Source organism: Vreelandella aquamarina (genome assembly GCF_020075495.1).
Classification (GTDB): Bacteria; Pseudomonadota; Gammaproteobacteria; order Pseudomonadales; family Halomonadaceae; genus Vreelandella; species Vreelandella aquamarina_A.
The window spans coordinates 1-51682 of sequence record NZ_JABYQT010000016.1; the positions used below are offsets into that span (position 1 = coordinate 1).

At 59.7% G+C, this 51682-nt stretch carries 49 protein-coding genes and 2 tRNA genes; 30 read left to right on the plus strand and 21 right to left on the minus strand.

Annotated elements, in window-relative coordinates; genetic code table 11:
* Window positions 1–369: 369 nt before the first annotated feature.
* Window positions 370–567, plus strand: coding sequence for a hypothetical protein (locus HW452_RS16340; RefSeq protein WP_224107161.1), 198 nt, complete (start codon window positions 370–372; stop codon window positions 565–567).
* Window positions 568–640: 73 nt separating this feature from the next.
* Here HW452_RS16340 and HW452_RS16345 read toward each other — a convergent pair whose 3' ends face one another.
* Window positions 641–802 (minus strand): hypothetical protein, encoded by a 162-nt coding sequence (locus HW452_RS16345; RefSeq protein ID WP_224107162.1) that lies wholly within the window; start codon window positions 800–802, stop codon window positions 641–643.
* A gap of 205 nt (window positions 803–1007) precedes the next feature.
* On the opposite strand from HW452_RS16345, the gene HW452_RS16350 reads away from it, so the two are divergent.
* Complete coding sequence (locus HW452_RS16350; protein ID WP_224107163.1) at window positions 1008–1922, plus strand: metal ABC transporter solute-binding protein, Zn/Mn family; 915 nt, start codon at window positions 1008–1010, stop codon at window positions 1920–1922.
* A gap of 11 nt (window positions 1923–1933) precedes the next feature.
* Here HW452_RS16350 and HW452_RS16355 read toward each other — a convergent pair whose 3' ends face one another.
* The gene (locus tag HW452_RS16355; RefSeq protein ID WP_224107164.1) at window positions 1934–2614 is read right to left on the minus strand and encodes a phosphoglycolate phosphatase; all 681 of its coding nucleotides are present in this window, start codon (window positions 2612–2614) and stop codon (window positions 1934–1936) included.
* Window positions 2615–2782: 168 nt separating this feature from the next.
* Between HW452_RS16355 and HW452_RS16360 the strand changes: the two genes are divergently transcribed.
* Window positions 2783–4081 carry an NAD(P)/FAD-dependent oxidoreductase gene (locus HW452_RS16360; RefSeq protein WP_224107165.1) on the plus strand — a complete coding sequence of 433 codons (1299 nt, stop codon included), beginning with the start codon at window positions 2783–2785 and terminating at the stop codon, window positions 4079–4081.
* Window positions 4082–4091: 10 nt separating this feature from the next.
* Here HW452_RS16360 and rpe read toward each other — a convergent pair whose 3' ends face one another.
* Window positions 4092–4787, minus strand: coding sequence for a ribulose-phosphate 3-epimerase (rpe, locus tag HW452_RS16365; protein WP_224107166.1), 696 nt, complete (start codon window positions 4785–4787; stop codon window positions 4092–4094).
* Window positions 4788–5075: 288 nt separating this feature from the next.
* Here rpe and cysP point away from each other — a divergent pair, with 288 nt between their 5' ends.
* The 5 genes from cysP to HW452_RS16390 all read left to right on the plus strand — a co-directional run bounded on the left by cysP (window position 5076) and on the right by HW452_RS16390 (window position 9581).
* The gene (cysP, locus tag HW452_RS16370; RefSeq protein WP_224107167.1) at window positions 5076–6086 is read left to right on the plus strand and encodes a thiosulfate ABC transporter substrate-binding protein CysP; all 1011 of its coding nucleotides are present in this window, start codon (window positions 5076–5078) and stop codon (window positions 6084–6086) included.
* A 9-nt stretch (window positions 6087–6095) separates the two neighbouring features.
* On the plus strand, window positions 6096–6950 hold the full coding sequence (gene cysT / locus HW452_RS16375) for a sulfate ABC transporter permease subunit CysT (protein WP_224107168.1): 855 nt from the start codon (window positions 6096–6098) through the stop codon (window positions 6948–6950).
* Window positions 6950–7777: a sulfate ABC transporter permease subunit CysW gene (gene cysW, locus HW452_RS16380; RefSeq protein ID WP_224107169.1), complete on the plus strand. Its 828-nt coding sequence runs from the start codon at window positions 6950–6952 to the stop codon at window positions 7775–7777. Before cysT ends, cysW begins: the two co-directional genes overlap by 1 nt.
* Entirely contained in the window at window positions 7774–8868 is a 1095-nt protein-coding gene (locus tag HW452_RS16385) for a sulfate/molybdate ABC transporter ATP-binding protein (RefSeq protein WP_224107170.1), read from the plus strand. Before cysW ends, HW452_RS16385 begins: the two co-directional genes overlap by 4 nt.
* Before the next feature lie 119 nt (window positions 8869–8987).
* A complete protein-coding gene (locus HW452_RS16390) occupies window positions 8988–9581 on the plus strand; it encodes a YajG family lipoprotein (RefSeq protein WP_224107171.1) in 594 nt (197 codons plus the stop codon).
* 18 nt (window positions 9582–9599) lie between these two features.
* On the opposite strand, the gene HW452_RS16395 is transcribed toward HW452_RS16390, so the two are convergent.
* From HW452_RS16395 to HW452_RS16405, 3 genes are all read right to left on the minus strand, one after another.
* Window positions 9600–10232, minus strand: coding sequence for a thiopurine S-methyltransferase (locus tag HW452_RS16395; RefSeq protein ID WP_224107172.1), 633 nt, complete (start codon window positions 10230–10232; stop codon window positions 9600–9602).
* A gap of 24 nt (window positions 10233–10256) precedes the next feature.
* Window positions 10257–10892, minus strand: coding sequence for a TIGR04211 family SH3 domain-containing protein (locus HW452_RS16400; protein WP_224107173.1), 636 nt, complete (start codon window positions 10890–10892; stop codon window positions 10257–10259).
* Window positions 10893–10972: 80 nt separating this feature from the next.
* Window positions 10973–11302, minus strand: a complete 330-nt coding sequence (locus HW452_RS16405) for a DUF1820 family protein (RefSeq protein WP_018916745.1) — start codon at window positions 11300–11302, stop codon at window positions 10973–10975.
* A 259-nt stretch (window positions 11303–11561) separates the two neighbouring features.
* On the opposite strand from HW452_RS16405, the gene HW452_RS16410 reads away from it, so the two are divergent.
* Window positions 11562–12320: a TlyA family RNA methyltransferase gene (locus tag HW452_RS16410; protein WP_224107174.1), complete on the plus strand. Its 759-nt coding sequence runs from the start codon at window positions 11562–11564 to the stop codon at window positions 12318–12320.
* On the opposite strand, the gene mscK is transcribed toward HW452_RS16410, so the two are convergent.
* Window positions 12317–15652, minus strand: coding sequence for a mechanosensitive channel MscK (gene mscK, locus HW452_RS16415; RefSeq protein ID WP_425348119.1), 3336 nt, complete (start codon window positions 15650–15652; stop codon window positions 12317–12319). The genes HW452_RS16410 and mscK overlap by 4 nt on opposite strands.
* 165 nt (window positions 15653–15817) lie before the next feature.
* Between mscK and HW452_RS16420 the strand changes: the two genes are divergently transcribed.
* From HW452_RS16420 to HW452_RS16435, 4 genes are all read left to right on the plus strand, one after another.
* On the plus strand, window positions 15818–16849 hold the full coding sequence (locus HW452_RS16420; RefSeq protein ID WP_224107175.1) for a phospholipase A: 1032 nt from the start codon (window positions 15818–15820) through the stop codon (window positions 16847–16849).
* Between the two features lie 93 nt (window positions 16850–16942).
* A complete protein-coding gene (locus HW452_RS16425; protein ID WP_224107176.1) occupies window positions 16943–17275 on the plus strand; it encodes a DUF883 family protein in 333 nt (110 codons plus the stop codon).
* Entirely contained in the window at window positions 17275–17682 is a 408-nt protein-coding gene (locus tag HW452_RS16430) for a phage holin family protein (protein WP_224107177.1), read from the plus strand. Before HW452_RS16425 ends, HW452_RS16430 begins: the two co-directional genes overlap by 1 nt.
* Window positions 17654–17956, plus strand: coding sequence for a YqjK family protein (locus tag HW452_RS16435; RefSeq protein WP_224107178.1), 303 nt, complete (start codon window positions 17654–17656; stop codon window positions 17954–17956). The genes HW452_RS16430 and HW452_RS16435 overlap by 29 nt, the downstream gene beginning before the upstream one ends.
* A 61-nt stretch (window positions 17957–18017) precedes the next feature.
* Here the strand turns inward: HW452_RS16435 and HW452_RS16440 are convergent, their stop codons facing one another.
* Window positions 18018–19202, minus strand: a complete 1185-nt coding sequence (locus HW452_RS16440; RefSeq protein ID WP_224107179.1) for an NAD(P)/FAD-dependent oxidoreductase — start codon at window positions 19200–19202, stop codon at window positions 18018–18020.
* 106 nt (window positions 19203–19308) lie between these two features.
* Between HW452_RS16440 and HW452_RS16445 the strand changes: the two genes are divergently transcribed.
* Together HW452_RS16445 and HW452_RS16450 are read left to right on the plus strand one after the other, a co-directional pair.
* Window positions 19309–20376: an efflux RND transporter periplasmic adaptor subunit gene (locus tag HW452_RS16445; protein WP_224107180.1), complete on the plus strand. Its 1068-nt coding sequence runs from the start codon at window positions 19309–19311 to the stop codon at window positions 20374–20376.
* Entirely contained in the window at window positions 20376–23507 is a 3132-nt protein-coding gene (locus HW452_RS16450; protein ID WP_224107181.1) for an efflux RND transporter permease subunit, read from the plus strand. Before HW452_RS16445 ends, HW452_RS16450 begins: the two co-directional genes overlap by 1 nt.
* Window positions 23508–23580: 73 nt before the next feature.
* On the opposite strand, the gene HW452_RS16455 is transcribed toward HW452_RS16450, so the two are convergent.
* Window positions 23581–24009, minus strand: coding sequence for a DUF3617 domain-containing protein (locus tag HW452_RS16455; protein WP_224107182.1), 429 nt, complete (start codon window positions 24007–24009; stop codon window positions 23581–23583).
* A gap of 159 nt (window positions 24010–24168) precedes the next feature.
* On the opposite strand from HW452_RS16455, the gene HW452_RS16460 reads away from it, so the two are divergent.
* Complete coding sequence (locus tag HW452_RS16460) at window positions 24169–24378, plus strand: CPXCG motif-containing cysteine-rich protein (protein ID WP_224107183.1); 210 nt, start codon at window positions 24169–24171, stop codon at window positions 24376–24378.
* On the opposite strand, the gene HW452_RS16465 is transcribed toward HW452_RS16460, so the two are convergent.
* The 4 genes from HW452_RS16465 to HW452_RS16480 all read right to left on the minus strand — a co-directional run bounded on the left by HW452_RS16465 (window position 24375) and on the right by HW452_RS16480 (window position 28525).
* Entirely contained in the window at window positions 24375–25214 is an 840-nt protein-coding gene (locus tag HW452_RS16465) for an ABC transporter permease subunit (RefSeq protein WP_224107184.1), read from the minus strand. The two genes, HW452_RS16460 and HW452_RS16465, sit on opposite strands and share 4 nt — an antisense overlap.
* Window positions 25211–26122 (minus strand): ABC transporter permease subunit, encoded by a 912-nt coding sequence (locus HW452_RS16470; RefSeq protein WP_224107185.1) that lies wholly within the window; start codon window positions 26120–26122, stop codon window positions 25211–25213. Before HW452_RS16470 ends, HW452_RS16465 begins: the two co-directional genes overlap by 4 nt.
* 34 nt (window positions 26123–26156) lie before the next feature.
* The gene (locus HW452_RS16475; protein ID WP_224107186.1) at window positions 26157–27329 is read right to left on the minus strand and encodes an ABC transporter ATP-binding protein; all 1173 of its coding nucleotides are present in this window, start codon (window positions 27327–27329) and stop codon (window positions 26157–26159) included.
* A gap of 92 nt (window positions 27330–27421) precedes the next feature.
* The gene (locus HW452_RS16480; RefSeq protein WP_224107187.1) at window positions 27422–28525 is read right to left on the minus strand and encodes a polyamine ABC transporter substrate-binding protein; all 1104 of its coding nucleotides are present in this window, start codon (window positions 28523–28525) and stop codon (window positions 27422–27424) included.
* 316 nt (window positions 28526–28841) lie between these two features.
* Here HW452_RS16480 and ahpC point away from each other — a divergent pair, with 316 nt between their 5' ends.
* Together ahpC and ahpF are read left to right on the plus strand one after the other, a co-directional pair.
* Window positions 28842–29405 carry an alkyl hydroperoxide reductase subunit C gene (gene ahpC, locus HW452_RS16485; RefSeq protein WP_224107188.1) on the plus strand — a complete coding sequence of 188 codons (564 nt, stop codon included), beginning with the start codon at window positions 28842–28844 and terminating at the stop codon, window positions 29403–29405.
* A 227-nt stretch (window positions 29406–29632) separates the two neighbouring features.
* Window positions 29633–31189, plus strand: coding sequence for an alkyl hydroperoxide reductase subunit F (gene ahpF, locus HW452_RS16490; RefSeq protein ID WP_224107189.1), 1557 nt, complete (start codon window positions 29633–29635; stop codon window positions 31187–31189).
* Window positions 31190–31376: 187 nt separating this feature from the next.
* Here ahpF and HW452_RS16495 read toward each other — a convergent pair whose 3' ends face one another.
* The 5 genes from HW452_RS16495 to hemA are packed head-to-tail and all read right to left on the minus strand — an operon-like array spanning window position 31377 to window position 35945.
* Window positions 31377–32135, minus strand: a complete 759-nt coding sequence (locus HW452_RS16495; protein ID WP_224107190.1) for a HesA/MoeB/ThiF family protein — start codon at window positions 32133–32135, stop codon at window positions 31377–31379.
* Window positions 32136–32139: 4 nt separating this feature from the next.
* On the minus strand, window positions 32140–32640 hold the full coding sequence (locus HW452_RS16500; protein ID WP_224107191.1) for an Lrp/AsnC ligand binding domain-containing protein: 501 nt from the start codon (window positions 32638–32640) through the stop codon (window positions 32140–32142).
* A gap of 28 nt (window positions 32641–32668) precedes the next feature.
* Entirely contained in the window at window positions 32669–33550 is an 882-nt protein-coding gene (prmC, locus tag HW452_RS16505) for a peptide chain release factor N(5)-glutamine methyltransferase (protein ID WP_224107192.1), read from the minus strand.
* The gene (gene prfA, locus HW452_RS16510; protein WP_224107193.1) at window positions 33550–34638 is read right to left on the minus strand and encodes a peptide chain release factor 1; all 1089 of its coding nucleotides are present in this window, start codon (window positions 34636–34638) and stop codon (window positions 33550–33552) included. Before prfA ends, prmC begins: the two co-directional genes overlap by 1 nt.
* Complete coding sequence (gene hemA / locus HW452_RS16515; protein WP_224107194.1) at window positions 34635–35945, minus strand: glutamyl-tRNA reductase; 1311 nt, start codon at window positions 35943–35945, stop codon at window positions 34635–34637. The genes prfA and hemA overlap by 4 nt, the downstream gene beginning before the upstream one ends.
* A gap of 242 nt (window positions 35946–36187) precedes the next feature.
* Between hemA and HW452_RS16520 the strand changes: the two genes are divergently transcribed.
* From HW452_RS16520 to HW452_RS16560, 9 genes are all read left to right on the plus strand, one after another.
* Complete coding sequence (locus HW452_RS16520; protein WP_224107195.1) at window positions 36188–37963, plus strand: tetratricopeptide repeat protein; 1776 nt, start codon at window positions 36188–36190, stop codon at window positions 37961–37963.
* Window positions 37964–38021: 58 nt separating this feature from the next.
* On the plus strand, window positions 38022–38660 hold the full coding sequence (gene lolB, locus HW452_RS16525; RefSeq protein ID WP_224107196.1) for a lipoprotein insertase outer membrane protein LolB: 639 nt from the start codon (window positions 38022–38024) through the stop codon (window positions 38658–38660).
* A gap of 25 nt (window positions 38661–38685) precedes the next feature.
* Window positions 38686–39537 (plus strand): 4-(cytidine 5'-diphospho)-2-C-methyl-D-erythritol kinase, encoded by an 852-nt coding sequence (gene ispE / locus HW452_RS16530; protein WP_224107197.1) that lies wholly within the window; start codon window positions 38686–38688, stop codon window positions 39535–39537.
* A 33-nt stretch (window positions 39538–39570) separates the two neighbouring features.
* Window positions 39571–39645, plus strand: a tRNA-Gln gene (locus HW452_RS16535).
* A gap of 57 nt (window positions 39646–39702) precedes the next feature.
* The gene (locus HW452_RS16540) at window positions 39703–40644 is read left to right on the plus strand and encodes a ribose-phosphate pyrophosphokinase (RefSeq protein WP_208623634.1); all 942 of its coding nucleotides are present in this window, start codon (window positions 39703–39705) and stop codon (window positions 40642–40644) included.
* Between the two features lie 96 nt (window positions 40645–40740).
* Window positions 40741–41376: a 50S ribosomal protein L25/general stress protein Ctc gene (locus tag HW452_RS16545; protein WP_224107198.1), complete on the plus strand. Its 636-nt coding sequence runs from the start codon at window positions 40741–40743 to the stop codon at window positions 41374–41376.
* Window positions 41377–41567: 191 nt separating this feature from the next.
* Window positions 41568–42149, plus strand: a complete 582-nt coding sequence (gene pth / locus HW452_RS16550) for an aminoacyl-tRNA hydrolase (RefSeq protein WP_224107199.1) — start codon at window positions 41568–41570, stop codon at window positions 42147–42149.
* 75 nt (window positions 42150–42224) lie between these two features.
* Entirely contained in the window at window positions 42225–43316 is a 1092-nt protein-coding gene (ychF, locus tag HW452_RS16555) for a redox-regulated ATPase YchF (protein WP_224107200.1), read from the plus strand.
* Window positions 43317–43404: 88 nt separating this feature from the next.
* Window positions 43405–43481 (plus strand) — tRNA-Met (locus HW452_RS16560).
* A 65-nt stretch (window positions 43482–43546) separates the two neighbouring features.
* Here HW452_RS16560 and HW452_RS16565 read toward each other — a convergent pair.
* The gene (locus HW452_RS16565) at window positions 43547–44851 is read right to left on the minus strand and encodes a M18 family aminopeptidase (RefSeq protein ID WP_224107201.1); all 1305 of its coding nucleotides are present in this window, start codon (window positions 44849–44851) and stop codon (window positions 43547–43549) included.
* A gap of 137 nt (window positions 44852–44988) precedes the next feature.
* On the opposite strand from HW452_RS16565, the gene HW452_RS16570 reads away from it, so the two are divergent.
* The 3 genes from HW452_RS16570 to HW452_RS16580 all read left to right on the plus strand — a co-directional run bounded on the left by HW452_RS16570 (window position 44989) and on the right by HW452_RS16580 (window position 49081).
* Window positions 44989–47073, plus strand: coding sequence for a carboxy terminal-processing peptidase (locus HW452_RS16570; protein WP_224107202.1), 2085 nt, complete (start codon window positions 44989–44991; stop codon window positions 47071–47073).
* The gene (locus HW452_RS16575; RefSeq protein ID WP_224107203.1) at window positions 47074–47301 is read left to right on the plus strand and encodes a hypothetical protein; all 228 of its coding nucleotides are present in this window, start codon (window positions 47074–47076) and stop codon (window positions 47299–47301) included.
* 175 nt (window positions 47302–47476) lie between these two features.
* On the plus strand, window positions 47477–49081 hold the full coding sequence (locus tag HW452_RS16580; protein WP_224107204.1) for a methyl-accepting chemotaxis protein: 1605 nt from the start codon (window positions 47477–47479) through the stop codon (window positions 49079–49081).
* A gap of 97 nt (window positions 49082–49178) precedes the next feature.
* Here HW452_RS16580 and HW452_RS16585 read toward each other — a convergent pair whose 3' ends face one another.
* Window positions 49179–50399, minus strand: a complete 1221-nt coding sequence (locus HW452_RS16585; protein WP_224107205.1) for a glycosyl transferase — start codon at window positions 50397–50399, stop codon at window positions 49179–49181.
* Between the two features lie 17 nt (window positions 50400–50416).
* Window positions 50417–51334 carry an HAD-IIB family hydrolase gene (locus HW452_RS16590; RefSeq protein ID WP_224107206.1) on the minus strand — a complete coding sequence of 306 codons (918 nt, stop codon included), beginning with the start codon at window positions 51332–51334 and terminating at the stop codon, window positions 50417–50419.
* Window positions 51335–51682 lie beyond the last annotated feature (348 nt).

Sequence of the window (51682 nt, forward strand, 5' to 3'; positions counted from 1 at the left end):
GTCGAGTGATAATTCACATGGAGTGATATGGCGGGATATGCAGATTGGGCGGGGAAAATAGCGGGTGAAACGGGGAGACATGGAGTTATATACAGTGCTATACAACGCTATAATTATTATCCAGCATCAGGACTTTTTGAGCCATAAGCTTCTGATTACCTTAATCATCCTCGAGCAATCAATTACGTGTTACCCAGGCAACTCCCCAGGTAAGCATTGTTTGCTTTCAACGTCATGAAAACAGCGATTGTATCGTCAGCCAGGATTGTCTGCCACGCCCGTTGCATGACCGTCGCTTTTTTGCGGTGTTAACGGTTCAAGAAATGCTGGGCTACGCTGAATAGCATCCAAGCCCGACAGGAGTACGTCATGGACAAGCGCATCATCGATGCCATTCGAGAAAAGGAGCAATTGCCCGCCAGCATGACCGATAGCGAGATTGCCAGGGAATACAAGGGAACCTATACCGCGGCCAGAGCCGCCATCAGCCAGGATCACAAGCCACTGGATCAGGAAATCAGTGATGCCATGGCCAAGATATTGCCTTTCATGCGCAAGAAGAAATGAAGATCATCCTGCATCCCTGACAGAAGGTCCGCAGACCTTCTGTCAGGGCATCTCGTTCACGCTGTACCGGCGACTAGCCCAGCGAGTTCTCGTTGAGGCGCTTGGCTTCGCTTTCAGCCTCCTCACGCGAGGAGTAGGATACGACCGACGTTTGATCATCCTGGGAGTCATCGGGGCGGGTGTCGATGACATGAAACTCGCCACCACGCTCCTGCACTTTATAAAACTTGCTCATCTTTCCTTCTCCTTGGCTGAACCAGCTCCAAGCGTAGACCACATTGCCCCAACCTTCCTGTGCGTGAAGCTGGCCCTTGCCGACCCTTAACAAGCCTTATACTCCAGATAACAATAACTTATATCGAATTTTCAAGGTTCAGGAACTAGCCATCGCAGGCATCAGTCTTTATTATCTTGGGCCTTCAACTCAGCGGGAGCGTGGAATGCATCAGCAAGTAAAATGGGTCAGCACGCTTTTGCTGGCTATTTTATCGAGCGTATCGCCGCTGGCAGGCGCTTCCACCTTCAGGGTGGTTGCCTCATTTCCCGTGCTTGAAGACTTGGTCAAGCGTGTGGCAGGCGATGATATCAGCGTCAGCACGGTCGTTCCCCCTGGTGCAGACGTACATAACTGGGAACTGACTCCGCCTAACGTGCTGGCCATCGAAGAGGCCGACATCCTGTTCTATAACGGTTTCGGGCTCGAGCCATGGCTGCGCCATGTCAAAGCCATGTCGGACGATTCGCTTTTGCTGAAAAGCGTTGCCGAGAACGCCGACTTCACTCCCCAGCCCATCCTGACAGGACGCTACAAAGGCACGCCTGACCCGCACATGTGGTTGGATCCCGAAGGCGCTGCCGCCTACGTCGAGGTGATCGCGGATACGCTGGCTGAGCACTATCCAGACCAGGCCGAAGGCTTTCATGCTCGCGCACAGCAGACCTATCAGGCCCTGCAACTTCTCGATCAGGCGATCAAGGAGCGTCTGGACGGCGTACCCAATATCAATCGCACACTGGTCACCAGCGAAGCGGGCCTTGGCTATTTTGCGCGTGCCTATGACCTGGAGTATGCCGCTATCTGGGGCGTCAACCATGAAACCCAGGGCAGCGCCCAGGCGATGGCCCAGATGAGCACCCGTTTGGCCAACGAGCGCCCACCCGCGCTTTTTTATGAAAGCACCGTTGCGTGTATCCATATGGATGCTCAGGCCAGAGAGCACGGCATCAAGCTGGCAGGTCCACTTTACGTGGACACCTTGAGCCCGGCGGATGGCCCGGCCTACAACTACCCGGCCATGCTGCGCCATAACGCCGAACTGATCCATGAAGCGCTGGGCGGTGCCAGGCCTGATTGACGGTGTGGCAGTTACGCGCTGGCCGCCTCGTACAGCTCGCCCAGGGTCGGCAGGAGCACATCGGGCTGGCTGAGCTCGATGGGGTCGCCGTGATTGTAGCCGTAGGGTAGCGCCAGAGTGGCAAACCCGGCCGCCTTTCCGGCGCCGATATCGTGGCGCGAATCGCCTACCATCAGGCATTCATGAGGGGCGAAGCCGAACCTGTCAGCGGCGTGTAGAAGCGGCATCGGCGACGGTTTTTTCTCCGCCAGCGTATCCCCACCCAGGCAGAGCGCAAACCAGTCTTTCAAGCCAAAGTGTTCAAGAATGGGGGCGATGAAGCGTTCAGGCTTGTTGGTAATCAACACCAGCGTAAACCCTGCCTGATGAAGTGCTTCCAGCGCGTTCTTGACCTTTGGATAGAGCCGGGTCAGCGCATTGGGCGCGGCGCCGTAGTGCTGCATGAATCCTTCAAAGGCGCGTGCTTGAAGGTGCGCCTTCGGCGGCTGCCCGGCGGCCCAGGTGAGCGCCCGCTCGACCAGCACTGGCGCACCGTTGCCGACCCACTCACGTACCTGGTGCTCATCGGGTACTGCCAACTCAAGCTCGCCCAGCGTGCGCTTGAGCGCTGCAGCCAGATCAGGCACCGAGTCGATCAGCGTGCCATCGAGATCGAAGGCGATCAGCCGCTTGCCGTGTAGAATTGGGTGCACGTAGTTACTCCTTGAGGATGGGCCTGAAAAGGCATTCAGCCACGAGATAGGCCATCCGTTATCCAGTAGGCGGTATGCTCGGTATCTTACTGGCGTAAAAGCACGGATGCATTCGTCAGATGAGCAGGAAGCTTCTATGCTCAAGCAAGCTAAGCCAAGGAGAAATCAATGGGCATACCTCGCATAGTTATCGTCGGCGGCGGCGCAGGCGGCCTGGCCCTCGCTACTCGACTGGGCCATACCCTGGGCAAACGCAAGCATGCCGAAATCGTGCTTCTGGACCGTAGCGCCACCCACGTATGGAAACCCTTGCTGCATGAGCTTGCTACCGGCATCTTGAACTCCACCATGGATGAGGTCGATTTTCGCGGCCACTCGAGTGTTCACGGCTACCGCTACCAGCGAGGCTCGCTGGCCGGGCTTGACCGCGACAGTAAGACGCTCAACCTTGCGGCCATTGTCGATGAAGACGGCGAAGAGGTGCTGCCCGAGCGTACCCTCACCTACGATTATCTGGTGCTTTCACTAGGAAGCGTGTCGAACGATTTCGGCACCAAGGGCGTTTCCGAGCATTGTCATTTCATCGATTCACCCGTACAGGCCAAGGCCTTTCAGCGTGACATGATCAACACCTTTCTGCGCTATACCGACCCGGCACTTAGAGAGCATACGACCCTTAGTGTCGGCATCGTGGGCGCCGGCGCCACCGGTGTTGAGCTTGCCGCCGAACTTCTGGATGTCACCCGCCTGCTCAATGCCTATGGGGTGACCAATGCAGACGACAACCAGATCAGCGTTCACCTGATCGAAGCGGCGCCGCGTATTCTGCCCGCCCTTTCCGAACGGGTCAGCCAGACCGTTCACAAGGAGCTTGACGAGCTGGGCGTCAACATCCACGTGGAAACCGCCATCGAAGAGGCTCAGGAGTACCAGCTGGTGACCAAGGATGGCGAGGTGATCGAAACCGATCTCAACGTATGGGCCGCGGGCATCAAGGCACCGGATTTCCTTGCCGAACTGGGGCTTACGGTGAACAAGAAAAACCAGATATGCGTCGAACAGACCATGCAAAGCGTGGACGACGCGACCATCTTCGCCATGGGTGATTGCGCAAGCTGCCCGCAGGAGGACGGCTCGACAGTGCCGCCGACGGCGCAAGCGGTACGCCAGCAGGCAGGGGTACTAGCCGACAACCTCGGCAAGGCGCTGAAAGGCAAGCCGCTCAAGCCTTTCAAGTTTCGCAACAAGGGATCACTGGTATCGCTTGCCCGTTACGACGCTGTCGGCAACCTGATGCGCAGCGGCGCCTCCCGAGGGCTGTTCCTGGAAGGCTGGCTGGCGCGTAACGCCTACGCCTCGCTCTACCGCATGCATCAGGTGTCGATCCATGGTGTGCCCAGAACAGGACTCACCTGGGTGGTGGACAAGCTGAACCGCTATCTGAAGCCCAGAATGAAGCTACATTGAGCGTGGATATTCAGCGCTTCGCCAGCGCATCACGCAGGGTCCGGATCACCGAGTCGTAGCCGTGAGGATCATCGGACTTGTGAGCACCGAAGATCGCCGAGCCGGCCACGAAAGTGTCCGCACCGGCGGCGGCGATCTCGGCAATGTTGTCCACCTTGACGCCACCATCGATTTCCAGCCGGATCGGCCTGCCTGAAGCGTCGATACGTGCACGCGCTTCGCGCAGCTTGTCGAGCGTCCCAGGAATGAACGATTGCCCGCCAAAACCGGGGTTGACGCTCATCAGCAGCACCATGTCGATCTTGTCCATCACGTAATCAAGGTACGACAGCGGCGTTGCCGGGTTGAACACCAGCCCCGCCTTGCAACCGCCATCGCGGATCAACTGCAGCGAGCGGTCGATATGCTCCGAGGCTTCCGGATGGAAGGTAATGTAGCTAGCCCCCGCCTCGATAAAATCGCCAATCATGCGATCCACCGGCTTGACCATCAGATGCACATCGATGGGTGCTGTCACACCGTGATCACGCAGCGCCTTGCATACCATGGGGCCAATGGTCAGGTTAGGGACGTAGTGATTGTCCATGACATCGAAGTGAACGATATCTGCTCCGGCGGCCAGCACGTTATCCACCTCTTCCCCCAGACAGGCAAAGTTGGCGGATAGAATCGAAGGGGCGATCAAGTTATCTTGCCCAGCGCTCATGGCACACTCCTGATGAATCGTTGAAAGAGGGGGTAACCGGCCTTGCAGGAAACAAGCCAGGTCAAGCCCGCAAGAAAGCGGGCATTTTAACAGAGCGGACCCGAAACAGGCGCTGTTTTATGCAAGGAAAGCATCGAGCAGCAGAACGACCTCCAGCGAGAAGGCTCCGCGATGGCGTAGCACCGCTTTATTTCCAAAAAGAATATAAATCCATATTGTAATTCCATTATGCCAGATTTACTCTTGGGTCATTGCGACCCGCTCGCCATTTTCTTCAAGGAGCCTGCCATGACATTACCCGTCCTGTTCCGCCGCAGCGTGCTAGCCATTGCCCTGGGCGCCAGCCTTGCCTCGCCTGCCATGGCGCAAGAGCGTGAACTTCTGAACTCTTCCTACGATATTGCCCGCGAGCTTTTCAGCGCGATCAATCCGGAGTTTGAAGCCTGGTGGCAGCAAGAGCATGGTGAAGAGGTCGACGTCAATCAGTCCCACGGTGGCTCTTCTGCCCAGGCACGGGCCATCCTGCAGGGACTGCGTGCCGACGTGGTCACCTTCAACCAGGTAACCGACGTACAGGTGCTGGCCGATGCCGGCCTGGTTGCCGAAGACTGGCAGCAAGCGTTTGACAACAACGCCTCGCCCTACTATTCCACGACTGCGTTTCTGGTGCGCAAGGGCAACCCCAAGGGCATCGAAAGCTGGGACGACCTGATCAAAGAGGACGTGGGTCTGGTCTTCCCCAACCCGAAGACCTCCGGCAACGCTCGCTACACGTATCTCGCCGCCTGGGGGTTCGCCGACCGGGAATTCGATGGCGACGAAGAGCAGATCCAGGATTTCATGCGCACGCTGCTGGCTAACGTCGCGGTGTTCGACACCGGCGGTCGTGGCGCGACCACCAGCTTCATCGAGCGCGGCATCGGTGACGTGCTGATCAGCTTCGAGTCCGAAGTGAACAACATTCGCCGTGAATATGGCAGCGATGACTACGAAGTCATCGTGCCCCCCATGAGCGTCCTGGCTGAATTCCCGGTCGCGGTGGTGTCACAAAATGCCGAACGAAACGGCAATACCGACCTCGCCGAAGGCTATCTCGAGTATCTCTATACCGAAGAGGCCCAGCGCACGCTGGCCGGTTTCAACTACCGCGTCCATAACGATACCGTGCTGGAGGAGTTCGCCGATGACTTCCCGCAAACCGAACTATTCAACGTCGAGGACGTGTTCGGCAGCTGGGACGAGATCATGCAGACGCATTTCGAAGGCGGCGGCATGCTCGATCAGTTGCAGCGTCGTTAACCCGCTACCATGACCCAACGCGCATTACGCTTTACCGGCAGTACCCGTGTACTGCCGGGCTTTGGCCTTTCCATGGGTATCAGCGTGCTGTTCATCTCGCTGGTGCTTCTGCTGCCCGTTACCGGACTCTTCGGTCAACTTGCCGGACTCAGCCTCGCCGAGTACTGGTCGATCATTACCGAAGGCCGGGTAGTGGCAAGTTATATGGTCACCATCGGCGCCGCCGCAGTGGCAGCGCTGGTCAACGCCGTATTCGGCCTGCTGCTGGCCTGGGTACTGGTTCGTTACGAGTTTCCCGGCAAGCGCCTGCTCGATGCCCTGATGGACCTGCCCTTCGCCCTGCCCACCGCGGTAGCCGGCATCACCCTGGCCACGCTCTACGCAGGAAACGGCTGGATGGGCAAGCTGCTCGAACCGCTAGGCCTTCAGGTTGCCTATACCTGGGTGGGCATTGCGCTCGCCATGGCGTTCACCAGCATTCCGTTTGTGGTACGCACCGTTCAGCCAGTCCTCGATGATTTGCCCGCCGAGGTGGATGAAGCTGCCATGTCGCTTGGCGCCACTGACGGTGTCGCCTTTCGCCGGGTGATCATGCCGCACTTGTGGCCGGCCCTGGTCACCGGCACCGGCCTTGCGTTCGTGCGCTCGCTGGGCGAGTTCGGCGCCATCATCTTTATCGCGGGCAACATGCCTTATGAAACCGAGATCACCGCGCTGATGATTTTCGTCAAGCTTCAGGAGTACGACTACGCCGGCGCCTCGGCGATTGCCTCGGTGGTGCTGTTTGTCTCGCTCGCCCTGCTGCTGGCCATCAACGTCTGGCAAGGGCGATTCATACGTCGCCTGCACGGAGGCAAGGGCTGATGCGTCGAATTGGTGATGCCCCGGCCGTCAGGCGCTTGCTGATAAGCGCTGCACTGGTGCTGTCGGCGCTGTTTTTGCTGCTGCCGCTGGTGGCCATCTTCGCCCAGGCGTTTTCTCAGGGCGTCATGGTGTTCTGGGCCAACGTCAGCAACTATTTCACCTTGCACGCCATTGCCTTGACGCTCGGCGTGGCGCTTATGACCATTCCCATCTGCCTGGTATTCGGGGTGGCCCTGGCCTGGCTGGTGACCCGCTTCAGCTTTCCCGGCCGGCGCCTTCTGCAAACCCTGATCGACATTCCCTTTGCGGTGTCGCCGGTAGTTGCCGGGCTTATCTATCTGCTGCTTTACGGGCGCAACGGCTGGATCGGAAGCTGGCTTGACGGTCACGACATCCAGTTGATGTTCGCCTGGCCGGGTATTCTGATGGTCACGGTCTTCGTGACCTGCCCCTTTGTGGCTCGTGAACTGATACCGCTGATGCAGGCCCAGGGCTCGCGCGAGGAAGAGGCGGCGGCCACGCTGGGCGCCCGTGGCTGGACAACGTTTCGCCGCGTCACCCTGCCCAATATCCGCTGGGCACTTCTCTACGGGGTGATTCTGACCAATGCGCGGGCCGTAGGCGAATTTGGTGCCGTTTCGGTGGTCTCAGGCGCCATTCGTGGACAGACCAATACGCTGCCGCTGCATCTTGAACAGCTCTACCAGGATTACAACGCCGTCGGCGCCTTTGCCTGCGCGGCCCTGTTGGCCCTGATCGCTCTGCTCACTCTGGCGGCCAAGGCAAGTCTTGAATGGCGCGCATCGCGCCGGGAGGTGCTCACATGAGCATTCGCTTAGAGAATATTTCCAAGCACTTCGGCACCACGCAGGCCCTCGAGCCTGTCAACCTGGATATTCATGAAGGCGAGCTGGTCGGTCTGCTGGGCCCTTCCGGTTCCGGCAAGACCACGCTTTTACGCATCATCGCCGGCCTGGAAAGCGCAGACCGCTCTGCCAGGCCGGGCCGCATCCTGTTTGGCGAGCGCGACGTCACCCACGTGCACGTACGCGACCGGCGCATCGGCTTCGTGTTTCAGCACTACGCGCTGTTTCGCCATATGAGCGTCTTTGACAACGTCGCCTTCGGGTTGACCGTCATGCCTAGAAAGGAGCGCCCCTCAAGCGGCGAGATTCGTGCGCGCGTGTTTCGCCTGCTTGAAATGGTCCAGCTCGAGCACCTGGCCAAGCGCTACCCGGCCCAGCTTTCCGGCGGCCAGCAGCAGCGCGTCTCGCTAGCCCGTGCGCTTGCAGTCAAGCCGGATGTATTGCTGCTGGACGAGCCGTTTGGCGCGCTGGATGCCAAGGTGCGCCAGGACCTGCGCCGCTGGCTGCGCCGCCTGCATGGCGAACTCAACTTTACCAGTGTGTTTGTCACCCACGACCAGGAAGAGGCGCTCGAGCTTTCTGACCGGGTGGTCGTGATGAGCAACGGGCGCATCGAGCAGATCGATGCGCCGGATACGCTCTATCGCGCGCCCAGAAACCGTTTCGTGTTCGAGTTTCTGGGTGACGTCAATCACCTGGAAGGCAGCGTGCGTAATGGAGTATTGACCTGCGGAGATGCCTATCTACACGTCAACCTGCCCGACGGCGCCGAAGAGTTGCTGCTGCGTCCGCATGAGGTACGCCTGGCCGAGCAGCCAAGCGATACCTGCCATTTGCCGGTCGTGGTGACGGCCATTTCACCGGTAGGCGCCGAGGTTCGCGTCGAACTTGAAGCCGACTGGCTGGCCAAGCCCTGGCTTGCCACCGTGCGTCATGCAGATTTCGAGCGTCTGGGCATGAAGCGTGGCCAGCATCTTTATGCCCACCCGCGCCAATGGCACAGATTCAACGACCAGATGCAGCCTGCAGCCCAAGCCACGCGCGCCGCGTAGCCATTTGGCCGGGTCGACCACGCATTGCTGGCGTTTTGCATGTAACAGCGGCATAGTTTACGCACCCGGTTGTAGACACAAACCGTTGTTGGAACAGATCGTTATCACGGAGAAAAATCATGCTTCGGCGCCACTTCTTACGTCTTTCAGGAGCGCTTGTAGCAGGCGCTCTATTAGCAGGCTGCTCAAGCCCGCAGTATCTTCAGTTGAGCCCCGAGCGCAGCGCCGCCGTTCCGCAAACCGGCTCTGGCCAGCAGGTAACGGTCGTCGCCGTCGATGGCCGTGAGCGTGAAGTGATCGGCACCCGTTCAGGTGGCAACATGTCGACGGCGCAGATCACCGTCAACAGCCACGAGTTGATTCCGCGGCTTCAGGCCGAAGCCGAGCGCGCGGTGCGCGAAATGGGCTTCAACCCGACCACCGAGCAGGCACAAAACCGCCCCACGCTGACCCTCGAGCTCGCCAGCCTGCACTATGGCCAGGGCGACAGCGGCCAGCCGCTGGTGGATGAGGCGCGTCTTGAAGGCGTCTTCAGGGCGATAGCCAAGAACAAGGGAACAACCTATACCGGCACCTACACATCGCGCCGCACCCAAGGGTACGCCGTCAAGCCCGGTGAAGACACCAATACACGCATGCTGAACGATTTGCTCAGCGATGGGCTCAACCGGGCATTCAGTGATCCCGAACTGGGTCGCGTGCTGGCCCGCTAGCCGTGCATGTGGGCCACGCTATTGGCGTGGCCCGCGCCGCTCAAGCGTCCAGACCGACTCCCTGCAACCCCGCTCATCGGGCTCACCACGCTCGAGCAGCGTTACCTGAAAATTGGCGGCAAAGAGTCTTTCTATTTCGATTGCGGGCACGCTGTAGGGCGGGCCCGCACCGTTATCAACGTGCTCGAGACTGACCAGAAGCCCCTTGGCCGCCGGCGGCACGAGCTGCGCCAGATGAAACGCATAGCGCTCGCGCGTGGCGGGCGGCAAGGCGATCAGCGACGCGCGATCGTAGAAAGCGCCTATTTCGGCCGCTTGCTGGATATGCAGGTGAAAGAAATCTCCACACCACAACTCCACACTACCCTGGCGCGAAACCTCGAATCCTGCCTGGGTATAGCGCGCGACCGCCACTTCACGCTCGGCCAGGAACTGATCGATGGCTTCCGGCGCAAGCTCGATACCCAGTACCGGGTGGCCAACGTCGGCAAGCCAGCGCATATCCAGGCTTTTGCCACATAACGGCACCAGCACCTTGGTGTCGGGCGCAACGTTCAGCTCAGGCCAGTACCGGGTAAGCGCTGGATGAGGGTGCTGCAAGTGAAAACCGATGCGCCCTTCTTGCCAGCGCGCTCGCCAGGAAGTGTTCATAAGCCACCCATGCCTTGATGAGGATCAGAACCAGCGGTCACGCTTTTTACGTCGACGCGGCAGGTGCGGCACGATCAGTCCCACCAGCAGCCCCGCTCCGGCCACTCCACCGCCGTACATGAAGTAACGCATCAACAGATCCTCTTCTTGAGTATCCAGGCGCGCCTGCAAGGCCCGCACTTGCTGACGCGACCGCTCGGCCTGGTTATCCAGCTCGTTGTTGCGCGCTTCAAGCTCGGCAATGCGCTGCTCGCGCACCTCCAGCGTCTCACTCATCGAAGAGGTGCGCTGCTCCCAGGTATCGTTGATGCCATCGAGCTCGGCAGTCAGCTCATCGACCCGCCCCTGGAGTTCCGGCAACTGCTGGCGGGCGCTGGGGGTTTCCTGAATCTCACTGGTCAGCACCCATACGGTATCGCCGCTTTGCCCACGCACGCGGGAATAGTCCCCGCTTTCTTCGAGCACCTCGACCTGTTCACCGGCTTTCAGAGTACCAACGATGCGATAGCCATCAGTAGGGCCGCTGCGCACATAAGTGCTCAGCTCATCGCTTACCCACGCCTGGTTGTCGGTTTGTGCCGTTGCCTGAACGCTTGCCATACTCAACAACACACCGGCAGCGGCGGCAACATAAGAAAAACGAAATTTATCTGCTTGCATGACGTCATGTCCTGATCAAAAAAACGCTGCATGGCAGACGAGGCCACCAGCGCTTACAGCGTCGCGCCTGTCGTAGGCGCTTACCCTTCGCTACGCGGCGGTAGAGGAAAGGGACGAGGAAACTCAGCGACGCGGGCATCGCTTTTTACGGCTTTGAGAGGACCTTCGCGCTCCACCTCGTCAATGCGCACAATGGCATTGAGCGGCAGGTAGCTGCGCTTGACGCCCTCGAAGGTTCGCTGCAACTTTTCCGTTGCAGGGTCCACCACCACCCGCGACGCATCGTCAAAGACAAACTCCTCGACTTCAATAAAGCCCCAGAGTTCGCTTTGAAAAATCTCTCGAACGTATAAATCCCAAATTTCACCCTGCTGGTGAACCACCACCCGGTATATCGGCTTGGCCGCCATCTTGGCCTATTCCTCTTGCCACTGGAACGTGAATCTTCCGGGCTAGCGTACCATAACCTGATCCACGGGACCTTAGGCGGCACGCCGCAAAGCGTGAATAACCGCTGGCAGAAGACCTGATGATCGCCTCACTAGCCGTTCATGCGGGCGTCATGTCGTGTAAACAGTGGGTACGTTCTTGCGTTGATTTTCTGCCTGCCAGGGTATCCAGCCGCCGTCTAACACGGTATAACCGCGCTTTTAACTGACCCATGCCTTTATGCAACGACTCGATCAACTGCTGGTCAGCCAGGGGCTGGCCAATTCGCGCACGCGGGCCCAGCGGCTTATTCGTCATGGCCGTGTGCACCTGGTGGACCCCTGGCGCGTACTGACCAGGGCGTCGGAAAAATGGCCGCTGGATACTCGCCTTGAAATCGAAGACGACCCCGAGGAGCGCTACGTTTCTCGCGCGGGGCTGAAGCTCGAAGGTGTGCTGAGTGTCCTGGCGCGTCGGCTGGATGGCCTGGGCGTGCTGGACGTTGGCCAATCCACCGGGGGCTTCACCGACTGCGCCCTGCACCATGGCGCCGCCCACGTCATTGGCGTGGAAGTAGGCCATGGTCAACTGGCAGACACCTTGCGCCATGACTCGCGGGTCACTTGCCTTGAAGGTCTCAATGCCCGGCACATGAGCACGGCCGCCTCGCTTATCGAGGCTATAGGCGCTCATCCGGTGGATATGGCGGTCATGGACGTCTCGTTCATATCGCAAACGCTGATTCTGCCCGAGATCGCCGCGCTGCTGCCCATAGGTGGCGAGCTGATCTCACTGGTCAAGCCCCAGTTCGAGCTGAGCCCCGGTGCACTGGATAAACGCGGCGTGGTACGCAACCCCGCCGACTACGCCGAGGTGGAAGCGAAGATTCGTCAAGCGTGCCATACCCTGAACCTGAAGATCGAGCACTGGCAGGAGAGCCCGATTACCGGCGGTGACGGCAATCGGGAGTTTCTACTGCACGCCGTCAAGCATGCCTAGCTGAGCGTTGGCGGCGGCAGGTGCTTGACGGACTGCACCTTGGCGGACTCGCCTTCGTCGCGGTGCAGCCATACGTCCATCTGTTCGAACGCCACACGCACGCCGGCTTCCCGGAACAGCTCGTCCACCCGGCAGTTGACCTCGTCGGCGGCAAACAGGCGATCCACCAAGTCGTTGACGAAAATGCGCAGCTCGAAATTGAGACTATGCTGACCATAACTCAAGCAGAAGACCTGTGGTTCGGGGTCGGCCAGCACTCGCGCGTTCTCGTCGGCGGCCTGACGCAGCAGCGTATGCACCTTGGCAAGGTCAGAGCCGTGGGCAACGCCATAGGTCAGCACTACCCGAGTGACGTTATCCGACAGCGACCAGTTGATCAGCTGGTCGGTGACGAAGGTCTTGTTGGGAATGATGATCTCCTTGCGGTCGAAGTCGGTCACCGTGGTCGCGCGTATTCGGATGCGACTGACGGTGCCGTGCAAGTTGCCAAGCGTGATGGTGTCGCCGATACGAATGGGACGCTCGAAAAGAATGATCAACCCTGAAATGAAGTTGGCAAAAATCTCCTGAAGCCCAAAGCCAAGGCCCACGCTCAATGCCGCCACCAGCCACTGCAGCTTGTCCCAGGAAACCCCAAGCGTTGCCAGCGCCATGACCACGCCCGAACCCACGATCGCGTAAGAGAGCAGCGAACTGATGGCGTAAGCACTGCCCTGCTTGAGCGCGAGGCGCGACAGCACCATGACCTCCAGAAGCCCAGGCAGGTTGCTTGCCATGATGACGGTCACCGCAATGATCAACAGCGCGGTAAACACATCGGAAATCGACAGCACGCTGTCAACCAGATCCCCCTCCTCGGCGTCCCACAGCGAGACGTGATCGAGGTATCCAAGTACAGAGAGAAGATCCGACCAGACCAGGTATAAAAGCGTGCTGAAGCCGATCAGCAGAATCAGTTTGGAAAGACGCAGCGACTGGCTATTGATCTTTTCCATGTCCAGCGGCGGCTCCTCCACCACCTCGAGTCCACCTTCGGCCCCCTCCTGCACCTGAGCCCGGCGACGGGCAAGCGCGCGGCGATAGGCAAGCCGACGGGCAGCCACGGCAAGACTGCGCACTACCGTCGCCTCCACCACGATCCAAAGTCCCAGCAAGTACAGGGTAATCGCGAACCGTCCGACCAGGCGTAGCGCCGTGTACTCATACCCCCATACGATCAGCCCTAGAAACACCAGAGGCACCGACGCCATGACAAGCCCCAGCATCAGGCGAAACAGGCGTACGCCAAAAAACGGGATATGCGAAAGGATCAGTTTCCCAAGCCACCAGCTCATGGTCAGAAGCCCGAGGGTTATCAACCCCAGGGCGACCGGACGCTGGGCCAGCGGGGTTTCCATCTGTCCCGACATGGCGGCAATCCCCACGACCGGCAGCAAGGCGATTCCCAACCCGCGCAGCAGTGAGCGAAGCCGCGCGTTATACCCAGTCGACCAGGTGAAGTGGCGCTCGGCCACGCCGTCGGGTACCAGCAGGCGACGCCCCCAGGCCACTACCGCCCAGCTCAACGACAGCTGCAACAGCGCAGGCGCAACACTATCGGCAAGCGACCCCTGTGCGGCCCGCAACCCGACACCGAGCCCGGCCAGCGCCAGCGGGCCAGGAATGGCCAGCAGCGCATTGAGCAGCACGGCCTTGGGAGTGTGCAACTGGGTGTCGCTTTTCAAGCGGCCGATCTGGGAGTGAATGAGCGCCAGCCGCCCTTTGATGCGCGGGCGCAAGCCCAGCAGCAGCAGGCTGAGAAGTACCAGGGGCGCGCCGTTGAGCATCTGCCACGAAAGTCCCTGCCAGCGGTTTGGCAAGATGGCTCGCCACTCGCCCTCACGCCACTCCTGGCGCGCGTTGGCAGGCAATTGACGCAGCCAGTTGATATCCAGCGGACGGCTGTTGGCGACCCAGAACAGCTGTTCATCGATCGTTGCCCGCAACTCCTGCGTGGTGGTCAACAGCTGCTGTTGATTGAGCTGTAGCTCGATGGCGGCACTCAAGAGACTGCCGTAGGATTGCTCCAGCTGTTCGACCAGTTCACGGCGCGACTGGTAAAGCCGTGAAAGCGAGCTGACCAGCCCCGGAGTAACGTCGAGCCCGGCCTCTTCAAGGCGCTGGGTAGCCAGCCGCTCCCCCTGGCGCAACTGGTCGCGCTGACGAATCAGATCGAACTGCTTCAAGCGAAGATCGGCGATTTCATCCTGCAGGTCGCGGCGAGGCATGATCGAGGGCAGCGACTGGCGCTGCTCGCGCAGGATCCTGGACAGCAGCTGGCTGCCGCGAATGGCGTCGATCTGCTCGTTGAGGCTGCGCTGCAGCTGGCGAACATGGTCCAGCTGGCGCTGGGCCTCGATATTTTGACGCACGATGCTGTTGGCTCGGTCCGTGGCACGAAGCAGTTCCAGACTAAGCTCCTGATTGATCTGCTGGGCACGTAGCACCACCGGATGGCCTTCGGCAATCAGCGGGTCATCCCGTGCTGCATCGGCAATGGCCTGTTCGGACTGCAAGCGTCGCTGCCGGTCGATGGCACCCTGCAGGAGATTCAGCCTTTGCTCCTGGTGATCAATCTGCAGCGACAGCAGATCGCGGCGCTGCTGGGCCAGTTCACGCAGCCGGCTATTGGCGGAGAGTTCGCGCTGATTGAAGGCCACTTCACGCTCGGCCAGCGCACGCTCCAGGCGCATCTGGATCAACTGGGCATCGTTGGCCGCCGAGAGCTGGCGGTCGGCCAGCAGGCCTTCGCGCTCATCATACTGGCGGCGCAGCGTCTCGACGCGCTGCAGCGCATCGGAAATGGCCTGCTGGGCACGCTCCGGCAGGGTTTGCGCGGCCAGCAGCTGGGAGTTCACCTCGGCGAGCTGGCTTTGAAGCTGCTGAAGCTCGACCACTGCCCCGCCCTGCTGAGCCTCGAGTTCATCCAGCGGCGTATCCGACAAGCTGTTGACCGACAGCTGCTGACTGTTGTCTTCGAGCTCGTTGAGTTCACGCTCGAGTTGTGACAGCTGCTCGGGCGCCTGCTCTACCCGCTGATTCAGGGCATCCAGACGTTCATTCATCGCGTCCAGGCGCTCGTAGGCCTGCAGGGCCGCACTCAGGGCACTCTTGTCCCGCGTCTGTTGCGCAGTGAGCTCATCTTCCGGTGCCTCCAGCTCGGCTAGACGTGCAGCAAGCTCTTCCTGGGAAGGCACCTGATCCACGCCTGCCCCGGCAACGCTGCAAAAAGCTATCAATAGCCACAGTCCCAAAAGCCCTTTTACCACCCAGCTACCGGTCGTTCTCACCACGTTGGATATGCCCTCGACAGACACCAGAAACCCGCTGAAACGGAAATAGCCGCCATTGTCAGGCGTTCCATCGAGAAGCGCAATGAACAGCAGTTGACTTAAGCGCTCAGCGTGTATAGAAACATCCCTGAAAACTGTTCTCCCTCCTACTTGCGAGCCACTTAGATGGTTATCCGAAAACTGCTGTGTGTAAGTTTGCTGACGTTACTGAGCGCCGAGACGCTGAGCAGCGCCGCCCTGGCCGACTCCAAGGACGAGATCGAGGCACGTATCCGTGAGCTCAACAGTGAGCTCTATCAACTTCGCCAACAACTCAACGACACTGCTGCGTCCGACGCTTCTCAGGACAGCACGGTGTTCGGCTTGCAGCCTGAAGAGATCGCTCGCGAAGACCTCAACGAGCGTCGCCAGCTGGAGCAGGAATCCACGCGTAATCCGTTTGCGATTACCACGCACCGTACCAACTACCTGTTCCCGGTCAGCTACAACTCCCGGCAGAACGAGGCGAACTTCAGAAATGTGACGACCGCTTCGTCGCCGGACAGCAATGAAGTCAAGTTTCAGCTGAGTGTGAAGGTCAATCTTGCCGAAGACATCTTTGGTGAAGTGGGCGATGTCTATTTCGGCTACACCCAGCGCAGCTGGTGGCAGGCGTATAATACGGATGCCTCCTCGCCGTTCCGGGAAACCAACTACGAACCGGAAATCTTCATTGATTTCGACAATGCCTGGAGCGCGCTGGGCTGGGTCAACACGCGTAACCGTGTCTCCTTCAACCATCAATCAAACGGGCGTTCGGACCCGTTGTCGCGCAGCTGGAACCGCGTTTACCTGGAAAGTACGTTCCAGCGTGGCGATTGGGCGCTGACCCTGGCGCCGCACTGGCGTATTCCGGAGTCGGCAAACGATGATGACAACCCGGATATCGAGCGCTACATGGGCTATGGTGACGTTCGCCTGTCCAAGCGACTGAACAATAACCATGAAGTCAGCGCCCAGTGGCGTGGCAACCCGAGTGCCGACCACCACGGCACCCAGATTGACTACAGCTGGCCTGCCTTTTACAACCTGCGCGCTCACCTGCAGTACTACTACGGGTACGGGGAAAGCATGATCGACTACGATAACCGCGTGCACCGCCTGAGCATCGGGTTCAGCGTGAATCCGCTCTTCAGTGCCACGGGGCTCAACCGCTGATGCAGGGGAACCAGTCAAAATCATGCTTGTCTATGCGTTATCGGCTGCTATGCTGATATAGGTTAAATCATTCATTCGTCAAAGGAAGACACAATGGCTAAACGTCAATTCGGTAGCGACTCCCGTGCAGATCAGCTCAAAGAAGATCTACGTCACCTGAGCGACACGGTCGAAGAGCTGGTCAACGCCACCTCCAAAGACGCCAGCGGCGAAATGAGCGACCTACGCGCTCGCGCTGAAAGCCGCCTCAAAAAAGCCCGTGCGCAGCTGGAAGCCCGCGGCGAGCGCTTATATGAAGACACCCGCGAAACGCTTTCCGATCAGGTGGATTGCTGTGACCGCTATGTGCGTGAAAACCCCTGGTCAAGCATCGGCATCGGCACGGCCGTAGGTGTACTGGTAGGTATGCTGCTCGGTCGTCGCTAATGTCTCTGGGTCCAACCCAGCGCGTCTTTTCTGCCGCCAAACGCTTGCTGAGATCACTGGTTGCCAACAGTGAAACCCGCCTGCGTCTGGCGGTTTTGGAGCTTGAAGAAGAACGCGCCCGTATCTTGACCCTGATACTGCTGGCCGGCGCCAGCCTGCTCTTTCTACTGTTGGGTGTGGCGACGCTGACAGCGCTGGTCGTAGTCATCTTCTGGGACTCCTATCGCTTATTGGCCATTGGAATCAGTGCAGGTGTATTGATTGGCACCAGCGTGCTTCTGGCGGTCATCGCAGGCTATCAAGCCAGGCGGCACACGTTGCTCAAGGAAACGCTCAAACAGCTGGCGGCGGATCGTGCGCTGCTCGAGGTAAAAGACGATGACGAAGCAAGTCGACAAGAGCGCTGAACCATTGAGTCGTGCCGAGCGCAAGGCCGAACTGCTTGCCCAGATGGAACAGCAGCGAATCGACATACTCGTTTGCAGCGAGTTTCTGCAGCGCTCAACGTCACCGCTGGACCAAAGCTGGCGCAGTATCAAGCTACCGCTTTATGCAGCGAGCGGCGTACTGGCCTACAGGCTCGTTCGCCGCCCTGGCGGCATTGTGCGGGCCGCCCGCAAGGGGCTTGCTGGCTACATGCTGTTTCGCAAGCTCAAGCTGCTGACCAAGATTGCCACCTGACTTGCCAGGCTGCACACGCAGCCTGGTTGCTTCTGCCTGAATGCCCAGCAAGCAAAGAAGCCTAGCAAGCCTGTCCGCAGGCGACACCACTGGCCCACGCCCATTGAAAGTTATATCCGCCCAGCTCTCCCGTTACATCCAGCACCTCGCCAATGAAGCGCAGTTGCGGCAGATCCTTTACTTCGAATGTCTTTGACGAGATCGCTTGCGTGTTGACACCTCCCATGGTGACCTCGGCAGTGCGCCACCCTTCTGTGCCCGCCGGCTTCAACGTCCACTGATTCAACCGACCACCCCACTGCTCAAGCTCTGCGTTACTGTACTGAGCAAGCGGTCTGGCAAGATCTGGGTCGGGATACCACTCAAGCAGTGCCTGAGCAAAGCGTTTCGGGAATCGCTCGCCAAGCCAGGTAGAGAGCTGGCGCTTGGGCGTGATCTCTCGCGCCTTGCGCAGGGAGTCACCAGCATCCTCTGCCGGCAGCAGATCGACTTCAATAGCGGAACCCGGTTGCCACACGCTAGATATCTGCAGCATGGAAGGGCCGGAAAGGCCGCGATGGGTAAACAGCATGGGTTCGGTAAAGCGCCGCCCGGCACTTGAAACGGATACGGGCAGGCTGACGCCAGAAAGCTCGGCGCAGCGCGCCTTCCAGGCATCACTCAGGGTAAAGGGTACAAGCCCAGGCCGGGTAGGCAGTACGTCAAGGCCGAACTGACGCGCCAACTCGAAGCCAAACCCGGTTGCTCCCATGGTTGGTATCGAAAGCCCTCCGCTTGCCACCACCACCACGCCTGCCTCTATCCTGCCAAGCGAGGTGGCAAGGCACATGGCATCGCCTTTGCGCTCCAGCGTCGTAATCTGTGTCTTGAGCCGTATCTCCACCCCTGCCCACTCGCACTCGGTCAGCAGTACACGCAGGATCTCCTTGGCTGAGGTGGCACAGAACAGCTGGCCCGGCGTCTTTTCCACATACTCCACGCCGTGGCGGTCGACCAGCTCGACAAAGTGCTCAGGACGGTAGCGCTTGAGGGCTGAAATACAAAAATGGGGATTTGCAGAGTAAAAGTGCTGAGGTGTCGTCCCAAGGTTGGTAAAGTTGCATCGGCCCCCACCTGACATGAGTATTTTTTTACCGGCCTTGTTGGCATGGTCAAGTACCAGTACGCGTCGGCCGGCATAGCCCGCCTGTGCAGCGCACATGAGGCCGGCGGCACCGGCGCCGATGACCACAACGTCATACACCATAAAAAAGACTCTCAGGGCAAAAGAGCGCCCATTTTAGCAGCTCACGGCAGGGAGAAAATTTTCTTCATGCCTTAATACGCTTATAACAATTTCTACCGAGACGCTTATGTTCGTGCCTGCTCGACGCTTTCTGCTTATTTTGACGCTTTTCACGCTACCGGCCCAAGCCGTCGCCCAAACGCCACCGTCGGTGATCGGCAGCCGTGCCGAAGTAACCACCTGGTCCGACCCACTGGATGCGCTCGGCACCCTGCGCGCCGATGAAAGCGTGACACTGTCGGCAACGGTGACCGATATCGTCACCGAGATCACGTTTCAGGACGGTGAACAGGTAGAACGGGGACAACTGCTGGTACGTCTGGACGACAGTGAAGAGCAGGCCCAGCTACGCTCGGCCGAAGCCATCAGTGACGAGCGGCGCAATGCGCTGGGGCGCGCCACCCAGCTGCAGGCTCGCAACCTGGCCGCCCGGGCCGACGTGGAGGATTTCCAGGCCCAGCTGCGCCAGGCCGAGGCGGATATTCAGGCACTGGAGGCTCGCCTTGCCAACTACCGCATTCGGGCGCCGTTCAGCGGCCGGGTCGGCTTTCGAAATATCAGCGAAGGTGCGCTGGTGACGCCAGGGCTGGCGCTGGTCACGCTCGACAAGCTCGACGTCATGAAGCTCGACTTCAGCGTTCCGGAAAGCTACCTGGGCCGCTTATCACCTGGCCTTTCGCTGAGTGCTACCACGGCGGCCTATCCAGATGACGTCTTCAGCGGCGAGATTGCCAGTATCGGCACACGGGTCGACCCGACTTCCAGAAGCATCGACGTGCGCGCCGAGCTCGATAATGCAGATGGGCGGCTGCGCCCCGGCATGCTGATGGAAGTCATCGTCCAGCAGCGGGTGCGCCAGGCAGTGGTGCTGCCGGAAGCTGCCCTGGAACCCAGCGGCGACCAGCACTACGTCATGCTGATCGATCAGAGCGGCGATGCGCTGCGCCTGGAAAGAAGAGAAGTAACCATTGGTGAGCGACGCGTTGGCGACGTGGAAATTCTCGAGGGTGTGGCCGAGGGGGATCTGGTCGTGGTCCATGGCCTTCAACTGGCCCGCGATGGCCTGGAGGTACGCCTGCTGGGCATCGTGGATGACGATACCGGTATACGGACACTGCTGGAGGCGAATCGCTGATGCGCCTTTCGGATATCTCCGTTCAGCGGCCCGTACTTGCCATGGTGATTGCCGCGCTGATCGTCGCCTTTGGCCTGCTCGCACTTGAGCGCCTCCCTCTCCAGGAGTATCCCACCGTGGACCCGCCGATCGTCAGTATCGACACCCGATACCCGGGGGCGGCCGCCAACGTGGTGGAGACGCGCATTACCCAGGTGCTGGAAGACCGAATTGCGGGCGTCGAGGGTATCGAACTGATTACCTCGCGCAGTGAAGATGGACGCTCGCGTATCGAGATCGAGTTCAGCATCGCCATGGATATCAACGCGGCAGCCAACGATATCCGCGACCGGATCGCCGGCGCATTGCGCAACCTGCCAGATGATGCCGATACGCCTGAAGTCACCAAGGCGGACAGCAGCGAGGAGATCGTCGTCTGGCTGAGCCTCTCCGGCGCCGACTATTCGATCACCGAGCTTACCGATTACGCCAACCGTTTTCTGGTCGATAGCCTCTCGGTGCAGCCCGGCGTTGCCCGGGTAAGACTCGGTGGGGGCCGCGACTATGCCATGCGTGTCTGGCTCGACCGCAACGCCCTCGCCGCCCGCGGACTCACCGTGGGTGATATCGAGGACGCGCTGCGCGCCGAGAACGTCGAGCTGCCGGCAGGCTCCATTGAGTCGCAGGATCGCCAGTTCATCGTCCGCCTGCCGCGCAGCTTTGCCACCGCCGATGACTTCAAGCGCCTGGCGCTGAGCCAGAGTGAAAACGGTCATCTGGTGCGCCTGGCCGATGTGGCCCGGGTCGAGGTGGGTTCGGTGGAAGATCGCTCGGTATTTCGAGCCAACGGCATTCCCATGGTCGGCCTTGGCATGATCATGCAGTCCACCGCCAATGTGATCGAACTCTCTGAGGCGGTGCAGGCAGAGCTTGCGCGCCTTCAAGGCATACTGCCCGACGGCATGACCCTGAGCCTGAACTACGACGCGTCGGTATTCGTGGCCGGCGCCATTGATCAGGTGGTGATGACGCTGTTGATCGCCATGTGTCTGGTAGTAACGGTGATCTTCATCTTTCTGGGCAACCTGCGCACGACCCTGGTACCCGCGGTTACCGTGCCCATTGCAGTGATCGGCGCCTTTACCGCGCTTGCAGTGATGAACTTCTCCATCAACCTGCTGACGCTGCTGGCACTGGTGCTGGCCATCGGGCTGATCGTCGATGACGCCATCGTGGTACTGGAAAATATCAACCGCCGCATGCACGACTATGGTGAAACACCGCTGGTCGCCGCTTTTCGTGGCACCCGCCAGATCGCCTTTGCAGTGATTGCCACGACGCTGGTACTGGTCGCCGTCTTCGTACCACTGAGCATGCTCCAGGGCGATATCGGCCGGCTGTTTTCCGAGTTTGCGCTGACCATGGCCGCCGCCGTGGTCTTCTCGACGCTGCTCGCGCTCACGCTCACGCCCATGATGGCCTCCAAGATTCTCAAGCCGGGCATGCACGATAGCCGCATCGGTAAAGGCGTACAGCGACTGCTGGGCGCTACTCAGCAGCGCTACCAGCACGTGCTCGAGTGGACGCTGGGCATGCGTTGGCTGGTGGTCGGGTTGTTCTTTGGGCTGATCGCCGCGACGGCCTGGCTTGCCACGGCGCTTCCTACCGAGTACACGCCGCAGGAAGACAGGGGCAACTTCATCGTTCTGGTGAATGGCCCGGAAGGCGCCACTTACGATTACATGATGGATTACATGGATGAGATCGAAGCGCGCCTGACACCGTTCATCGACGCCGGCGAGTTCGAACGTGTGGTAGTGCGGGCACCGCGCGGGTTTGGCAATATCGAAAACTTCAACAGCGGCTTCATCATCATCAACATGACCGACTGGGGCAGCCGCCGCAGCGCCTGGGACATCATGGACGATGTGCGCGGACAGCTAAGTTCGCTGCCCGGCGTTCAGGCATTTCCCGTCATGCGCCAGGGCTTTGGGCAGCGCACCCAAAAACCGGTCCAGTTCGTGCTCGGTGGCGGCACTTACGAAGAGATTGCCCGCTGGCGGGATACCTTGATCGACCATGTCCGCGAGGATAACCCGCGCCTGGCTGCTCTCGAAAGCAACTATGACGAAACCCAGCCCCAGCTTCGCGTCGACATCAACTATGAGCGCGCCGCCGCACTGGGTGTGACCGTCACCGAAATAGGCCGTACGCTGGAGGTACTGCTGGGCGGGCGCAATGTGACGCGCTATGTGGATGATGGCGAGGAGTACGACGTGATCGTGGAAGGTGACCGAAGGCACCAGAACAGCCCACGCGCGCTGGATAACATTCAGGTTCGCTCGGCGCGCTCCGGCGAGCTGATTCCGCTGGCAAGCCTGGTCACGCTTTCCGATTTTGCCGGCGCCAGTACGCTCAACCGCTTTGATCGCATTCGGGCGATCACCATCGAGGCGAACCTGGTCGACGGCTACCCGCTGGGCGAGGCGCTTGACTACCTTGAAGATGCCGCCGAGCGGCTGTTGCCCGAAGAGGCACAGACCAACGTGGCCGGGCCCTCGCGGGACTTCCAGCGTGCCAGAGGCGCGACGACGTTCTTGCTGGTGCTCGGCGCTATCGTCGTGTTTCTGGTACTGGCCGCACAATTCGAAAGCTTGATTCACCCGCTGGTCATCATGCTGACGGTACCGCTGGCCATGAGTGGCGCGTTGCTTGCGCTGTTACTTACCGGCCAATCGCTCAATATCTACAGTCAGGTGGGGCTGGTACTGTTGATCGGCCTGGCCGCGAAGAACGGCATCCTGATCGTGGAGTTCGCCAACCAGCTGCGCGATGAAGGGAAAGTTTTTCGCACGGCGCTGATCGAGGCCTCGGTTACCCGCCTGCGCCCCATTCTGATGACGGCGATTACGACCATGGCCGGCGCCATACCGCTGATCTTATCAAGCGGGCCAGGGGCAGAATCACGTCTGGTGATCGGCACCGTCATCATGGCAGGTGTGGGGGCCGCCACGCTGTTCACGCTGTTTGTTGTGCCCGTGGCCTACGATCTGCTTGCGCGTCATACCGGCTCGCCGGGAGCAGTCAAGCGCCAGCTGGAAGCTGAGATGGCCATGGATACCCGGCCTTCTCGGCGGGAAATTGACACCTGAAAAAAAAGGGCGCTTTTAGAAAAAGCGCCCTTTTGGCTAGCGGATATGGCTAATCAGCCATACTGGCGGCGGTTTATTCGCACTCGCCCACCCGCTCGCCTTCGATAGCGGTATTCATCGCAAGCTCACCCATGGGTGACTGGGTCAGGATATCCACGCTGCCGGTGATCTGCTCGCCCATGAAGCGCATTTCACCGTCAATGCTCGCTTCGCCACCCTCGGCGCGGCATACCATGCTGTAGGAAAGGCCATCAGCGTCCATATCCTGATTGAGAAGCTCACAGCCCTCCTCTTCTTCGATCAACCCGAACTCGGCGCCATCGAGCTCGTCTTGGGTGATGCACTGACGCTCAGTTTCCGTCTGATCCGGAATATCCATGTCGCCACTGATACTGGTAACGCTGACGAACTCCCACTCGCCCGGCGTGACATTCGGAGTATCTGCCAGAGCGACCATCGGGAAGGCCAGAACGGCCGCAACTGCCATGTTTCGTAACATCATCGTTTCTCTCTATAGCACGTAGGAAATAGTACTTTTAAAAGACCGCGTCCATCCTACCTGATTCATGGCGGCAATGCTTGGTCCACGTGCCTGGCTGCTACACTGACCTATGCCATACTCCGCCCCTGACTAGCATTACCCTGTTCAAGGTAGCCTCTCATGCACGACGACGCGCTGGTAAACCACGACTTTCACTGCCCCTACTGCGATGCGCCACTTACCTTTGTGATCGATACTTCCCAGGGGAGCCACGCTACCTGGGAAGACTGCCATCAGTGCTGCGCGCCCATTCAGCTCAAGGTCGTGATCTCGCCGATGACCGGTGAGCTCGAAGCCGTGCTTACCGGTCAGGACGATGACATTCTCTAGGCGGCGTCCTGCTTGAGGCTTTGCTGCCGCTTGGCTTCACTGCGGCGCATGAAGTACCACGCCAGGAAGGTCGCCAGCGACACCGTGAGAATGATCAGCGTGGCCAGCGCATTGATCTTGGGCGAAACGCCCAGGCGCACGGAAGAAAACACCACCATCGGCAGCGTATTGGCACCGGGCCCCGACACGAAGCTTGCAATGACCAGGTCATCCAGCGACAGCGTAAAGGCCAGCAGCCACCCCGCTGCCAGCGCCGGCGCAATGATGGGCAGGGTCACGAAAAAGAACGTCTTGAGCGGCGGCGACCCCAGATCCATGGCGGCTTCCTCGATGGAGCTGTCCAGCTCGCGCAGCCGCGCTGCCACCACGACCGCCACGTAGGCACTACAGAACGTGGTGTGCGCAATCCAGATCGTGGAGGCGCCACGGTCGGCGGGCCAGCCGGTCAGCTGGGCCATCTGCACAAACAGCAGCAGCAACGAAAGCCCGGTGATCACCTCGGGCATCACCAGCGGGGCGGTGACCATGCTGGAAAGCGCCGTCTTGCCACGGAAGTGACCAAAGCGGGTCATGACAAACGCCGCCACGGTGCCGAGGCACACCGCCATGCTGGCGGCAAAAAAGGCGATCTTGAGGCTCGTCCATACCGCCGAGAGTATCTGCTGGTCGCGAAACAGCGCCGAATACCACTGGGTCGAAAAGCCGGCCCAGACGGTAACCAGCCGGGAGGAGTTGAAGGAGTACACCACCAGCACCGCCATGGGCAGGTAAAGAAACAGCAGGCCGATGATCAGCATGACGGTCGAAAAGTGGGGCCGCCGACGTACTAGGCTCATACTTCAAGCTCCCGAGACTGATAGCGATGGAACCAGACAATGGGTATCAGCAGCAACAGCAGCATGACCATTGCCAGCGCCGAGGCGATGGGCCAATCGCGGTTGAGGAAGAACTCTTCCCACAGCACCTTGCCGATCATCAGGGTATCCGGCCCGCCCAGGAGCTCCGGAATCACGAACTCCCCCACCGCCGGAATGAACACCAGCATGGAGCCCGCGATGATTCCGCCCAGAGAGAGCGGCAAGGTCACCTTGATAAAGGTATTCAGCTTGCGCGAACCAAGGTCTGATGCGGCCTCCAGCAGCGAGTTGTCCAGCCGGGTCAGGTGGGCATAAAGCGGCAGCACCATGAACGGCAGATAGGCATACACGATGCCGATCACCACCGCAAACTGGGTGTTCATCATGCGCAGCGGCGTCTCGATCAACCCAAGCCCCATCAACAGGTTGTTGATCAGCCCGCTGTTGCTCAGGATACCCATCCAGGCATAGACGCGGATCAGAAACGAGGTCCAGGACGGCAGCATGACCAGCAGCAGCAGCAAGAGCTGCCAGCGTGCCGGCGCACGCGCCATGGCATAGGCCATGGGGTAGCCGATGAGCAGGCACACCACGGTGGACATGAATGCCGTCTTCACCGACCCCCAGTACGCGGCAACGTACAGCGAATCCGAAAGCAGGAACAGATAGTTGCCCAGGTTCAGAAAGATACTCAGGGTCTGGTCGGCATACTCGACAAGCGGCCCGTAGGGGGGGATCGCCACTGCTCCCTGCGACAGGCTGATCTTGAGCACCAGCGCAAAGGGCAGCAAAAAGAACAGTAACAGCCATACCAGAGGAAAGGCGACCACCGCGCGGCGGCCCAGCTGCCAGCGCCTGAGCATGGTGGTCACGTGAGATAGCATCATGAAAGGCAATCTCCTGAAGGGACTAGAGGCCCCATTAACGGTTCAACACGATGGCGCTATGGTCTTCCCAGTAGACATACACGCTGTCTTCCCAGGTGGGCCGGTCGCCTCGCCGTTCGGTATTGGCCATGCTGACCTTGATCATCTGCCCCGTCGCGGTACGGATATAGTAAAGCGAGAATCCGCCCAGATAGGCGATATCGTCGACCTTGCCTTCGGCCCAGTTGTAGGCACCCGTGGGCTTTTCACGTGTCAGCCAGACCTTCTCCGGGCGCAGCGCGGCCCATACTCGCCGATCCATCGCCTGGGTCGTGATCCCGTGGTCGATATAGATAGGCCTTTCCAGCGCCGGCGATGCAATCTGGCAGTGATCGGCGGCATCCTTGACTATTTCGCCTTCAAACAGATTCACCGTGCCGACGAACTCTGCCACCATGCGGCTGGCCGGGCTTTCGTAAACATCCACTGGCGAACCAACCTGCTCGATCCAGCCATCGGCCATGATGGCCACGCGGTCGGCCATGGTCATCGCCTCTTCCTGGTCGTGGGTCACCATGATGCAGGTAACGCCCACCTGCTCGATGATCTCGACCACCTCGAGCTGCATCTCGGTGCGCAGCTTCTTGTCCAGCGCCCCCATGGGCTCGTCGAGCAACAGAAGCTTGGGCCGCTTGGCGAGCGAACGCGCCAGCGCCACTCGCTGGCGCTGGCCGCCGGAAAGCTGATGCGGCTTGCGCTTGGCAAAGCGCTCCATATGCACAAGCTTCAGCATCTGCGCAACACGCGCTTCTATTTCATCCTTGGGCAGCTTGTCCTGCTTCAGGCCGAACGCGATGTTCTGCGCCACACTCATGTGCGGAAACAGCGCATAGGACTGAAACATCATGTTGATCGGGCGCTTGTGGGGCGGTACGGCAGTAATATCCTTGCCACCCAGCAAAATGCGCCCTTCGGTCGGGGTCTCAAATCCGGCCAACATACGCAGCAGCGTGGACTTGCCAGAACCCGAGCCGCCCAGCAGTGCGAATATCTCGCCGCGCTTTACCTTGAGATTTACATCGTCAACGGCCAGCGCATCGTCAAACCGCTTGCTCAGGCGCTTGACCTCAAGCACGATATCTTCAGCAAACCGTGGGGTCTTTCCCTGGGGACGCTGTGCCGACGGAACAGGTGCTGAAGGCTCGTTCGACAGGGGCGTAGTGACCATTCGCCACTCCCATCAAAAGGCCCGGAAACCCGGGCATTGAAAGATGAACAGCGAGCCCGGTATCCCGAGCTCGCTGTCAGACAAGGTGTAACTTAACGGCCAGACTTTACGCGGTTCCAGATACGGGTAAGCGCACGCTGAGCATTTTGAGGTTTTTCCAGAGGTACAAACAGGTTCTGCATGACCTCGGATTCCGGGTAGATTGCCGGGTTGTTCAGGATCTCTTCCGGCAGGTAGGCATCGGCCGCTGCGTTGGGATTGGCGTAACTCACGTAGTCGGTGATTTCGGCGGCAATTTCCGGGTCGAGGATAAAATCGATAAAGGCGTGGGCATTTTCCATGTTGGGCGCATCCGCCGGAATTGCCATCATGTCAAACCAGAGTTCAGCGCCTTCTTTGGGAATGCTATAGGCGATGGTGAAATCGCGCCCGGCATCCTCGGCACGTTCAGCCGCCTGGAAGACATCACCTGAATATCCAGCGGCAACGCAAATGTCACCGTTGGCAAGATCAGAGATATAACGCGACGAGTGAAAATAAGTCACGTTGTTGCGAACCTGGGTAATCACTTCACCCGCTGCTTCCAGGTCGGCGCTGTCATTGCTCTGCGGATCGAGCCCCAGATAGGCCATGGCGGCTGGAAGCATTTCGATGCCGGAATCCATGAGGGAAATGCCGCAACCGCCAGCTTTCAGGGCGCTGGTGACCTCCGGGTCGAAAAGAAGCGCCCAGCTATCGACAGGGGCATCTTCACCCAGAATTTCTTCGATACGCTCGGCGTTGTAGCCGATACCGTTGGTACCCCACATATAAGGTACGGAGTATTCACTCTCCCCGTCGATCGGCTCAAGGCTCGCCATCAGCTCGGGGTTGAGGTTTTCAAGATTGCCAAGGCGCTCATGGTCGAGCGGCTGGTAGACACCTGCCTTCAATTGGCGCGTGAAGAAGTGGCTCGAGGGTACCACGACATCATAGCCTGAGCGGCCGGAAAGCAGCGCCGCATCCAGTACCTCGTTGCTGTCGTAGACATCGTAGATAACATCAATGCCGGTACGTTCGGTAAATTTCTCGAGCGTTTCCGGTGCAATATAGTCAGACCAGTTATACACCCGTACCTCATCGGCATGGGCGACAGACGCCGCTGCGGCAAAAGAGACGGCCGCAACGGCCCCGGAAAGTTTGTGAATGTTCCCCATTCTGCTGCTCCTTGATGTTCGAAAACGGTATCGCCTGCAAGACCTGCTAGTTCGCCTGTTCGATTCAGCTTAGGACTTTCTGCTTAACCTGCGAATTTTGCGTCGCAGCGCCCCCTATCGCAAGTCAATGTGAAAGATTCTTGCATTATAGGCGGGCTGCCCCCACTACAGGTACGGCAAAGCGGCGCTGGCCAGCTAGGCAATAGTTATATTCTATAAGTCGCATGGCTTTTTCCAATTTTAGCTATGGGTTAAATAGCTCTAGCATGACCACCATCGCTTTCACACTCATGCACAAGACACGGAGATAATCTGGATGTCCTTGATCAACACTGAAGTAAAGCCGTTTAAAGCCACCGCCTACTTGAATGGCGAATTCATCGATGTAACAGACGCCGACCTGAAAGGCCAGTGGTCCATCTTCTTCTTCTATCCGGCCGACTTCACCTTTGTCTGCCCGACCGAGCTTGGTGATCTGGCCGACAACTACGAAGCCTTCAAGAAGTTGGGTGTGGAAATCTACAGCGTTTCAACCGATACCCACTTCACTCATAAAGCATGGCACGACAGCTCTGAAACCATCGGCAAGCTTCAGTACCCGATGCTGGCTGACCCGACCCTGCAGATTTCACGCAACTTTGAAGTCCTGATCGAAGAGGCTGGCCTGGCCGAGCGCGGCACGTTCGTGGTCGACCCGGATGGCAAGATCCAGATCGTCGAAATCAACGCCGGCAACATCGGCCGTAACGCCGAAGAACTGCTGCGCAAGGTAAAAGCCGCACAGTACGTTCGCGAAAACCCCAACGAAGTATGCCCGGCCAAGTGGAAAGAAGGCGAAGAAACGCTGGCACCTTCCCTGGATCTTGTCGGCAAGATCTAAACGGCGAACGCAATGGTCTGCTGACGGACGCTTGAAACGAACTATCTCATTGATATTCGTGAACCGTTGCAGGCTTTCGCCCACCACCCGGACGCCCGTCCGGGTGGTTCATGCAAACGCGCTATCGGTTCTCCCAATGACGGCCTTTTGCCGTGCTACGCCCCCGGCAGGATGGTCATGCTGATTGGTCGAGAACGCCTTTTAAAGATTACGAGGAAGCCACTGTCATGCTGGACGCCAATTTAAAAAGTCAGTTGAAAGCGTATCTGGAAAAAGTGACTCAACCGTTCGAGATCGTTGCGTCCCTTGATGACGGTGCCAAGTCACGTGAACTTCTCGGTCTGCTGGAAGACATCAACAGCCTGAGTGACAAGATTACTCTGAAGACCGATGGACAGGATAGCCGCACGCCGTCCTTCGCGCTCAATCGCACCGGCGAAGAGACCGGCGTGGTGTTTGCCGGCATTCCCATGGGCCACGAGTTTACCTCTCTGGTACTGGCCCTTTTGCAGGTAGGCGGCCATCCGCCCAAGGCCTCCGACGAGGTGCTCGACCAGATCAAGGCACTCGAAGGCGAAATGCTCTTCGAGACCTACTACTCGCTCTCCTGCCAGAACTGCCCGGACGTGGTTCAGGCGCTCAACCTGATGGCGATCTTCAACCCGAACATTCGCCACGTGGCGATTGATGGGGCGCTGTTTCAGGATGAAGTGGAAGCGCGTGAAATCATGTCGGTGCCCAGCATTTATCTGAACGGCAAACCGTTTGATCAAGGCCGCATGACCCTTGAGAAAATTCTTGCCAAGGTAGATACCGGTGCCGCCGACCGCGAAGCCAAGAAGCTCAGCGAAAAAGCCGCGTTCGATACGCTGGTCATTGGCGGAGGCCCAGCCGGTGCCGCCGCGGCCATCTACTCGGCACGCAAGGGTATCAACACCGGCGTTGCCGCCGAACGCTTTGGCGGTCAGGTGTCCGACACCATGGGCATCGAGAACTTCATTTCCGTGACCCATACCGAAGGCCCGAAACTGGTCAGCGCGCTGGAAGAGCACGTCAAGGAGTACGAGGTTGACGTGATGAACCTGCAACGCGCCACGGCCTTCAAGGCGGCACAAACCGAAGGCGGGCTGCACGAGGTCACGTTTGAGTCCGGCGCCAAGCTGAAAAGCAAGACGCTGGTGCTGGCGACCGGTGCCCGCTGGCGCGAGATGAACGTTCCCGGCGAGCAGCAGTACCGCAACAAGGGCGTTGCCTACTGCCCGCACTGCGATGGCCCGCTGTTCAAGGGCAAGCGCGTGGCCGTCATCGGCGGTGGCAACTCCGGCGTGGAAGCAGCCATTGACCTGGCCGGTATTGTCGGCCACGTGACGCTGTTCGAATTCATGGGCGAGATGCGCGCCGATGCTGTCCTGCAGAAGAAGCTCAAGAGCCTGCCCAACGTGGACATCATCCTCAACGCCCAGACCACCGAAGTCACCGGCGACGGCAGCCGCGTCAACGGCCTGACCTACAAGGATCGCAACACCGATGAGGTCAAGAACGTCGCGCTGGAAGGCATCTTTGTGCAGATCGGCCTGGTGCCCAACACCGAGTGGCTGAAGGATTCGCCCATCGAGATGTCGCCACGCGGTGAAATCATCGTCGATGCCCATGGCATGACGTCAGTGCCCGGCGTGTTCGCCGCCGGCGACGTTACCACGGTGCCCTACAAGCAGATCATCATCGCCATGGGCGAAGGTGCCAAGGCATCGTTGGGCGCATTCGATTACCTGATTCGCAACTAGTTTCAACCCCGTATTATCAAATGCCAGGTACCGGGCAGCAGCGCTTTACATAGGCGGCTGCCCCCAGCCTGCCCTCCCTGATCCTTTTTGACGTAAAGACCGTGACGTCGCGCCCGCTCTGCCCAGCGGGCTTTTTTTTGCCTCTCGATTACGCTGCTTTTACCTTCAACACGCCCGAGCGCCGACGCTATTCCTGGCGGGAAGCACAGACGCTGCACGCCGGGTCCCGGGGTACCTTGAAGTGACGCCACTGGCCGTTTAGCCCATCAAAAGTGGACAGCCCTTGATGGGGCTGGCCCGCGCCGCTTAACAGCTTGAACGCTTCTACAGCCTGAAAACAGCCGATCAGCCCTACCAGCGGTGCCATGACGCCGCTTTCCGCACAGCTCAACGCCTCGTCGCCCAGCGCATCCGGCGGGTACAGGCAGGCATAGCAGGGGCAGTCAGGCTCACGCGGGTCAAACACGGCCAACTGGCCGGAAAAACGGATCGCTGCACCCGAGACCAGTGGCACGCCGGCCTTCTGGGTCGCCGCGTTGACGGCATAACGGCTGGAAAAACGGTCGGTGCAGTCCAGTACCACATCGGCCGACGCCACCAGGCGATCCAGCGCTTCACCGTCGGCATGGGCTTCAAGGGCGGTAACCCGGCACTCCGGATTGAGCGCCTGCATGCTGGCCTTGGCAGACGCTGCCTTGTTCTGGCCGATGCTTGCCTGCTGGTGAGCAATCTGACGCTGCAGGTTGGAAAGCTCCACGTGATCTGCATCGGCAAGCGTGATCTGCCCGACGCCGGCTGCGGCCAGGTAAAGTGCGGCAGGTGAGCCCAAGCCGCCCGCGCCGATAATCACTGCATGGGCGCGGCGCAGACGCTCCTGGCCTTCGATGTCCACTTCCGCGAGCATGATCTGACGGCTATAACGCAGCAGGGCCTGATCGTCCATCATGGGCTTATTTATCCTCGAATTCCTCGACATCGGGTACGTGCAGGCTGAAGCTTTCCTTCACCTCTTCCATGACCACGTAGCTCTTGGACTCCTTGACGCCGGGCAGGGTAAGCACCACGTCGCCAAGCAGCTGGCGGTAGGCGGCCATTTCCGGAATGCGGCACTTCAGGATGTAGTCGAACTGGCCGGACACCAGATGACACTCCTGAATCTGCGGCAGCGTTTCCACCGCGCGGCGAAATTCGTCGAAGACCGCCGGCGACTGGGTTTCCAGACTGATCTCGACAAACACCAGCAGATTGGCTTTGAGCGCCTGCGGGTCAAGAATCGCCTGATAGCCACGGATGACGCCTGCTCGCTCCAGGCGCTTGACGCGCTCAAGACAAGGAGTGGTGGATAATCCGACCTCGGCGGCCAGGTCCACATAGGAAATACGCGCATTCCCCTGCAGGCAGCGCAGAATTTTAAGATCGATACGGTCCAGCGTTCTATTTTTAGGCTTCATGGCAGGGTCCATTTGATAAAGCAGGCATCTATGGCAGCACCACAGGGCCATTCCGGGCGGGCGCTGGTTCCTGGCGTCTTCCCAGCGTAATGCGTTCGTGGCCGCTCAGGTCGCGGATGCTTTCGATCGCCTGATAGCCTGCCTCCGCAAGGGCGGCGCGAACACTGGCCGCCTGACGGTAGCCATGCTCAAGCATCAACCAGCCCGCGTCTGCCAGATAATCGCGCGCAGCGCCGACCAGGTAAAGAAGATCCGCCAGCCCGCCAGTATCTGCCACGAGCGCACTTGTCGGTTCAAAACGTACATCGCCCTGGTGAAGATGCGGGTCATCCGCGGCGATATAGGGCGGATTGCTCACGATCAGATCAAACCGCTCGCCGCCCTTTTCAAAGGCGCTGAACCAGTTGCTCTGCATGAAGCGGGCGTTATTCAAGGCCAGGGTTTCGGCGTTGCGCTGAGCCAGGGCCACGGCGCCAGGGCGAAGATCCACCCCATACACCTGCCAGCCGGGCTGCTCGCTGGCAAAGGCGAGGGCAATGGCCCCGGTGCCGGTACCCAGGTCCAGCAGCCGCCCCTTTCGAGTCGCGACACGTCTCAGCGCGGCTTCGACCAGCGTTTCGGTATCCGGCCGGGGAATCAGGGTGTCTTTTGAGGTAGCGAGCTTGAGCCCCCAGAACTCACGCTCGCCGGTCAGATAGGCAACCGGCTGGCCCTGAATGCGCGCGGCAATCAGGGCATCGAAACGGGCATGCTCCCAGGGCGGGCATTCGCGGTCGCCCCAGGTATACAACCAGGTGCGGTCGTGCCCTGTCACGTAAGCCAAAAGCACTTCCGCATCCAGCCGCGGGGAGGCAGACCCCGCTGCCTGCAATCGCCGAGCGGCCTTCTGGAGCAGCGCATCAAGGGTCATTACGCTTCCTGCAGCGCCGAGAGCTGTTCAGCCTGATACTCATGAATAAGGGGATCGATCACTTCATCGAGCTGCTCGCCGCTGACCACCTCATTAAGCTTGTAAAGCGTCAGGTTGATGCGGTGATCGGTAATCCGCCCCTGGGGAAAGTTGTAGGTTCGGATACGCTCGCTGCGATCGCCCGAGCCGACCAGCGAACGGCGCGCATCGGCCTGCTCCTGGCGCTGGCTGTCCACGGCGTTGCGCTTGAGCTTGGCCGCCAGCAGCGACATCGCCTTGGCACGGTTCTTGTGCTGGCTGCGCTCTTCCTGGCACTCCACGACCACGCCGGTGGGCAAGTGGGTAATCCGGATCGCCGAGTCGGTGGTGTTGACATGCTGCCCGCCTGCCCCGCTCGAGCGGTAGGTATCCACGCGAAGGTCGGCCGGGTTGATGTCGATATCGCCGACATCGTCAACTTCAGGCATGACCGCGACGGTACACGCCGAGGTGTGAATACGCCCTTGGGACTCGGTAGCCGGTACGCGTTGTACACGGTGAGCGCCGGACTCGAACTTCAAGCGCGCATAGACACCCTCGCCCTTTACCCGGGAAATCACTTCCTTGAAGCCGCCCTGCTCGCCGTGGCTGGCGCTGACGATTTCCACGCGCCAGCCGCGCTTCTCGGCATAGCGTGAGTACATGCGAAATAGGTCGCCGGCAAAGATTGCCGCCTCATCGCCGCCAGTGCCGGCGCGCACTTCCAGAAACACGCCGCGGCCATCGTCCGGATCCTTGGGCACCAGCAGGCGCTTGAGTTCCACATCCAGGGCCTCGAGCTTTTCGCGCCCTTCGCTGATCTCCATTTCGGCAAGCTCGCGCATGTCCGGGTCGCTGTCGCGGCTCAACTGCTCGGCGGAGTCGATATCATCTTCAACGCTGCGGTACTGCCGCCATGCAGCCACCAGCTCATCGAGTTCGGCGTACTCGCGTGAGTAGTCGCGAAAGCGCTGCTGGTGGTTGATCACCTCAGGGTCGGACAGCAGCATTGCAAGTTCTTCGAAACGTTCCGTGAAGCTGTCCAGGCGTTGGCGCAAGGTATCTTTCATGCGGGCGTATTATCCTTATGACGGTTAGCCTTGGGCGCGGGCTGTTCAAAGGCAGGTTTAGCAGGCAGCAGCAGGCGCGGCGCGGCGTCAAGCAGTGCATGATGTTCGTGGGAAGCCGCATCGCGTATCGCCTGGGTGGGCTGATGAAGCAGGCGGTTGGTCAACTGGTGGGCCAGGCGCTCGACCACCTCCGCCGGGTCTTCCCCCCGCGCCAGGCGCTCCAGCGCCTGGTCGCGCGAGGCATCGCGCAGCGCCTCGCCATGATGGCGATACTCGCGAATCAGCTCGCCACCGTTGCGGATGCGGCGCTCGTGCTGCCAACTGCCGACACCGTGTTCGATCAGCGATTCGGCCTGATCGGCGGCCACCTGGCGGTGGCGTCGGTTCTCTTCGATCACCTCTTCGAGGTCATCCACCGTATACAGGAAGACATCGGCAAGCTCGCCCACTTCAGGCTCGATATCCCGAGGAACGGCGATATCCACCATGAAGACCGGACGGTGGCGACGTTTTTTCAGCGCGCTTTCGACCATGCCCTTGCCCAGAATCGGCAGTGGCGAGGCGGTCGAGGAGATCACGATATCCGCCTCTTCAAGTGCCGCGGGAATCTCCGATAGCGTGATCGCCTGGCCGCCCAGCCGTGACGAGACCTGCTCGGCACGCTCACGCGTGCGGTTGGCCACGATCAGCTTGCGTACACCGGCTTCGTGCAGGTGACGCGCTACCAGCTCGATGGTTTCACCGGCGCCGATCAACAGCGCCCGGGCGCGGCCGAAATCATCAAAGATCCGGCTGGCCATGCTGACCGCAGCGTAAGCCACCGACACCGGGTTCTTGCCGATACCGGTTTCGGTACGCACCTGCTTGGCAACGGCAAAGGTATGCTGGAAAAGGCGCTCGAGTTCGCCGCCCAGTCCTTGCATCTGCCGGGCATGCTGGTAGGCGTCCTTCAACTGCCCCAGTATCTGCGGCTCTCCCAGCACCATGGAATCGAGTCCGACGGCGACGCGCATCAAATGACGCGCGGCGTCGTTGTCCAGATAGTGGTAGGCACAGCGGGTCAGTTCGTCGATACTCAGGTCATGAAAGCGGCTCAGCCATTCAAGCACCGTTCGCTCGCCAGCGGCGTCCGTGACGCAATAGAGCTCCGTGCGGTTGCACGTCGAGAGCACCGCGGCTTCGCTGATGTGGGGCAGGCCACGCAGTTGCTCCAGCGCGTGTTCAAGCTGCGCCGGCGTAAAAGCCACCTGTTCACGTACCGCCACACTGGCCGTACGATGATTGATTCCGAGGGCAAGGAGCGTCATGCGGTATGCGTCTTCGCTAGTGGTTCGGTCGTCACGTCACTATCGGTCTTGAAATCTCGATGTTGGTCGGGCTGCTACAAGCAGTAGCCCCTGGCGGCAGCGCCAGATACTCAATTGCGCCTATAGGGCTGCCTTTCAAGGTCGACTATTCTATCACAGCCCGCCATCATCTGGCGCACACCACTTTGCCGCAGCCAGCCAAGCCGCTATGCTGAACACTCGGCCACTTGAATGAGAGACGCATGCCCCTTCGCTCACGACTATCGGGTTCACCCCTGCTGCCCCTGGCCGCCACTGTGGTCCTTTTGAGCGGCTGCCAATCATCACCCTCTTTTAATGGTGGCTCGCCAAGCCTGTTCAACGATGACCCCATGCGCGCCGCGCCGCCCATTACCCGCGGCCTTGACGCCGAGGGGCTGCGCACGCTGCTGGGTGCCGAGCTTGCCGGCCAGCGCGGCGACTATCGCTATGCCAGCCAAGGCTACCTGGAAGCGTCGCGGCGCTATGGCACGCCTGCTCTTGCCGAGCGCGCCACCTTCGCCGCCCGGTTTGGCGAGGACGTATCGCTCATGGAGACCTCCGCGCTGCGCTGGCGCGAGCTGGCCCCGCAAGCAGAAACGCCCAACCGGCTGCTGGCCTCGATTTCCCTGCAGCGGGGTGACTGGGTCGACAGCCTGGAGCAGCGCCTGGCCATCACTCAGGGCGGCGGCCATGGCGAGCTGACCCCGTTTGCCGAACTTGCCGTGAGTGAAGAGAGTGCGCCACTGCCACTGCTGGTTCGGCAGTTGCGCGACCACCTGGCCCAGCCCGGTGCCGCGCAGCTCGAACACCACAGCGATGCTCTGCTGGCAACGGCACTGCTGGAAGCTGCGCTGGGTGACACCCAGAAGGCCCAGGAGCGTCTCAATGAGGTGGCCAGGCGTGAACCTGAGTCGCCGGCGCTGTGGCTGGCTCAGGCGCGCCTGGCACTCGAAGAAGGCGACCTGCAGACCGCTCGACGCGCCGCCCAGCAGGGCATAAGCCTGGCACCCGATGACGTGCGTTTTATTCTCATGCTGGCTCAAGCCGAGATTCGCCTGAACAACATTGCCGCCGCCGAAGCGCAGACCGATGCACTGCTGGAAAGCCATGGCGGCAACCAGGACCTGCGCCTGGCCCTTGCTCAACTCTATCTGGAGGAGGGCCACGGCGAGCCGGCCTATCGCCTGCTGCAACCGCTGATTGGCCAGGAGCACGTGCCCAACCTGGCCTACTATCTGCTGGGCGCCATCGCCCAGTCACAGGGCGACATCGATAACGCGCTACTTTATTACCGCCAGGTCAGCGAAGGCGACGAGTTTCTGCCCGCCCGAGCCACCGCCGCCCAGATGCTGATCGACGACGACCGACTGATCGACGCACGAGCCTTTCTGCGTATCGAACGGATGCGCTATGACCGCTATTTTGGTGACCTGGTGGCGCTCGAGGTGCAGCTGCTCGACCAGCTCAACCAGCCAGAAGAAGCCACCGCGCTGCTCGACCGGGAGCTGACCCGCACCCCCGATGATACCAACCTGCTCTATTTACGCGGCATGCGCGCCTGGGAGGCGGGCGATTTCGCCGGCATGGAGCAGGACCTGCGCCAGCTGCTGGACCAGGAGCCGAACAACGCGGTTGCCTTGAACGCACTGGGCTACACATTGGCCGACATGAATCTGCCAGGCCGTCTGGAAGAGGCGCGCACGCTGATCGAGCGCGCTTACGAAGCGGACCCGAACAACCCGGCCGTGCTTGACAGCATGGGTTGGGTCTACTTCCGCCTGGGCCAGCCTGAGGAGGCGCTTTCCTGGCTTGAAAGCGCTTATAATCAGATGCCGGACCAGGAAGTGGCCGCCCACCTGGCAGAGGTGCTCCACGCCCTGGAGCGCAGCGACGAGGCACGCGAGCTGATCATACGCATCCAGGCAAGCACCTCGCGGCACCCTCAGATCGACGAGCTGCTGCAGCGCCACCCCGAACTTGCCCCGACCTCACCCTGACGCCATGTGCCGTCTCGGGCAATTTTTAACGCTATCAATTAATGACAAGGAGTCTTTCATGTTGATCACACTGCCTGCTGCCAAGCGCCTTTCAAGCCCTCTTGGCCTCCCACGCCTATGGCTTGCCGGCGCCGCCCTGCTGCTTCTGGCCGGCTGTGCGTCCCAGGCCCCCGTAGACGATGGCGGTCGCCAGTCAGGGCAATGGGAGCGCCAGCAGGCAGAGGTAGAGGCGTTCGACACCTGGACGATGATCGGCAAGGCAGGGCTGCGCACGCCACAGGAGAACCAGAGCGCCAACCTGGACTGGAACCAGCACCCCCACTACTTCCGCATGCTGATCAGCGGCCCATTTGGCGGCGGACGCAGTGTGCTTGAAGGCCGCGAAGGCCGCTTTTCGCTGACTACCGGCGAAGGCCGCTTCGAGGCTGAAACCCCGGAAGCCCTGATGGAAGAGCAGCTTGGCTGGTCACTGCCGGTCAGCGCCATGCCCGACTGGGTGCGCGGCCTGCCGGGCGATCACGCAAGCTATCAGCTGGAAACCGATGAGCTTGGCTTTCCACGTAACCTGCAACAGGATGGCTGGGAAATCGACTATCGTGACTGGGAAGAGGTGGAAGGCATGTGGCTACCGCGCCGTCTGGTCATGAACTACGACGATGTGCGTATCACCCTGGTCGTCAACCAGTGGCGCTCCTGATCCATCCGTTAACCTGCGAGCCAGCATGTCCGCTTCATTAATACTGCCAGCCCCTGCCAAGCTCAATCGCATGCTGCATATCGTGGGCCGTCGCGACGACGGCTACCACGAGCTTCAGACGCTTTTTCAGATCATCGACTTGAGCGATAGCCTCACCCTGACGCTGCGCGAAGATGGCGAGATACACCTTGCCACACCGCTTGATGGCGTGGCCTGCGAAGACAACCTGATCGTGCGTGCCGCTCGCCTGCTGCAGCGCCATGCCCATACGCCCTTGGGTGTCACACTTGCCGTCGAGAAAAGACTGCCCATGGGCGGCGGGCTGGGCGGTGGCAGCTCCAACGCTGCCACCGTTCTGGCGGGCCTGAACACGCTATGGCGACTCGGCCTTTCCCGCGAAACACTTGCCACGCTAGGGCTTGAGCTGGGGGCGGACGTTCCGGTCTTCATCCATGGTCACAGTGCCTGGGCCGAAGGTGTCGGCGAAAGACTCACCGCCGTCACGCTGGACACCCCCTGGTTCGTGGTCATTCACCCGGCCGTCAGCGTCTCGACGCCGCTGATCTTCCAGGACCCGGAATTGACACGCGACAGCCGCCCCATTACTATGGCGCGCGCACTGCAGGGGGGAGCGTCTGAGTGGCGCAACGATTGCGAGGCCGTCGTCAAGAAACGCTATCCGCAGATAGCGGAAGCGCTCGACTGGCTCGCGCAGCATGCACCTAGTCGGCTGACCGGTACTGGTGGCTGCTTGTTTGCGACGTTCGAATCCGAGAGCGCCGCACGCACAGTTGCTAAATTGGCAGGTCAACGCTGGCCGGCGTGGGCAGCACGCGGACTTAACACCTCCCCTCTACAAGATGCTCTGGGCTGCTGAAAGCGCCCGGTCATCGCATTAGGTTGTTATTGCTGGGGTATCGCCAAGTGGTAAGGCACCGGTTTTTGGTATCGGCATTCCCAGGTTCGAATCCTGGTACCCCAGCCAACCTGACATGATCTGCGTTTTCTCCCCTGATTCCAAACACTGCAAAGGTGGCTGCGCGTGTCAAAATTGATGGTTTTCACCGGGAATGCCAATCCCGAACTCGCTCAAAAGATTGCCGAGAGCTTGGACAGCCGCATGGGTAACGCCACGGTTGGCCAATTCAGCGACGGCGAAATCGCAGTCGAGATCAATGAGAACGTGCGCGGTAAGGACGTGTTTATCCTCCAGTCCACCTGTGCACCGACGAATGACAATCTGATGGAGCTGATCCTGATGGTCGACGCCCTGCGTCGCGCATCGGCAGCTCGTATCACGGCAGTGGTCCCCTACTTCGGCTATGCCCGCCAGGACCGCCGCGTACGCTCGGCGCGTGTCCCCATTTCCGCCAAGGTCGTGGCAGACATGATGGTCAAGGGCGGCGTTGACCGCGTCATGACCATGGACCTGCACGCCGACCAGATCCAGGGCTTCTTCGACGTGCCGGTCGATAACGTCTACGGCTCGCCGATTCTTCTGGACGACATCGAGCGTCAGAACTATGCCGACCTGGTGGTGGTTTCCCCCGATGTCGGCGGCGTGGTGCGCGCTCGCGCCATCGCCAAGCAGTTGAATGCTGACCTGGCCATCATCGACAAGCGTCGCCCTCAGGCCAACCAGGCTCAGGTGATGCACATCATCGGTGAAATCGAAGGTCGCACCTGCGTGGTTGTCGACGACATGATCGATACCGCCGGCACGCTGTGCAAGGCCGGTGAAGCGCTGAAGGACCATGGCGCCGCTCGTGTCGTTGCCTATGCAACACATCCGATCCTGTCCGGCCCTGCCGTGGACAACATTACCAACTCAGTGCTGGACGAAGTTGTCGTGACCGACACCATTCCGCTTGCCGACCATGCGCGTCGCAGCGGAAAAATTCGTCAGTTGAGCGTTGCCGGGCTGATTGCCGAAGCGATCCGCCGGGTCAGCAACGAAGAATCTGTCAGCGCGATGTTCCACTGATCGCCTGACGATACAGCCCCCTTCTGGGGCCTTGGGAACGTCGTCGTCTGGTCGCGGGCGGCGGCGTTTCCTTACTTAAACCAAGAGGCAAATTACATGTCTGATTTTATCCTGAAAGCCAGCGTTCGTAACGACCTGGGGAAAGGTGCGAGCCGCCGCCTGCGTCGTGCGAACCAGCAAGTTCCGGCCGTTGTGTACGGCGGCGAGAAAGGCGCGCAGTCCATTTCTGTCGAAAAGACCGCTTTCTACAAGGCGATCGAAGACGAAGCCTTCTTCTCCTCCGTCATCAAGCTGGTAATCGACGGTACAGAAGAGCAGGTAGTGGTACGTGATCTTCAGCGTCACCCCTACAAGCCCCTTCTGACTCACGCTGACTTCATGCGTGTTGACGCCACTCACGAAATCACCATGAACGTGCCGCTGCACGTGATTGGCGAAGAGAAGTGTGTAGGTATCAAGGACCAGGGCGGCGAACTGCACGTACTGGCCAACGAAGTAGCTATCAGCTGCCTGCCGAAAGACCTGCCTGACTACCTGGAAGTCGACATCTCCAAGGTCGAGCTGGGCACCACCCTGCACCTTTCTGACCTGGCGCTGCCGGCGGGCGTTTCCTCTGTCGACCTGAGCCATGGCGAAGAGCACGACAACGCCGTTCTCAGCATCACGAAGGTAAAAGTACGTGATGAAGCAGAAGGCGAAGGTGAAGGCGAAGAAGGCACCAGCGCTGAGTAAGGCTGTTAGAGGTACGCATCGCCTTGATGGCTGATACGTACTTGGCTCGGGCCATGCTTGCATGGCCCGAGAGTGATAAGATCAAGCGCTTCGGCGCTTGATTTTTTTTGCGGCTTGCCTTTTGCAACTGCGCTTCAAGCCGCCAAGGACGAGCGACGTCAATATTCGCCGAATTTTTTGGAGGTAGGTCAATGAGCCAGGTAACGGCCCTGATAGGACTAGGCAACCCCGGCGCCGAGTATGATGCCACCCGCCACAATGCGGGGTTCTGGCTGGTCGATGCCATTGCGCGCAGCGCCCATACCGAGCTACGCCCGGAGAAGAAATTCCTCGGCCTGTATGCCAAGGCCCGCGTGGGTGATCACGAGCTGCACCTGCTCAACCCTACCACCTTCATGAACCGAAGCGGTGCCGCGGTGGCAGCGCTTGCCCAGTTCTTCAAACTTGCCCCGGAAAACCTGCTGGTCGCTCACGATGAGCTCGACCTCCCGCCGGGGCAGGCACGCTATAAAACCGGCGGCGGCCACGGCGGCCATAATGGCCTGCGCGATATCATCAGCGCGCTTGGCAATCAAAAGCAGTTTCACCGCGTACGCATCGGTATCGGCCACCCGGGTGAAGCGCGCCAGGTCACCCACTACGTACTGGGCCGCCCCGGCAAGGCCGAGCAGGAAGCCATCGATAACGCCCTGCACGAGTGCCAGGCCACACTTCCTTTCGCGCTCGATGGTGACTGGGCCAAGGCCATGAATCGCCTGCATAGCGTAAAATAGTCAATACGAACATACTCACTTCAGGCAAGCGCTGGGCAGAGCACGTCAGCACTTGTCTTCAGCCAGGAATCCATTATGGGCTTTAACTGCGGTATCGTCGGCCTGCCAAACGTAGGCAAATCCACGCTTTTCAATGCGCTGACCAAATCCGGCATTGACGCGGAAAACTTCCCCTTCTGTACCATCGAACCCAACGTCGGCATCGTGCCGATGCCGGACCCGCGTCTGGACAAGCTGGCCGCCATCGTCAAGCCCGAAAGGATTCTGCCCACCACCATGGAGTTTGTGGATATTGCAGGTCTCGTGGCTGGCGCCTCCAAGGGTGAGGGCCTTGGCAACAAGTTCCTGGCCAACATCCGCGAAACCCAGGCGATTGCCCACGTGGTGCGCTGCTTCGATAATGACAACGTCATTCACGTGGCCAACCAGGTTGACCCACGTGCCGACATCGAAACCATTAACCTGGAACTGGCACTTGCCGACCTGGATACCGTCGAGAAGGCCAGCCAGCGTCTGGTGCGCTCGGTGAAAGGCGGCGACAAGGAGGCCACGGCCACCAAGGCCGTGCTCGACAAGATCCAGCCCCACCTGGCCGAGGGCTTGCCGCTTCGAAGCTTTGGCCTGGACGACGACGAAAAGCGTCAGGTCAAGAGCTTCGGCTTCTTGACGCTCAAGCCCACCATGTACATCGCCAACGTCAATGAAGACGGCTTCGAGAACAATCCTTATCTCGATATCGTCAAGGAAATTGCCGCCGAGGAAGGCGCCGTGGTGGTACCTGTGTGTAACCAGCTGGAAGCCGAAATCGCCGAGCTCGAAGACGAAGAGCGTGCCATGTTCCTGGATGAAATGGGCATGGAAGAGCCGGGACTCGACCGGGTTATCCGGGCAGGCTATGCGCTGCTTGGCCTGCAGACTTACTTCACCGCCGGCGTCAAGGAAGTTCGCGCCTGGACCGTGAAGCAAGGGGCCACGGCCCCTGAAGCCGCCGGCGCAATCCATACCGACTTCCAGAAAGGTTTCATCCGTGCCGAAGTGATCGCTTATGACGACTTCGTGACGCTAGGCGGTGAGCAAGGCGCCAAGGATGCGGGCAAGTGGCGCCTGGAGGGCAAGGAGTACATTGTCAAGGATGGCGATGTGGTGCACTTCCGATTCAACGTATAAACGCTGGTGATTCAAGCTCCTTGAGTACCAGCAGCAATCAATGCTTGACGGGCGGCGGATATCCGAGTAACATTCGCCCCCGTTGAAAGGCTACGTAGCTCAGCTGGTTAGAGCACATCACTCATAATGATGGGGTCCCCTGTTCAAATCAGGGCGTAGCCACCAGATACCGAAAAGCCCGCTGATTCGTCAGCGGGCTTTTTTCGTTGGCGCGTCGAGTGACGGTGTTATCAAGCAAGCACCGGGCGATTCAAGAAGACTTTCAACGCCCGGGTCAGGTACTCGACATCGCGGGTGCCAGCGGTTTCACGGATCGAGTGCATGGCCCACTGCGGCACGCCAATATCCAGGGTAGGCACGCCTACCTCGGTGGCCGTGATCGGGCCAATGGTACTGCCACAGCCCATATCCGCCCGGGTCACAAACGATTGAACCGGCACATCGGCCTCGCGGCATACGTCGCGAAACAGCGCGCCGGTCACGCTGTTGGTGGCGTAACGCTGGCTGGCGTTCACCTTGATTACCGGGCCGCCGTTGATGGCCGGGCCGTGGCGCTCGTCGTGCTTGTCACGAAAGTTGGGATGCAGCGCGTGGGCGTTATCGCAGGAAATCATCAGCGATGATTGAATCAGCTGAACCAGTGACTCCTCCGACCCACCGCCTACCTGCGCATTGATGCGCTTGAGTACATCGCCCAGAAATGGCCCTTGAGCGCCACAGGCACTGGCGCTGCCTACCTCTTCGTGATCATTGGCGACCAGTAGCGCTCCCTGGTGGCCGTCGCTTTCCAGCAGCGCCTCCAGCCCAATGAAGCACGACAGCAGATTATCCAGGCGCGCACTGGCGACAAGCTCCTGATTTACCCCCACCAGCGACGGCGGTTGTACGTCGTAGAAACCGAGCTCGAAATCCACCACTTCCGCAGCCTTCACGCCGTGCTGCTCTTCAATCCAGGAGGTCAGAAGGTCGGCAAGCGTGGCGCTACCGCTTTGCAGCAGTACCGGTGCCATCTGGGTCTGCGGGTTGATGGGCCGACCTGAGTTGACGTCACGATCCATATGGATGGCGAGGCTTGGCACCATGGCCACGGGCCGTTCGACGTCAAGCAGCAAGCTCTCCATCCTGCCATCCGAGTGGCGTACGTGTACCCGGCCAGCAAGCCCCAGGTCGCGATCGAACCAGGGCGCCAGCAGTACACCGCCATACACCTGCACGCCCAGCTGCAGCCAGCCCGCCGCGTGTTGTGTGGCATTTGGCTTCAAGCGCAGGCCGGGGCTATCGGTGTGCGCGCCCAGCATACGCAGGCTCTCAAGTGCCCCTTCGGGCAGCTGGAAGGCGATGATCGATGAATCGTTTCGCGTGACGTAGTAGCGCTGTCCGCGGCTCAACTGCCAGCTGGCGGTCTCTTCCAGCCGCTGAAATCCTGCTTTTTCCAACCGCTCGGCCATGCTCTGGGTCGCGTGCCATGGCGTGGGTGAATGGCGCAGAAAATCACATAGCCGGGTTAAACGATCGGCGTTGAAGGCTTCGGACATGGAAATCCTCTTAACAGTAATGATTGAGTCTCACAGAGCAAACGACCTGCTACAATGCTCCCTGGCCTAGGCAACTCATAGGCCACCTGCGGGTCTAGGGAAGCATGAGTGTACACAAATCCGGGAGAGCTTGACTGATGAGCTTGTTTGCAACGCTTTCGCGCTCGGTCGCGCTTGCCGTGATGCTGGTGGTCACCAGCCCGGCTGCGCTGGCGCAAATCGCGCCGACCGACGAACAACGCCAAGCGGCAGTAGAAATTGCGGATGCGCTCCGCTACGGCCACTACGCTGATATCACCTTTGATGAGCAGTGGTCACAGGAAGCCTTTCAGCGCTACCTGGACATTCTCGATGGCCAGCGCGCCTACTTGCTGAGCCGTGATATCGAGCCCTATCGTCATCTGGAAGGCGACATGGCCGAGGCGCTGTTCGAAGGTGATCTGGACGATGCCTTCGAGCTCTACGACCAGTTCAGCGAGCGCCATATAGCGCGCCTGGAGTGGCTGCTCGAGCGCCTGGATGAAGGCTTGACGTTCGACTTCGACAGCAATGAGCGCCTGGAAATCGATCGCGAAGAAGCGCCCTTCGCTACCCGCGAAAGTGAACTTGACGAACTTTGGCGCAAACGCCTGAAGAACGACGCGCTGACGCTTGCCCTCACCGACCAGGACGATGAACAGATCGAAGATAACCTGCGTCAGCGTTACGAAGGCCAGCTTTCCCGTCTGCGCCAGACCGAATCAGAAGACGTGTTCGGCCTTGTGATGGCGGCGGTGACCAGCACGATCGATCCCCACACCGGTTACCTTTCTCCGCGTCAAAGCGAATCTTTCGATATTCAGATGAGCCTTTCCCTCGAGGGCATTGGTGCACTGCTCCAGGCGGACGGCGAATACGTCAAGGTGGCAAGCCTGGTTCCCGGCGGCCCCGCCGATCGTGCCGATGTACTGGAACCCGCTGACCGCATCATTGCGGTGGGCCAGGAAGATGGCGAGATGGTCAACGTGGTAGGCATGCGCCTGGACAACGTGGTGGACCTTATTCGAGGCCCCAAAGGCTCGGTCGTACGTCTGGATATCGTGCCTGCCCAGGCGGTCGACATGACCCGCTCGCATATCGTCGAAATTACCCGCGATACGGTAAGCCTTGAAGACCAGGCCGCCCATGGCGAAGTCATCAATGTCGAGCGCGATGGCGAGCCCCACCCGATCGGCGTCATCAACATTCCCACCTTCTACGTTGATTTTGACGCCTGGCAGGCGGGCGAAGAGGAGTATCGCAGCACCACTCGCGATGTAGCTCGTGAGATCGAGCGCCTGAAAGAAGAAGGCGTCGAAGGCATCGTGCTGGATCTTCGCAACAACGGCGGCGGCGCGCTTCAGGAAGCCAACTCGCTGATTGGCCTGTTCATCGATCGCGGCCCTACCGTTCAGGTTCGCGATGCCCAGGGCCGCATCCAGCTCTACGGCGACAGCGATGCGGGCACCACCTATGACGGCCCGCTCACCGTTCTGGTCAACCGGCTATCTGCCTCGGCCTCCGAGATCTTCGCCGGCGCCATCCAGGATTATGGCCGCGGCCTGATCGTCGGTTCGTCTACCTTTGGCAAAGGAACCGTTCAAACATTGAACGACCTGAGCCATGGCCAGATCAAGCTGACCCGCGCCAAGTTCTACCGTATTTCCGGTGAAAGTACGCAAAACCGCGGCGTAGACCCGGACATCGCCTTCCCGAGCCTGATTGACCCTGAGCGTATCGGCGAAAGCAGCCTGGACAACGCCCTGGGCTGGGACACCGTGCAGAACGTTCAGTACCGCCGTTACGGCACGCCGGAAACGTTTGTCGATGCGCTGGCTGCCCAGCACCAGACCCGCGCCAAGCAGAACCCTAACTTCATCTACCTGGAACGCCAGTCGGCCCTGGCACGTCAACTGCGTGAGCAGCACACCAGCGTCAGCCTCAACCGCGAACAGCGCCAGCGCGAAATGGAAGCCCAGGAAGCCGAGCAGCTGTCTCTAGAGAACCAGCGCCGTCGGGCACTGAAGCTTCCTGAACTTGATGAATGGATGGATGCCCGCCTGGACACTACCGAACCCAATGGCAAGGATGAAAGCGCTGAGGACGAGGAAATGCCGGTCGACCGCGCGCCCGTGCTTGAAGCGGCAGAAATCCTGCTCGACTATGCCCACTTCCAGAAAGCCCAGCGGATGGCCAAGCGCTGATTGCTGCGCGTCCTGAAACAACGCCGGCCCCTGCGCCGGCGTTTTGCTGAATACATCACGCTGAACGACGACGTATCATGCCTGCCAGGCTATTTTTCCTTGCTGGCCTATCAGTATTTTTTTGGCGTGCAACGTCCTAGGCATACCCGCATCGGGCGCTTTCAGGAGATGGTGAACATGCGTTATCCAAATGAGAAGCAGCACGAACTTGAAAAGTTGTTTAGCTAAATCAATCATAACCATGCTAATTTTTATAACCCCCTCATCTTATAGCCTCTTTTTTCTCCCACCCTCCTGCACGCTGCATTTTGGTAAAAATAACGCGTGATTCGGCTAAGGTCTTGTCGGAAAAGGCCGATATAACAGCGTCATCCATTCTTGGCTTTGCTGTTATAGGAAAATCATGTCACGACTAACTACAAATCAACGACTCTGGGGCATTCTCGGGCTTATCTGCTTAGCCATGCTGACGCTGGTGGGCTGGCTGACCTGGGAAACACGACAAACCATCGAGCACGAGCGGCGTACCAGCATTCAGCATGTCGTCGAAAGCCTCCAGTCGCAGCTGCAGGCGCTGCAGGTTAACGCCAGTACCGGCGAGCTTACCCTTGAAGAAGCCCAGCAGCGTGCCGTCGACGCTATTGCCAATGCCAGCTTCGCTGAAGGTGAGTACGTGTTTGCCTTTGACGATCAGATGCACATCGTCTCTCACCCCAATCGCCCGCGCGGCGAAGACATGAGCAACTACCATGATGCCAACGGAATGCGGCTTTATGCAGAATTTCTGCAGGCTGCCCGTTCGGGTGGCGGCCACGTCGATTACTACTCGCGCCGTATTTCAGGTGACGAGCAGTTTCCCAAGATCAGCTACTTCGCCTACTTGCCCGAGTGGGGCTGGGCGTTTGGCGCCGGCATCTACGTCGACGACATCAATGCAGCCTTTATCAGTAACCTTACCCGCTCCCTGATTGCACTACTGATTATCGGCATCCCGGTTACGCTGCTGATGGGCTGGGTGATTCGCGATGTGGCTCGCCGTCTGGGCGGGGACCCACGCTACGCCGCGGAAGTGGTACGTTATATTGCCGATGGCGATTTGACCCGAAGCACTACGCTTTCCAGCCGCGACCAGGAAAGCCTGCTATTCAACATCAACCGCATGCGTGAAAGCCTGGCAGGCACCATTGGCGATATCCATCACGGTGCCGACCAGGTCAACAACGGGGTCGAGCAGATCGTCGGCGTCAACGAAGAGCTCTCGACACGCACCGAGCAGCAGGCTGCGTCTCTGGCTGAAACTGCCTCCAGCATGGAAGAACTGACAGCGACCGTTAAACAGAATGCCGAGCACGCCCATCACGCGCGTCAGCTGGCGACGAGCACGGCGGATAACGCCCAGCGTGGCAGCGATGCCATGACGGCCGTGGTGGCCACCATGGCCGATATCGATGAAAGCTCGGCTCAGATGAGCAGCATCGTGAACACGATCGATGCGATTGCCTTTCAGACCAACATTCTGGCGCTCAATGCATCGGTCGAGGCGGCTCGGGCCGGCGACCAGGGCCGCGGGTTTGCCGTGGTAGCCAATGAAGTTCGCCAGCTTGCCAGCCGCTCGGCAGCCGCCGCCCAGGAGATCAAGAAGCTGATCGAAAACTCCGGCGCCAAGGTGGCCGACGGCAGCCAGCAGGTACGTGCGACGGGCGAGATGATCAATAGCGTGGTGACGGATATCAAGCAGCTCAGCACGCTGGTCCAGGAAATCTCTGCTGCCACCAGCGAGCAGAGCAGCGGTATCGAGCAGGTCAACCTAGCCGTCACCCAGATGGATCAGATGACCCAGCAAAACGCAGGCCTGGTACAGGAAAGCAACCACGCAACCCAGTCATTGGCCCAGCTGAGTACTCAGCTTCGCCAGCGGGTGGCCAACTTCCTCATCAACGCCCAAACACCAGCGCCAGCGGCCTTGCCTTCTTCGTCACGGCATGTCACTGAGGAAAGTGACTTTTAGCCATTGAGGTTCCTTGCATCGAGGCAAGTACCTTTGTAGGTTGACGCCCTCTTTACCACATCAGGTTCAGAGGGCGTTTTGCATGTCCCAGCGTATTTTACACCTTGCCCTGATTATCCAATTCCACGGCGTCGTGCATTCTGTTCAGTAAATTCGGCACGGCAGCCTGAACGCGGTTCCAGCTGGGTATGAAGGGCCGCTCGCGCGGGTTATCCAGAAACAGGTTACCGGCTTCCAGCAGATTACTGGCAAACAACTCCACCGCCTGCTCTTCACTGTGGCGATCCAGACTCAGGCCATTCATGGTGGCGTCGTGGTCGTAGGCTTCTATCAGATCCAGCGCCAGCCGGTAATAGGTCGCCTTCAGGGTTCTGAAGTCTTCACTGCTGAAACTTACTCCGTGGGTGGCCAACTTCCGATACAGTGCCTTGGAGATATCCAGGCTCATTCGATTCAGCCCGCCGTTCGGGTCCTCTTCGCTTACCGGCTGGTGTTTATGATCGTAGGCATCGGCGATATCGACCTGGCATAGCTGACGGTGGGAGTAGTTGCGCTGCAGTTCCGAAAGTACGCCAATCTCGAGCCCCCAGTCAGCGGGGATGCGGATGCCCTCCAGCACTTCACTACGCATGGCAAACTCACCCGATAACGGATAACGAAAGCTATCCAGATACTCCAGATAAGGCAGTGGCCCACATACGGTCTTGAGCGCGCGCAGCAGCGGTGTGACCAATAAACGAGAAACGCGCCCGTTCAGCTTGCCTTCGGCAATGCGCGGATAGTACCCCTTGCAGAAGCTGTAGTTAAAACGCGGATGGGCGACCGGGTACATCAAGCGAGCCAGGAGACCACGCTCGTAGGTCAGAATATCGCAGTCGTGAAGGCCCACTACCGCCGAGCGGCCGGAAGCCAGCATATAGCCGGAACAGTACCAGACGTTGCGCCCCTTGCCGGGTTCCAGTGCACCTAGCCCATGGCTTTCAAGCTCGTCGTCCAGTTCACGCAGGCGCGGGCCATCGTTCCAGAGAATGCGGGTATGCTGCGGCAGGCGGGCAAAGAACTCGCGAGCGTGCAGGAACTGATCGCGATCCGCACGATCAAGCCCAATCACGATTTCATCGAGATACGGCACCTTGGCCAGCTCGTCGACGATATTGGAAAGCGCCGGCCCTTCCAGTTCGGAATACAGCGAAGGCAGGATAAGGCCCATGGGTCGACGCCGGGCAAACCGGCTCAACTCCTCTTCAAGCGCCTCGACTGGCCGCCGCGTCAGGTTATGAAAATCGGTAATGACACCGTTCTGGTGAAAATCGCTCATGAGTTCCCCTCCCTGGTTTATTGCGTGGTGATACGCGTCCCGCTGAGCGTCTGTAACGGCTTCTCCTCCCCACCCCACCAGTGGGTAACGCCTTCTGCCCACCCTGCCGGTCCCACGGCGGTTGTGCGATAGAGCGCCGGGGTGCGTGGTGTGACGCGGGCATCATGCACGCCTTGAATCACAACAGCCTGGTCGACGGCTTCCAGCATGCTGACATCATTGGGCCCGTCACCGAGGGCCAGCGAAAGCGGCGTGCAACCTCTAAGCATGGCAAACCGCTCGATCAGCCAGGTAACGGCTCGCCCCTTGTCGGTGCCGCGCCCCATGACGTGCCAGAAACGCCCGCCCTGCGTCAGCTCAAGGCCATCACTTTCAAGCGCCTGGCGAAACGTTTCAAGAGAGGCCTGATCACCATTCCAAATCAGCGGCTCGCACCCCTCCCGCTGTCGTGCGTCACTGGCGCGCGCTGCATCCAGGCCGGTCAACGCGGCAACCTCGTTGTTACTCATCTCTCCCATGCAGGTAAAGCCAATGTTCAGCCGCTTGCGCCATACGTTCAAGCGAGCACGAATAAAGCCGATATCTACACCGGTATGCTTGATGGCCAGGCCATCACGCCCACTGCTTGGGCGGTCAAGGCGGGCATGGCACCAACCAGGCGGTAGACCAATGACGGCTCCGTTTTCCGCAACAAACGGCGTGTCGACAAGCCCTAGCGACTCGCGTAGCGGAAGTAGCTCTGCACGGGTCTTGCTGGTGACCGGAATGACCGGTATGCGCAGCTGTTCAAGCCAAGCAAGCGTGGGCAGGGCGGGAGAAAAGTCATAGCTGTGATGATCCAGAAGAGAGCCGTCCAGATCGGTAAATACCAGGCGCGCCCGTTGCTGAGCGTCAGGTGCACGAGCGAACGATGCAGGAATGTCGTATTCAGACATGGCACTACCTCTGTATGACGCTATAGAAAGCCTAGAGCAAGGGAGTTGCTAACTAAAGATGAGAAGCAGCTTACATGCCAAGAATAGAAAAATTTTAACTATTAGCAACTTAACAAAAAGCGCACACTGATGGTGCAAAACGACGGGGAAAGAGCGTCCAGAAAGGATCATTTAGGTGCATTTGCAGGCTACGGTCTGGAAGATAGATATGGGCGACCAAAAAAGCGTGCCAGCGACTATTTTGCTTGGCAAAAAACGATCAATAGCTATACTCAAATTGTACTCGCTGGCACCTTTGTATACCCCCTCACCTGATGTCAGCGAGCTGCAGTGAGCCAAGTTTGAGCC

Bases quoted from the DNA above. Each gene is read 5' to 3' on its own strand.
- pth (WP_224107199.1), top strand. From the start codon at position 41,568: ATGAGCCAGGTAACGGCCCTGATAGGACTAGGCAACCCCGGCGCCGAG.
- HW452_RS16590 (WP_224107206.1), bottom strand. From the start codon at position 51,334: ATGTCTGAATACGACATTCCTGCATCGTTCGCTCGTGCACCTGACGCT.
- cysT (WP_224107168.1), top strand. From the start codon at position 6,096: ATGACCCAACGCGCATTACGCTTTACCGGCAGTACCCGTGTACTGCCG.
- HW452_RS16520 (WP_224107195.1), top strand. From the start codon at position 36,188: ATGCCCCTTCGCTCACGACTATCGGGTTCACCCCTGCTGCCCCTGGCC.
- HW452_RS16580 (WP_224107204.1), top strand. From the start codon at position 47,477: ATGTCACGACTAACTACAAATCAACGACTCTGGGGCATTCTCGGGCTT.
- hemA (WP_224107194.1), bottom strand. From the start codon at position 35,945: ATGACGCTCCTTGCCCTCGGAATCAATCATCGTACGGCCAGTGTGGCG.
- HW452_RS16405 (WP_018916745.1), bottom strand. From the start codon at position 11,302: ATGGCGGCCAAGCCGATATACCGGGTGGTGGTTCACCAGCAGGGTGAA.
- HW452_RS16545 (WP_224107198.1), top strand. From the start codon at position 40,741: ATGTCTGATTTTATCCTGAAAGCCAGCGTTCGTAACGACCTGGGGAAA.
- HW452_RS16500 (WP_224107191.1), bottom strand. From the start codon at position 32,640: ATGAAGCCTAAAAATAGAACGCTGGACCGTATCGATCTTAAAATTCTG.
- HW452_RS16585 (WP_224107205.1), bottom strand. From the start codon at position 50,399: ATGAGCGATTTTCACCAGAACGGTGTCATTACCGATTTTCATAACCTG.
- HW452_RS16385 (WP_224107170.1), top strand. From the start codon at position 7,774: ATGAGCATTCGCTTAGAGAATATTTCCAAGCACTTCGGCACCACGCAG.
- HW452_RS16360 (WP_224107165.1), top strand. From the start codon at position 2,783: ATGGGCATACCTCGCATAGTTATCGTCGGCGGCGGCGCAGGCGGCCTG.
- HW452_RS16435 (WP_224107178.1), top strand. From the start codon at position 17,654: ATGACGAAGCAAGTCGACAAGAGCGCTGAACCATTGAGTCGTGCCGAG.
- HW452_RS16465 (WP_224107184.1), bottom strand. From the start codon at position 25,214: ATGAGCCTAGTACGTCGGCGGCCCCACTTTTCGACCGTCATGCTGATC.
- ahpC (WP_224107188.1), top strand. From the start codon at position 28,842: ATGTCCTTGATCAACACTGAAGTAAAGCCGTTTAAAGCCACCGCCTAC.
- prfA (WP_224107193.1), bottom strand. From the start codon at position 34,638: ATGAAAGATACCTTGCGCCAACGCCTGGACAGCTTCACGGAACGTTTC.
- rpe (WP_224107166.1), bottom strand. From the start codon at position 4,787: ATGAGCGCTGGGCAAGATAACTTGATCGCCCCTTCGATTCTATCCGCC.
- HW452_RS16340 (WP_224107161.1), top strand. From the start codon at position 370: ATGGACAAGCGCATCATCGATGCCATTCGAGAAAAGGAGCAATTGCCC.
- lolB (WP_224107196.1), top strand. From the start codon at position 38,022: ATGTTGATCACACTGCCTGCTGCCAAGCGCCTTTCAAGCCCTCTTGGC.
- HW452_RS16455 (WP_224107182.1), bottom strand. From the start codon at position 24,009: ATGATGTTACGAAACATGGCAGTTGCGGCCGTTCTGGCCTTCCCGATG.
- HW452_RS16480 (WP_224107187.1), bottom strand. From the start codon at position 28,525: ATGGGGAACATTCACAAACTTTCCGGGGCCGTTGCGGCCGTCTCTTTT.
- HW452_RS16345 (WP_224107162.1), bottom strand. From the start codon at position 802: ATGAGCAAGTTTTATAAAGTGCAGGAGCGTGGTGGCGAGTTTCATGTC.
- HW452_RS16420 (WP_224107175.1), top strand. From the start codon at position 15,818: ATGGTTATCCGAAAACTGCTGTGTGTAAGTTTGCTGACGTTACTGAGC.
- HW452_RS16400 (WP_224107173.1), bottom strand. From the start codon at position 10,892: ATGCAAGCAGATAAATTTCGTTTTTCTTATGTTGCCGCCGCTGCCGGT.
- HW452_RS16410 (WP_224107174.1), top strand. From the start codon at position 11,562: ATGCAACGACTCGATCAACTGCTGGTCAGCCAGGGGCTGGCCAATTCG.
- HW452_RS16445 (WP_224107180.1), top strand. From the start codon at position 19,309: ATGTTCGTGCCTGCTCGACGCTTTCTGCTTATTTTGACGCTTTTCACG.
- HW452_RS16565 (WP_224107201.1), bottom strand. From the start codon at position 44,851: ATGTCCGAAGCCTTCAACGCCGATCGTTTAACCCGGCTATGTGATTTT.
- ahpF (WP_224107189.1), top strand. From the start codon at position 29,633: ATGCTGGACGCCAATTTAAAAAGTCAGTTGAAAGCGTATCTGGAAAAA.
- ychF (WP_224107200.1), top strand. From the start codon at position 42,225: ATGGGCTTTAACTGCGGTATCGTCGGCCTGCCAAACGTAGGCAAATCC.
- HW452_RS16395 (WP_224107172.1), bottom strand. From the start codon at position 10,232: ATGAACACTTCCTGGCGAGCGCGCTGGCAAGAAGGGCGCATCGGTTTT.
- HW452_RS16460 (WP_224107183.1), top strand. From the start codon at position 24,169: ATGCACGACGACGCGCTGGTAAACCACGACTTTCACTGCCCCTACTGC.
- prmC (WP_224107192.1), bottom strand. From the start codon at position 33,550: ATGACCCTTGATGCGCTGCTCCAGAAGGCCGCTCGGCGATTGCAGGCA.
- HW452_RS16430 (WP_224107177.1), top strand. From the start codon at position 17,275: ATGTCTCTGGGTCCAACCCAGCGCGTCTTTTCTGCCGCCAAACGCTTG.
- HW452_RS16570 (WP_224107202.1), top strand. From the start codon at position 44,989: ATGAGCTTGTTTGCAACGCTTTCGCGCTCGGTCGCGCTTGCCGTGATG.
- HW452_RS16425 (WP_224107176.1), top strand. From the start codon at position 16,943: ATGGCTAAACGTCAATTCGGTAGCGACTCCCGTGCAGATCAGCTCAAA.
- HW452_RS16390 (WP_224107171.1), top strand. From the start codon at position 8,988: ATGCTTCGGCGCCACTTCTTACGTCTTTCAGGAGCGCTTGTAGCAGGC.
- ispE (WP_224107197.1), top strand. From the start codon at position 38,686: ATGTCCGCTTCATTAATACTGCCAGCCCCTGCCAAGCTCAATCGCATG.
- cysW (WP_224107169.1), top strand. From the start codon at position 6,950: ATGCGTCGAATTGGTGATGCCCCGGCCGTCAGGCGCTTGCTGATAAGC.
- HW452_RS16440 (WP_224107179.1), bottom strand. From the start codon at position 19,202: ATGGTGTATGACGTTGTGGTCATCGGCGCCGGTGCCGCCGGCCTCATG.
- HW452_RS16450 (WP_224107181.1), top strand. From the start codon at position 20,376: ATGCGCCTTTCGGATATCTCCGTTCAGCGGCCCGTACTTGCCATGGTG.
- HW452_RS16470 (WP_224107185.1), bottom strand. From the start codon at position 26,122: ATGATGCTATCTCACGTGACCACCATGCTCAGGCGCTGGCAGCTGGGC.
- cysP (WP_224107167.1), top strand. From the start codon at position 5,076: ATGACATTACCCGTCCTGTTCCGCCGCAGCGTGCTAGCCATTGCCCTG.
- HW452_RS16495 (WP_224107190.1), bottom strand. From the start codon at position 32,135: ATGATGGACGATCAGGCCCTGCTGCGTTATAGCCGTCAGATCATGCTC.
- HW452_RS16350 (WP_224107163.1), top strand. From the start codon at position 1,008: ATGCATCAGCAAGTAAAATGGGTCAGCACGCTTTTGCTGGCTATTTTA.
- HW452_RS16475 (WP_224107186.1), bottom strand. From the start codon at position 27,329: ATGGTCACTACGCCCCTGTCGAACGAGCCTTCAGCACCTGTTCCGTCG.